The 57,671-nt window shown below is 46.3% G+C and carries 53 protein-coding genes, 1 pseudogene and 1 other annotated feature (2 of these 55 cut by a window edge); of the genes and pseudogenes, 15 read left to right on the top strand and 39 right to left on the bottom strand.

The window, feature by feature from the left end:
* The 8 genes from rpoC to B5F53_RS07650 all read right to left on the bottom strand — a co-directional run.
* A protein-coding gene (gene rpoC, locus B5F53_RS07685; protein ID WP_087222031.1) for a DNA-directed RNA polymerase subunit beta' crosses the window boundary here: on the bottom strand, positions 1-627 show its beginning. Its footprint begins 3,057 nt before the window's first position; the window shows 627 of its 3,684 coding nt (coding positions 1-627); its start codon is at positions 625-627; the stop codon falls past the left edge of the window.
* Between the two features lie 16 nt (positions 628-643).
* Complete coding sequence (gene rpoB / locus B5F53_RS07680) at positions 644-4,480, bottom strand: DNA-directed RNA polymerase subunit beta (protein WP_087222029.1); 3,837 nt, start codon at positions 4,478-4,480, stop codon at positions 644-646.
* A gap of 287 nt (positions 4,481-4,767) precedes the next feature.
* Positions 4,768-6,135: an NCS2 family permease gene (locus tag B5F53_RS07675; protein ID WP_087222027.1), complete on the bottom strand. Its 1,368-nt coding sequence runs from the start codon at positions 6,133-6,135 to the stop codon at positions 4,768-4,770.
* Positions 6,136-6,247: 112 nt separating this feature from the next.
* Positions 6,248-6,625 (bottom strand): 50S ribosomal protein L7/L12, encoded by a 378-nt coding sequence (rplL, locus tag B5F53_RS07670; protein WP_087222025.1) that lies wholly within the window; start codon positions 6,623-6,625, stop codon positions 6,248-6,250.
* Positions 6,626-6,663: 38 nt separating this feature from the next.
* Positions 6,664-7,200, bottom strand: a complete 537-nt coding sequence (gene rplJ / locus B5F53_RS07665; protein WP_087222023.1) for a 50S ribosomal protein L10 — start codon at positions 7,198-7,200, stop codon at positions 6,664-6,666.
* A 43-nt stretch (positions 7,201-7,243) separates the two neighbouring features.
* Positions 7,244-7,390 (bottom strand) — a sequence feature (ribosomal protein L10 leader region).
* 139 nt (positions 7,391-7,529) lie between these two features.
* Positions 7,530-8,735: a trigger factor gene (gene tig, locus B5F53_RS07660; protein WP_087222021.1), complete on the bottom strand. Its 1,206-nt coding sequence runs from the start codon at positions 8,733-8,735 to the stop codon at positions 7,530-7,532.
* Positions 8,736-8,827: 92 nt separating this feature from the next.
* Positions 8,828-10,222: a polysaccharide deacetylase family protein gene (locus B5F53_RS07655; RefSeq protein WP_087222019.1), complete on the bottom strand. Its 1,395-nt coding sequence runs from the start codon at positions 10,220-10,222 to the stop codon at positions 8,828-8,830.
* Positions 10,223-10,261: 39 nt separating this feature from the next.
* Positions 10,262-11,797, bottom strand: a complete 1,536-nt coding sequence (locus B5F53_RS07650) for a polysaccharide deacetylase (RefSeq protein ID WP_242970266.1) — start codon at positions 11,795-11,797, stop codon at positions 10,262-10,264.
* A gap of 256 nt (positions 11,798-12,053) precedes the next feature.
* On the opposite strand from B5F53_RS07650, the gene B5F53_RS07645 reads away from it, so the two are divergent.
* Positions 12,054-12,500: a hypothetical protein gene (locus B5F53_RS07645; RefSeq protein WP_087222017.1), complete on the top strand. Its 447-nt coding sequence runs from the start codon at positions 12,054-12,056 to the stop codon at positions 12,498-12,500.
* 79 nt (positions 12,501-12,579) lie between these two features.
* Here the strand turns inward: B5F53_RS07645 and B5F53_RS07640 are convergent, their stop codons facing one another.
* The 9 genes from B5F53_RS07640 to B5F53_RS07600 all read right to left on the bottom strand — a co-directional run bounded on the left by B5F53_RS07640 (position 12,580) and on the right by B5F53_RS07600 (position 20,243).
* Positions 12,580-13,029, bottom strand: a complete 450-nt coding sequence (locus B5F53_RS07640; RefSeq protein WP_087222015.1) for a DUF1934 domain-containing protein — start codon at positions 13,027-13,029, stop codon at positions 12,580-12,582.
* 36 nt (positions 13,030-13,065) lie between these two features.
* Entirely contained in the window at positions 13,066-13,290 is a 225-nt protein-coding gene (locus B5F53_RS07635) for a hypothetical protein (protein WP_140398223.1), read from the bottom strand.
* A gap of 63 nt (positions 13,291-13,353) precedes the next feature.
* A complete protein-coding gene (locus B5F53_RS07630; RefSeq protein ID WP_087222011.1) occupies positions 13,354-13,968 on the bottom strand; it encodes a Ger(x)C family spore germination protein in 615 nt (204 codons plus the stop codon).
* Entirely contained in the window at positions 13,965-15,059 is a 1,095-nt protein-coding gene (locus B5F53_RS07625) for a GerAB/ArcD/ProY family transporter (RefSeq protein ID WP_087222010.1), read from the bottom strand. The genes B5F53_RS07630 and B5F53_RS07625 overlap by 4 nt, the downstream gene beginning before the upstream one ends.
* Positions 15,056-16,546 carry a spore germination protein gene (locus B5F53_RS07620; protein ID WP_087222008.1) on the bottom strand — a complete coding sequence of 497 codons (1,491 nt, stop codon included), beginning with the start codon at positions 16,544-16,546 and terminating at the stop codon, positions 15,056-15,058. Before B5F53_RS07620 ends, B5F53_RS07625 begins: the two co-directional genes overlap by 4 nt.
* Positions 16,547-16,623: 77 nt before the next feature.
* The gene (locus B5F53_RS07615) at positions 16,624-17,298 is read right to left on the bottom strand and encodes a GntR family transcriptional regulator (protein WP_242970265.1); all 675 of its coding nucleotides are present in this window, start codon (positions 17,296-17,298) and stop codon (positions 16,624-16,626) included.
* A 21-nt stretch (positions 17,299-17,319) separates the two neighbouring features.
* A complete protein-coding gene (gene ispE / locus B5F53_RS07610) occupies positions 17,320-18,186 on the bottom strand; it encodes a 4-(cytidine 5'-diphospho)-2-C-methyl-D-erythritol kinase (protein WP_087222006.1) in 867 nt (288 codons plus the stop codon).
* A 67-nt stretch (positions 18,187-18,253) separates the two neighbouring features.
* Positions 18,254-19,810 carry a DUF3794 and LysM peptidoglycan-binding domain-containing protein gene (locus B5F53_RS07605; RefSeq protein ID WP_087222004.1) on the bottom strand — a complete coding sequence of 519 codons (1,557 nt, stop codon included), beginning with the start codon at positions 19,808-19,810 and terminating at the stop codon, positions 18,254-18,256.
* Positions 19,811-19,832: 22 nt separating this feature from the next.
* Positions 19,833-20,243 (bottom strand): protease complex subunit PrcB family protein, encoded by a 411-nt coding sequence (locus tag B5F53_RS07600; RefSeq protein WP_087222002.1) that lies wholly within the window; start codon positions 20,241-20,243, stop codon positions 19,833-19,835.
* 117 nt (positions 20,244-20,360) lie between these two features.
* Here B5F53_RS07600 and B5F53_RS07595 point away from each other — a divergent pair, with 117 nt between their 5' ends.
* The 7 genes from B5F53_RS07595 (at position 20,361) to B5F53_RS07565 (ending at position 26,712) form a co-directional block, all read left to right on the top strand.
* Positions 20,361-21,116 (top strand): lysophospholipid acyltransferase family protein, encoded by a 756-nt coding sequence (locus tag B5F53_RS07595; RefSeq protein ID WP_087222000.1) that lies wholly within the window; start codon positions 20,361-20,363, stop codon positions 21,114-21,116.
* Positions 21,113-22,156, top strand: coding sequence for an acyltransferase family protein (locus B5F53_RS07590; protein ID WP_087221998.1), 1,044 nt, complete (start codon positions 21,113-21,115; stop codon positions 22,154-22,156). Before B5F53_RS07595 ends, B5F53_RS07590 begins: the two co-directional genes overlap by 4 nt.
* 107 nt (positions 22,157-22,263) lie before the next feature.
* On the top strand, positions 22,264-23,079 hold the full coding sequence (locus B5F53_RS07585) for a methyltetrahydrofolate cobalamin methyltransferase (protein ID WP_087221996.1): 816 nt from the start codon (positions 22,264-22,266) through the stop codon (positions 23,077-23,079).
* A gap of 87 nt (positions 23,080-23,166) precedes the next feature.
* Complete coding sequence (locus B5F53_RS07580) at positions 23,167-23,799, top strand: corrinoid protein (RefSeq protein WP_087221994.1); 633 nt, start codon at positions 23,167-23,169, stop codon at positions 23,797-23,799.
* Between the two features lie 115 nt (positions 23,800-23,914).
* Positions 23,915-24,451: a DUF2284 domain-containing protein gene (locus tag B5F53_RS07575; RefSeq protein ID WP_087221992.1), complete on the top strand. Its 537-nt coding sequence runs from the start codon at positions 23,915-23,917 to the stop codon at positions 24,449-24,451.
* Positions 24,452-24,518: 67 nt separating this feature from the next.
* Positions 24,519-25,163: a cobalamin B12-binding domain-containing protein gene (locus B5F53_RS07570; protein WP_087221990.1), complete on the top strand. Its 645-nt coding sequence runs from the start codon at positions 24,519-24,521 to the stop codon at positions 25,161-25,163.
* Positions 25,164-25,176: 13 nt separating this feature from the next.
* Entirely contained in the window at positions 25,177-26,712 is a 1,536-nt protein-coding gene (locus B5F53_RS07565; protein ID WP_162610554.1) for a PucR family transcriptional regulator, read from the top strand.
* A 2-nt stretch (positions 26,713-26,714) separates the two neighbouring features.
* Here B5F53_RS07565 and B5F53_RS07560 read toward each other — a convergent pair whose 3' ends face one another.
* The 8 genes and pseudogenes from B5F53_RS07560 to ileS all read right to left on the bottom strand — a co-directional run bounded on the left by B5F53_RS07560 (position 26,715) and on the right by ileS (position 36,056).
* The gene (locus B5F53_RS07560; protein ID WP_087221986.1) at positions 26,715-27,800 is read right to left on the bottom strand and encodes a glycosyltransferase family 2 protein; all 1,086 of its coding nucleotides are present in this window, start codon (positions 27,798-27,800) and stop codon (positions 26,715-26,717) included.
* A 67-nt stretch (positions 27,801-27,867) separates the two neighbouring features.
* Positions 27,868-28,398 carry a spore maturation protein gene (locus tag B5F53_RS07555; protein WP_087221984.1) on the bottom strand — a complete coding sequence of 177 codons (531 nt, stop codon included), beginning with the start codon at positions 28,396-28,398 and terminating at the stop codon, positions 27,868-27,870.
* Entirely contained in the window at positions 28,395-29,000 is a 606-nt protein-coding gene (locus B5F53_RS07550) for a nucleoside recognition protein (protein WP_087221982.1), read from the bottom strand. Before B5F53_RS07550 ends, B5F53_RS07555 begins: the two co-directional genes overlap by 4 nt.
* A 63-nt stretch (positions 29,001-29,063) precedes the next feature.
* The gene (locus B5F53_RS07545; RefSeq protein ID WP_242970269.1) at positions 29,064-29,345 is read right to left on the bottom strand and encodes a hypothetical protein; all 282 of its coding nucleotides are present in this window, start codon (positions 29,343-29,345) and stop codon (positions 29,064-29,066) included.
* Positions 29,346-29,348: 3 nt separating this feature from the next.
* A pseudogene (locus tag B5F53_RS20965) lies at positions 29,349-29,492 on the bottom strand (helix-turn-helix domain-containing protein); the annotation flags it as partial.
* A 36-nt stretch (positions 29,493-29,528) separates the two neighbouring features.
* Positions 29,529-30,368 carry a GH25 family lysozyme gene (locus tag B5F53_RS07540; protein WP_087221978.1) on the bottom strand — a complete coding sequence of 280 codons (840 nt, stop codon included), beginning with the start codon at positions 30,366-30,368 and terminating at the stop codon, positions 29,529-29,531.
* Positions 30,369-30,468: 100 nt separating this feature from the next.
* Entirely contained in the window at positions 30,469-32,928 is a 2,460-nt protein-coding gene (locus B5F53_RS07535; protein ID WP_204246914.1) for a glycogen/starch/alpha-glucan phosphorylase, read from the bottom strand.
* A gap of 11 nt (positions 32,929-32,939) precedes the next feature.
* Complete coding sequence (ileS, locus tag B5F53_RS07530; protein WP_087221976.1) at positions 32,940-36,056, bottom strand: isoleucine--tRNA ligase; 3,117 nt, start codon at positions 36,054-36,056, stop codon at positions 32,940-32,942.
* A gap of 670 nt (positions 36,057-36,726) precedes the next feature.
* On the opposite strand from ileS, the gene B5F53_RS07520 reads away from it, so the two are divergent.
* Entirely contained in the window at positions 36,727-38,046 is a 1,320-nt protein-coding gene (locus B5F53_RS07520; protein WP_087221972.1) for a D-alanyl-D-alanine carboxypeptidase family protein, read from the top strand.
* Positions 38,047-38,109: 63 nt separating this feature from the next.
* On the opposite strand, the gene B5F53_RS07515 is transcribed toward B5F53_RS07520, so the two are convergent.
* The 4 genes from B5F53_RS07515 to B5F53_RS07500 form a co-directional block, all read right to left on the bottom strand.
* Complete coding sequence (locus B5F53_RS07515; RefSeq protein WP_087221969.1) at positions 38,110-38,391, bottom strand: type II toxin-antitoxin system YafQ family toxin; 282 nt, start codon at positions 38,389-38,391, stop codon at positions 38,110-38,112.
* Complete coding sequence (locus B5F53_RS07510; RefSeq protein WP_087221967.1) at positions 38,388-38,663, bottom strand: type II toxin-antitoxin system RelB/DinJ family antitoxin; 276 nt, start codon at positions 38,661-38,663, stop codon at positions 38,388-38,390. Before B5F53_RS07510 ends, B5F53_RS07515 begins: the two co-directional genes overlap by 4 nt.
* A gap of 118 nt (positions 38,664-38,781) precedes the next feature.
* On the bottom strand, positions 38,782-39,735 hold the full coding sequence (locus tag B5F53_RS07505) for a 3'-5' exonuclease (protein ID WP_087221965.1): 954 nt from the start codon (positions 39,733-39,735) through the stop codon (positions 38,782-38,784).
* Position 39,736: 1 nt separating this feature from the next.
* Positions 39,737-41,041: an amidohydrolase family protein gene (locus B5F53_RS07500; protein WP_087221963.1), complete on the bottom strand. Its 1,305-nt coding sequence runs from the start codon at positions 41,039-41,041 to the stop codon at positions 39,737-39,739.
* 218 nt (positions 41,042-41,259) lie between these two features.
* On the opposite strand from B5F53_RS07500, the gene B5F53_RS07495 reads away from it, so the two are divergent.
* Entirely contained in the window at positions 41,260-42,165 is a 906-nt protein-coding gene (locus B5F53_RS07495) for a carbohydrate kinase family protein (protein WP_087221961.1), read from the top strand.
* A 311-nt stretch (positions 42,166-42,476) separates the two neighbouring features.
* Here the strand turns inward: B5F53_RS07495 and B5F53_RS07490 are convergent, their stop codons facing one another.
* The 6 genes from B5F53_RS07490 to B5F53_RS07465 form a co-directional block, all read right to left on the bottom strand.
* Positions 42,477-43,439, bottom strand: a complete 963-nt coding sequence (locus tag B5F53_RS07490) for a nucleoside hydrolase (RefSeq protein WP_242970264.1) — start codon at positions 43,437-43,439, stop codon at positions 42,477-42,479.
* Positions 43,429-44,349: an ABC transporter permease gene (locus B5F53_RS07485; RefSeq protein ID WP_087221959.1), complete on the bottom strand. Its 921-nt coding sequence runs from the start codon at positions 44,347-44,349 to the stop codon at positions 43,429-43,431. The genes B5F53_RS07490 and B5F53_RS07485 overlap by 11 nt, the downstream gene beginning before the upstream one ends.
* Before the next feature lie 2 nt (positions 44,350-44,351).
* Entirely contained in the window at positions 44,352-45,416 is a 1,065-nt protein-coding gene (locus B5F53_RS07480; RefSeq protein WP_087221957.1) for an ABC transporter permease, read from the bottom strand.
* On the bottom strand, positions 45,409-46,962 hold the full coding sequence (locus tag B5F53_RS07475) for an ABC transporter ATP-binding protein (protein ID WP_087221955.1): 1,554 nt from the start codon (positions 46,960-46,962) through the stop codon (positions 45,409-45,411). The genes B5F53_RS07480 and B5F53_RS07475 overlap by 8 nt, the downstream gene beginning before the upstream one ends.
* 88 nt (positions 46,963-47,050) lie before the next feature.
* Positions 47,051-48,193, bottom strand: coding sequence for a BMP family lipoprotein (locus B5F53_RS07470; protein WP_087221953.1), 1,143 nt, complete (start codon positions 48,191-48,193; stop codon positions 47,051-47,053).
* The gene (locus B5F53_RS07465; protein WP_087221951.1) at positions 48,190-49,599 is read right to left on the bottom strand and encodes an ADP-ribosylglycohydrolase family protein; all 1,410 of its coding nucleotides are present in this window, start codon (positions 49,597-49,599) and stop codon (positions 48,190-48,192) included. Before B5F53_RS07465 ends, B5F53_RS07470 begins: the two co-directional genes overlap by 4 nt.
* A 206-nt stretch (positions 49,600-49,805) precedes the next feature.
* Between B5F53_RS07465 and B5F53_RS07460 the strand changes: the two genes are divergently transcribed.
* Together B5F53_RS07460 and B5F53_RS07455 are read left to right on the top strand one after the other, a co-directional pair.
* Entirely contained in the window at positions 49,806-50,228 is a 423-nt protein-coding gene (locus B5F53_RS07460; RefSeq protein WP_087221949.1) for a DMT family transporter, read from the top strand.
* Between the two features lie 16 nt (positions 50,229-50,244).
* Positions 50,245-50,682, top strand: coding sequence for a DMT family transporter (locus B5F53_RS07455; protein WP_087221947.1), 438 nt, complete (start codon positions 50,245-50,247; stop codon positions 50,680-50,682).
* On the opposite strand, the gene B5F53_RS07450 is transcribed toward B5F53_RS07455, so the two are convergent.
* The gene (locus tag B5F53_RS07450) at positions 50,671-51,270 is read right to left on the bottom strand and encodes an NAD(P)H-dependent oxidoreductase (RefSeq protein ID WP_087221945.1); all 600 of its coding nucleotides are present in this window, start codon (positions 51,268-51,270) and stop codon (positions 50,671-50,673) included. The genes B5F53_RS07455 and B5F53_RS07450 overlap by 12 nt on opposite strands.
* Positions 51,267-52,412: an AI-2E family transporter gene (locus B5F53_RS07445; RefSeq protein ID WP_087221942.1), complete on the bottom strand. Its 1,146-nt coding sequence runs from the start codon at positions 52,410-52,412 to the stop codon at positions 51,267-51,269. The genes B5F53_RS07450 and B5F53_RS07445 overlap by 4 nt, the downstream gene beginning before the upstream one ends.
* 215 nt (positions 52,413-52,627) lie before the next feature.
* On the opposite strand from B5F53_RS07445, the gene B5F53_RS07440 reads away from it, so the two are divergent.
* From B5F53_RS07440 to B5F53_RS07430, 3 genes are read left to right on the top strand one after another with little or no spacing between them, the layout of a single operon-like run.
* Positions 52,628-53,818: a M20 metallopeptidase family protein gene (locus B5F53_RS07440; protein ID WP_087221940.1), complete on the top strand. Its 1,191-nt coding sequence runs from the start codon at positions 52,628-52,630 to the stop codon at positions 53,816-53,818.
* A 53-nt stretch (positions 53,819-53,871) separates the two neighbouring features.
* Positions 53,872-54,678 (top strand): DUF3100 domain-containing protein, encoded by an 807-nt coding sequence (locus tag B5F53_RS07435; protein WP_087221938.1) that lies wholly within the window; start codon positions 53,872-53,874, stop codon positions 54,676-54,678.
* Positions 54,679-54,692: 14 nt separating this feature from the next.
* Positions 54,693-55,181 (top strand): hypothetical protein, encoded by a 489-nt coding sequence (locus B5F53_RS07430; RefSeq protein ID WP_087221936.1) that lies wholly within the window; start codon positions 54,693-54,695, stop codon positions 55,179-55,181.
* 106 nt (positions 55,182-55,287) lie between these two features.
* Here the strand turns inward: B5F53_RS07430 and B5F53_RS07425 are convergent, their stop codons facing one another.
* Together B5F53_RS07425 and B5F53_RS07420 are read right to left on the bottom strand one after the other, a co-directional pair.
* On the bottom strand, positions 55,288-56,793 hold the full coding sequence (locus B5F53_RS07425) for an aldehyde dehydrogenase family protein (RefSeq protein WP_087221934.1): 1,506 nt from the start codon (positions 56,791-56,793) through the stop codon (positions 55,288-55,290).
* Between the two features lie 15 nt (positions 56,794-56,808).
* On the bottom strand, positions 56,809-57,671 hold the 3' portion of the coding sequence (locus tag B5F53_RS07420; RefSeq protein WP_087221932.1) for a uroporphyrinogen decarboxylase family protein. Its footprint extends 103 nt past the window's final position; the window shows 863 of its 966 coding nt (coding positions 104-966); its start codon lies off the right edge, out of view; the stop codon is at positions 56,809-56,811.

The raw sequence follows: 57,671 nt of genomic DNA, 5'->3' as shown, positions 1-57,671 counted from the left end.
GGTGGAATCTTTGAGACCTTTTTTCAGTTCCTCGGCTTCTTTTTCCAGATCTATGGCTTCCAGAAGCTCTTTGACTGCCTCGGCTCCCATTCCTACGCGGAAATTGGCGTCCGGCTGGCTTTCCCAGGCTTCCTGGTACTCTTTCTCTGTCAGAACCTGTTTATACTGGAGATTGGAAGTACCGGGGTCCAGCACAATGTAATTGGCAAAATACAGTACTTTTTCCAGGGTTCTGGGTGATAAATCCAAAATCAGACCCATTCTGGAAGGAATTCCCTTAAAATACCAGATATGAGAAACCGGCGCAGCCAGTTCAATATGGCCCATACGTTCCCTGCGGACGCTGGATTTGGTTACCTCTACGCCGCATCGATCGCAGACAACGCCTTTATAGCGGATTTTCTTATACTTTCCGCAATGGCACTCCCAGTCTTTGCTGGGTCCGAAAATCTTTTCACAAAACAACCCGTCTTTTTCCGGTTTCAATGTCCGGTAGTTAATTGTCTCCGGCTTTAAAACTTCGCCTCTTGACCATTCTCTGATTTTCTCAGGGGACGCCAATCCGATCTTGATGGCATCGAAAGTCATTGGCTGATAGGTTTCATTTGTATTATTCGTTCCTGCCATGTATTCTTTCCCCTTTCTACTCTTCTTCGTCAAGAGCATCTTCCAACTCTATCAAATCTTCATCGTCTTCATCAATATCTACAAGCTCTTCCCCTTCAAATTCCTGACGGGTATAGCCCATTCTTCCGAAATCTTCATCATCCCGGTTTCTTCTGCTTTCGCCTTCGATAATGTGATTCAGATTGGTATCGCCGTAATCTACGGTTTCCATAATTTCCACTTCTGTCTGGTCTTCTTTTAAGACTCTTACATCCAGACCCAGAGACTGAAGCTCTTTCAGAAGTACTTTAAAGGATTCCGGAATACCAGGTTCCGGGATATTATCCCCTTTAATAATTGCTTCATAAGTTTTCACACGTCCTACCACGTCGTCGGATTTCACAGTAAGGATTTCCTGCAGGGTGTAGGATGCGCCATAGGCCTCCAGCGCCCATACTTCCATCTCTCCGAAACGCTGGCCGCCGAACTGTGCTTTACCGCCCAGTGGCTGCTGGGTTACCAGGGAGTATGGACCGGTAGAACGGGCATGGATCTTATCGTCTACCAGGTGATGCAGTTTCAGATAATGCATGTGTCCGATGGTTACCGGGCTGTCGAAGTACTCGCCGGTACGTCCGTCGCGCAGTCTGACTTTTCCGTCTCTGGAAATAGGAACCCCTTTCCACAGGGAACGGTGGTCTTTATTTTCATCCAGATACTGCATCACGTCTTCTGCAAGCACATCTTTATATTTCTCACGGAATTCTTCAAAGTCTTCCGTATTTACGTAATCATTGGCAAGTTCCAGGGTATCCTGAATATCTTTTTCGTTTGCGCCGTCAAATACCGGAGTGGCGATGTTAAATCCAAGGGCTTTTGCCGCAAGACTTAAATGGATCTCCAGCACCTGTCCGATGTTCATACGGGAAGGCACGCCCAGAGGATTCAGTACGATGTCCAGGGGACGTCCGTTTGGCAGAAACGGCATATCTTCTACCGGGAGCACGCGGGAAACAACACCCTTGTTACCGTGACGGCCGGCCATTTTGTCACCAACAGAGATTTTTCTCTTCTGTGCAATGTAAATACGCACAGACTGGTTGACGCCCGGAGACAGTTCATCCCCGTTTTCTCTTGTGAACACTTTGGCATCCACAACGATTCCGTATTCTCCATGAGGAACTTTCAGAGAGGTATCCCGCACTTCACGGGCTTTCTCGCCGAAAATCGCTCTTAACAGACGCTCTTCTGCAGTCAGCTCGGTTTCTCCCTTAGGAGTTACTTTACCGACCAGAATATCACCGGCGCGCACTTCTGCACCGATACGGATAATTCCTCTTTCATCCAGATCTTTCAGGGCGTCGTCACCTACGCCGGGAACGTCTCTTGTGATCTCTTCCGGTCCCAGCTTGGTATCTCTGGCTTCTGCTTCATATTCTTCAATATGAACGGAAGTATATACGTCATCCTGAACCAGACGCTCGCTTAACAGAACCGCATCCTCGTAGTTATAACCTTCCCAGGTCATGAATCCGATCAGCGGGTTCTTACCCAGAGCCAGTTCTCCGTTGGAGGTGGAAGGACCGTCGGCAATCACATCGCCGGCTTCCACATGTTCTCCCTGGAATACAATCGGTTTCTGGTTATAGCAGTTGCTCTGGTTACTTCTCATGAATTTGGACAGATGATAGTTATCTCTGGTTCCGTCATCATTTTTAATGGTTATATCTGTGGAGGTGGAACGCTCTACTGTTCCGGCCTTTTTTGCCACCACGCATACACCGGAGTCTACCGCTGTCTTGGTTTCCATACCGGTTCCCACTACAGGAGCTTCTGTAATCAGAAGGGGAACGGCCTGACGCTGCATGTTGGATCCCATCAGCGCACGGTTGGCGTCGTCATTCTGCAAAAATGGAATCAGAGCCGTTGCCACGGAGAATACCATCTTCGGAGATACGTCCATGTAATCAAACATATGACGTTCGTATTCCTGAGTCTCTTCTCTGTAACGACCGGAAACGTTCTTATGAATGAAGTATCCGTTCTCATCCAGGGGCTCGTTCGCCTGCGCCACGTGGTAATTGTCTTCCTCGTCTGCTGTCATGTAAACAACTTCATCGGTAACTCTCGGGTTTTTCGGATCGCTCTTGTCAATCTTACGGTAAGGAGCCTCCACGAAACCGTACTGGTTAATTCTCGCATAAGAAGCCAGGGAGTTGATCAGACCGATGTTGGGACCTTCCGGCGTCTCAATGGGGCACATTCTTCCATAATGAGAATAGTGAACGTCTCGTACCTCGAATCCGGCGCGGTCTCTGGAAAGACCTCCGGGTCCCAGAGCGGATAAACGTCTCTTATGGGTCAGCTCTCCCAGAGGGTTGTTCTGATCCATAAACTGTGACAACTGGGAAGAACCGAAGAATTCTTTCACCGCTGCTGTCACCGGTTTAATGTTAATCAGGGACTGAGGAGAAATCCCCTCAATATCCTGAGTGGTCATTCTTTCACGAACCACACGCTCCAGTCTGGAAAGACCGATACGGTACTGGTTCTGAAGCAGTTCGCCTACGGCGCGGATACGACGGTTGCCCAGATGGTCAATGTCGTCGTCGTTGCCCAGGCCATATTCCAGATGCATATTGTAGTTAATGGAAGCCAGAATATCTTCCTTTGTAATATGCTTCGGAATCAGATCATGAATGTCACGTCTGATGGCTGTCTTTATATCCTCTAAATTGTCGTTTTCTTCCAGAATTTTTTCCAGCACAGGGTAATATACTAATTCTGTAACGCCCAGTTCCTTCGGATCCACATCCACAAAGCTGGTCAGATCCACCATCATGCTGGATAATACTTTAATCTTCCGTTCTTCTCCCTGGATCCACACGTAAGGTACGGCGGCATTCTGGATTTTATCCGCCAGTTCTCTGGAAACTGTGGTTCCTGCAGCCGCCAGGATCTCTCCTGTGGAAGCGTCTACCACGTCTTCTGCCAGATTGTGGCCTGCGATCCGGTTTCTGAGAAGAAGTTTCTTATTAAATTTATAACGTCCGACTTTAGCCAAATCATATCTTCTGGGGTCAAAGAACATCGCCATAATCAGACTTTCCGCGCTTTCTACTGCCAGAGGCTCGCCCGGACGAATCTTTTTATATAACTCAAGAAGGCCCTCCTGATAATTGGTGGCCGTATCTTTTGAAAAACTTGCTAAAATTTTCGGTTCTTCGCCGAATAATTCAACGATTTCCGCATTGGTTCCATAACCAAGGGCGCGGATTAAAACAGTAATAGGTACTTTTCTAGTTCTGTCTACACGTACATAGAACACGTCATTGGAATCTGTCTCATATTCCAGCCACGCACCCCTGTTGGGGATTACTGTGCAGGAATACAGCTTTTTACCAACTTTGTCATGGGCAATGGCATAATAAATTCCAGGAGAACGAACCAGCTGGCTAACGATGACACGCTCCGCACCATTAATGACAAAGGTTCCTGTCTCTGTCATCAGAGGGAGATCTCCCATGAAGATTTCATGCTCATTGATTTCTTCGGTTTCTTTATTAATCAGTCTTACCCGAACTTTCAAAGGCGCTGCGTAGGTTACGTCTCTTTCTTTACACTGCTCAATGCTGTATTTTGCATCAGCTTCGTCAAATGTAAAGTCAATGAACTCCAGGCTTAATTTTCCGCCGTAATCCGCAATCGGAGAAATATCATCAAATACTTCTTTGAGTCCTTCATCCAGAAACCACTGATAGGAATCTTTCTGGACTTCGATCAGGTTGGGCATTTCCAGGACTTCTTTTTGCCTCTGGTAGCTCATACGCATGCTTTTTCCAGTTTTTACAGAACGAATTCTGTTTTTTTCCATTGACGTTTCACCCCTGTTTTTCTTTATATTTATTTACAAATTGCAACTTTGGCTGCTTTGGCTGTCTGCTTTTTCATACAAAAAAGCACACCTCGCCATAATAGAGCATTTTCCATTATGCCATATTGTCAAGTGTGTGTCAAGACTAAACTTCCTGATTTCTCCATTTTCCGGGATGCATGGCTGAATAGTTACCATTTTCCGGAGCGGAGTTCCGGAAAGCCCATATACAAAACGTCCCGGAACCTGGAACTCCCCCGGTTCTGAGACGCTTTCTCGGTTGGTTATTAAATAAAAATGTATTTTAAAAGGAATAAGATCGCCAGAATATACATCAGCGGCGTAATCTTTTTCGCATTTTTGCAGGCCAGATTCACTACTACGTAGGAAATAACTCCAAGGGCAATTCCTTCGGAAATGCTGTACATAAAGGGCATTGCAAAAATTGCGATAAAGGCCGGAATGGCTTCCGGAAGATCTGTAAAATCAATCTTGGTTACCTGCTGCATCATTAAGAATCCCACGATTACAAGAGCCGGAGCTGTTGCAAAGGACGGAATCGTAAGGAAAATCGGAGATAAAAACAGCGCTCCCACAAAGAAGAGACCGGATACAATAGAAGTCAGTCCCGTTCTTCCTCCCTCAGCGATTCCTGAAGAAGATTCTACGAAAGTGGTAATTGTGGATGTTCCCAGGCAGGCTCCCACGGTGGTTCCCAGCGCATCTGCGAACAGTGCGCCTTTAATTCCCGGAAGTTTTCCGTCTTTGTCCAGCATGTTCGCCTTGGAAGCACATCCAATTAAAGTTCCCAGTGTATCAAACATATCCACAAACAGGAACGCAAACATAATAACAACAAAGTTCAGGAAATTCTCCGTGATATAGCCGAAATCCAGTTTTAAAAAAGTAGGCGCCACACTTGCCGGCATGGAAAAAATCCCGGAAGGAAGAAGGCTGTAGAAACCAGCTTCCGGATTGGGAACGTAAATTCCCGCAATCTGGCAGATAATTCCCAGAATCCAGGTGATTAAAATACCGATCAGAATATGTCCCTTCACCTGTTTAATTACCAGAATGGCTGTAATCAGGATTCCGATAAACGCCAGAAATACCGTGATTCCCTCTGAACTGAAGGTATCTCCCTGGATACTTCCTGCAAAAGAGAACATGGCGACTTTCGTGGATTCATCCAGCACAATCAGGTTCGCATTCTGAAGACCAATAAAGGTAATAAATAAACCAATTCCCACAGAAACTGCAATTTTCAGTGTTCCGGGAATTGCATTAAAAATTGCTTCACGCACATTTGTAAGAGAAAGAATGATAAAAATGATTCCCTCTACAAATACTGCTGTCAGCGCAATTTCCCAGGAAAGCCCCATTCCCAGGCATACCGTATAGGCAAAATAGGCGTTCAGTCCCATTCCCGCTGATAATACGAAGGGCAGATTTGCTGCAAAGGCCATAATAAAAGAAGCAATTGCAGACGCCACTGCTGTTGCAGTAAATACGGCTCCGGAGTCCATTCCTGCCGCCGAAAGCATACTGGGGTTTACCGCCAGAATGTACGCCATGGTCATAAAGGTGGTAATTCCCGCAATAACCTCTGTTTTTACATCTGTATGATGTTCCTTTAATTTAAAAAACTTCTCCATCTTGTTACTCCTCCCTCAGATTTTGTCTGTTTTTCAGACTTCCTTAAAACAAGGAAAAGGGGCTACTGCATTTTCTGCAATACCCCTTTTATCTTCATTGAAAGAAACCAGATTATTTAAGAGTAACTTTTGCACCCTGCTCTTCCAGTTTTCCTTTAATGTCTTCTGCCTCAGCTTTAGAAGCAGCTTCTTTCACTACCTTCGGAGCACCGTCTACCATTTCTTTTGCTTCTTTTAAGCCTAAGCCGGTAACTTCACGAACAACTTTGATAACTTTAACTTTGTTAGGACCAACTTCTGTCAGTTCTACATCGAATTCATCTTTTTCTTCTGCTGCTTCACCAGCGCCTGCGCCTGCTGCTGCAACTACAACGCCTGCTGCTGCAGATACGCCAAATTCTTCTTCACATGCTTTTACTAAATCGTTTAACTCTAATACGGATAATTCTTTAATTGCCGCAATAAATTCTTCGGTTGTTAATTTTGCCATTTTCAATTACCTCCATTTTTATTATCTTTTCTTTTTTCTTATTCTGCTGCAGGAGCTGCTTCTTCTCCCTTTGCAGCAATTGCTGCTTCCGCTCCGCCTGCTTCAGCAATCTGATTAAGCACACGAGCCAAGTTGGTAATCGGAGACTGGATGCTTCCAAGCAGTTTGCCCAGCAGTTCGTCTCTGGACGGAATGCTTGCCAGCGCCTGAATTCCTGCCTGATCGTTGTAGTTTCCTTCCACAACACCAGCAATGATTTCCAGTGCCGGATACTGTTTTGCATATTTTGCAAGGATTCTTGCCGGAGCAGTTGCATCGTCTGCAGAAACTGCCAGAGCATTTGTTCCTTCCAGATGTTTGGACAGGCATTCACAGTCGGTTCCCTTAAACGCAAAGTTCATCATTGTGTTCTTGTAAACCTTGTACTGAACACCAGCTTCTCTTAATTCCTTACGAAGAAGTGTATCCTGGGCTACGGTCAGGCCGCTGTAGTTTACAAGAACCACACTCTGGGCGTCTTTGACAGTATTTGCGATTTCTTCTACGATTGGTTGTTTAAGTTCTACTTTTGCCATGAAATGGTGCACCTCCTTATTCATTTATGACGTACACACGCACATTCGGAAATAAAAAACTCCCCGGATCCAAAGACACAGGGAGTGAAAATCATTCTCATAAAATCTGTAAGAATCATCTCTCCTCGGCGGGTGATTTCTCTTTATGCCTTCCGGCACCCACTGTCTTCGGCGTGATACGTTGATACTATAGCATTTCGGTATTTATTTGTCAACTGCTTTTCCGCAAAATTTTACTGATTCCCGCTCTTCCCAATTTGTGACCCCTTTTATTGCAGAAAGCGTCCCGGAACCTCCAAAGCAGAGATTCCGGGACGCTTTTCTTATTTTTATTCTTCCGTTGTGCCTTCTGTGGTTTCTTCTTCCGTATCTTCCGGCGCATCTCCGTCCAGAACACCTCCGGCTCCATCATCAATCTTGTCCGTGATGTCCGCATTTTCAATAATATAGTCGCAGACTCTCACTACGCCGACAGATTCATTTACAGAAGTTTCTCCGAACTGTTCTACTAACGTATTTATATCATCCACACCGTACTGTTCCAGCATTTCCGTTTTGACTTTCTCAGCAGCCTCGTCTGTTAAACTCAGTCCCTCTTTATCAATAATCCCCTGTACAATCAGGTTCTGTTTTACTTTATATTGCGCATACTGTTCGCACTGCTCATCCAGCTGCTCCTGAGTGGTTCCCTGAGATTCCAGGAATTCCTCCATCTCCATATTGGACTGTTTTGCATAAGACTCGATCAGACTGTTATAGTCTTCTTTCGCTTTCTGAAGATCCTCTGCCGGATATTCTTTCACTTCAGAAGCTTCTTCCACTGCGCTCCATGCACTGTTTCTTAAGTTAGCCAGGGCAGAATCCGTGGCGGCTTTTTCCATTTCACTTCTGACAGCCGCCTGATATTCCTTAACGGATTTATAGTCTGTATGGGCTTTCACCCAGTCTTCTGTCAGTTCTCCCGGCCGTTTGATGGAGTTTACCGTTACTTCAAAAACCACATCCTGGCCTGCCAGATCTTCCGTGGGATATTCCTCCGGGAATGTGAGGTTTAAGGAGCGGGTTTCTCCTTTCTTCGCTCCGACCAGCCCGTCTTCAAAGCCTTCGATAAAGGTTTCGCTGCCAATGGTCAGATCATAGTTTTCCGCGCTTCCGCCGTCAAACTCCTTCCCGTCTTTTCTTCCCACGTAGTTGATATTAACAATATCCTGATCCTGTACCTGGGCATCGGCATCGGTGACTTCTTCTGCGTTGGCCACCAGGTCACTTTCAATCTGGGCATTCACCTGATCTTCCGTAATCTCTTCCATCATCCGATCCAGTTTTAAGCCCTTATAGTTTCCGATTTTAATATATTTATCCACATCTTCCACTGAAACAAGTCTGGATGTGCTCTCTTCTGTCTCCTGACTTTCTTCTCCGTCCGCCGTGTTCTGGGTTTCCCCGGCCGTATCATCATTCGCCTGATTACTGCAGGCCGCTGCCGAGAACATCAGACAGGCAGTCAGAACTGCGAGCATTACTTTTTTCTTCATTCAGATACTCCCTTCAAATACTTTATGAGTGTTATATCATATTTTCTGTGAAAAAGAAAGTCTCACCTTACGATTTTACTGATATTTAAGATTTACATGGGCGGTACGGGAGTCGGTCTGGAAGCGTCGAAGACTTCCTGTGCATTGAATAAATCTTCCAGCATTTCCGGGTTATAGTACATCCGGTAGCCGTCCAGATTTCTTCTGCCCTGTCTTAAATATTCCCCTGTAATCTGTACCCAGTACTGACTGGAATCCACATTGCAGTAATACCGGTAACCCCGGCTCTTAAAATAAGCGTATTTGGGATTATCTGCCGCATAGTTCTCCCATCCTCCGATGTCCGCCCCAAAGGCAAAGACGATTACATCTGTTTTTCCCAGAATAGGAGCTACGTAAGCCTCCCATTTTTCATTGTCTGCCTGCAGGGTTTCTGCGGAATCAGAAGAAGCGTTTTTGTGACCCCAGGTATGGCTTCCGAATTCCCAGCCTTTCTCCTTCATGGCATCCGCCACTTCTTTTGCCGCCGCTACTTCCGCCTCGTAATCGAAGTCCGGATTTTCATCCAGGAATTTCTGCTGGAGTTCATCCAGATTTTCTCCGGTCTTATAGGCAATATCCGTCCGGTAGCCCAGCACGCCGTTATAGCCGGTCATAGCCAGAAGTCCTTTTCGCCCCTGATAAGAGAAATCAGGATGCTCCTTTACGAAAGTTTCAATCAGAGGAACCATATCGTAATCCCCTACTGATATGCTTCCGTCCTCTTCGATGTACTCGTTTTTAATATCTCCGTTTTCATCTATGACCAGTTTGCTGGCAAAGCCGTCTCCGTCCATATAATGATAATAACTTACGTCATCCTGGGAGAGTACAAAGGGTTTCTTATCCGGAGGCAGCATAATCTTTCCTCTGGACATGGTTCCGTCTTCATTTACCACAGCCATGTCATGGACGCTGACCATAACAAACCCCTTCTCATACATGGATTCTATAATCTTATTAAATTCATCAATGGTAGTCATTACCTGATTATAACCCGCCTCATCAGAATCCCCGTCAAAAGCTTTATCCACATCTTTTACCAGGGTATGGAAAAATACATGGGTTACTTCCTCCAGCGGATACTCTACACAGCCTGCTCTTTCGTTTTCATACTCAGTGACTGCCTCCTGCATCCGGCTGTCCGTTTCATACTCCGGCTGGCTCCGTAGAAGTTCTATGGCGCCGGTGTAGTCATACTGCATGGCCATCCTTTCGGCCTCTTTGAGAACGCCGTCATCCTCCTCTTCGGAAATCTCTGCCTCTTCTGCCGATGCTTCTGTTTCCTGTTCTTCTTCCTGCCGGGGTTTGCTCTGAAACTCAGGCACTTTCTGATTTTCATCTTTTTCCAGAGGATTATCTTCGGAAAACGGTAACAGGCCGCAGCCGTTAAGTAGTGTCAGAATACATACCAGCAGTACGATCACTGCCGCTTTTCTCTTTCTCATCTGCTTTATACCCCTTTCTTTTTCTGAATGTCCCCTCGTTTAGCTCATTTCCGGAACGGGCGTGGGCCTGCTCTTATCGAACACCTCGCTTACATTAAATAAATCCGACAACATATCCGGGTTATAATACATTCGGTATCCGTCCACATTTCTTCTCCCCTGCCGAAAATAGTTATCCCGGATCTGAACGAAATACTGACTGGAATCCACATTGCAGTAATAATCAAATCCTGCGCTCTTTAAATATTCAAATTTCTCTCCTGAATAATCCTCACTGATTGTAAGATCGGTGCCGAAAGCGAAAATGATAATGTTGGTACCGCCAATCAGGGGAGAAACATTATCCAGGAATTTCTGGGTGTCTTCCTGAAGTTTTTCCAGACTTACGTCTCCCACATTCTGATGGCCCCAGGTATGGCTGGCAAACAGCCATCCGCCCTCTTTCATTGCTTCCGCTACTTTTCTGGCCTCTTCCCTTTCTTTCTCCAGGTCAAAGTCGGGATGATTGTCTAACCATTCCACCTTATTTTCATCCAAATCTGCAGGACGTTCCTGATAGCTGATGTCCGTCCGGTATCCTAAAATCCCGTTATAACCGGTAAGCGCCACAATACCCTTAGCTCCCCGGTAAGAAAAGTCCGGATGCTCCTCCACGAACCGGTCAATCAGAGGAACCATATCATAATCTCCCACGGAAACGCTTCCGTCGTCTTCGATATACTCGTTTTTAATATCTCCGTTTTCATCTACAATCAGTTTGGTGGCATAGCCGTCGCCGTCCATATAATGGTAATAGCATACGTCATCCTGAGATAATACAAAAGGAATCTTGCCCGGTGGAAGCAAAATCTTACCCGGAACAATTTTCCCCTCATTTGCCTGGGCCATATCGTAAACGCTCACCATCACATATCCTTTATCATACATGGACTGGGTAATTTTATTAAACTCGTCAATGGTGGTCATTACCTGGTTATAATCGCCCTCTTTATAATCTCCGTCAAACGCTTTGGCAGGATCTTTAATTAACGTATGGTAAAAGATATGAGTCACCTCTTCCAGGGGCCACTCCACACAACTGGCCTTGGTCTCCTCATATTCTTTCACCTTTTTCTGCATCTCTTCATCCTTTTCATAATCCGGATCTTCTTTTAAAAGAGAAATGGCCTTATCATAATCATACATCTGCGCATGATACTCTGCGGTTTTCTTAACGTCTGCCACAGTCTCAATGGCGCCTCCGGTCTGTACGGTCCCTTTCTGCTGTTCCGTTCCGGAAGGAGCCTGGCTGTCTTTCCCTGACCTGACACAGCTTCGGATACCTGCAATTCCTGCTATAAGCGCCAGAATCAGAACCAGCGCGCAGGCGCCTAAAATCATACGGGTTTTGCGAATCTGCTTCTCTCTTAGTTCTCTCCGCTTCTGAATCCGCTGTGCCCGCCATTGCTCCCGTTCTTCCTCTGACATTTCATCCAGCATTTTTCTCTTTTTTTCCAGTTTTTCTCTCTGTTCTGGCGTCAGTCTTCTCTGGCTTTTCCGGTCAGCCGTTCTCTCCTGTGTTTCCTTCCTTTTCATTTTTACTCCTCATTTTTCATTTCTATCACTTTTTCTGTGCCCGTCCTGCCGCTGTCACAAATTCCCCCGAATTTGTCGGATTTTGTCGGATAGAGTTATTATAACCTTTGTTATCTAGATTTTCCACTGTTTTTCATTTTATAATTGCCTTTTTCTGTAATTAATGCTAAAATAATTTCGCTATCTTCTCTTTCTTAAGAAGAGAAACTCAATAGTAATACATGTAGGATTTCTACACGGTTCGGGGAGGATGAATATGAAACTCTGGGTGGTACTTCTTATTATTTTAGTCATTCTGATCGCTGCCCTGATCGCCTTATATTTTCTGGGAAAAAGAGCAGAGAAAAGGCAGGCTGCACAGAAAGAACAGATCGAAGCGACAAAACAGACCATGTCTATGCTGGTAATTGATAAAAAAAGGCTTCCTTTGAAACAATCCGGTCTTCCGCAGATGGTCATTGACCAGACGCCGAAACTTATGCGCCGTTCCAAGCTGCCGATTGTAAAGGTGAAGGTAGGGCCGAAGATCGTTACCATGATTGCCGATGAGAAGATCTTTGAATTGATTCCTGTAAAGAAGGAAATCAAGGCAGAAGTCAGCGGACTTTACATCGTAGGCGTACGAGGACTAAGAGGTTCTTTAAACGCTCCGCAGAAGAAACAGAGCTTCTTCCAGCGGATGAAAAACCGCATCCAAAAATAAGAAAACAAAAGAAACGCCGTCTGTGCATACAGTTTTCGCTGCAGCACGGGCGGCGCTTTTTCCTATCATAAATATATTTTTATAACGTAAATACTCCCGGTTTCTTATCTTCAACTTCTATGGAAATCCAGCAGTCTGCCGCATGCTCATTATTAATCTCCAGAGCATATTCCACGTCTGCATGAATCCGGTCTTCCTCTTCCTGCATCTGAATATCTGTAGTGGAAATCCCCAGCTCCAACTGGCCGAAAGGCGTGGTATAGAATGTGATGTTCTTTTTCTTATGTTCAAATACCATATGTACATTGGTCAGGCCTTTTTTCCTGACCTCTACGCTGTCCGGCGACAGCTTAATATAATTCACGGACGGTTCCTGAAATCCTTCCATCAGCTCGTCATATCTCAGATAATGACTTCCATTCCGAAAATAATGTTTTCCTACAGTAACCACTTCCACAGGTTCCGGGGTGTCTTCCTCCCCCATGGCCTGAATCCCTTTTACACGGATAATAACGTCTCCTGTTGTCATAGTTTCCTCCAAATCCCCTGTTTTTTTTCGATTGTATCACCAATCCAGGGCTTCTGCAACCCACAATGACAACTCTGGTTTCTCTCCCTGATTCCCATTTGTCTCCGTTTCTGAGAAACAGTACCGGGGATAAAGTATCCCCCACCAGGCCAGAGCGTGAGGCATCTTCTCTGCCTCACAGGGATTCAGAAGAAATGCTGCCATAAAGGAAACCGCCAATGCAAGGACTCCTCTTCGTTTCCAGTCCTGTATCCACTTCACTTCTTCTGTCACTCCTTTGGCTTCTTTCCTTAAGTATTTCCATTATCTGGCTTATTTATACACTTAAACAGGCTCTAACTCCATGGTTCCCGAACCGGCTTTTACTTCCGGAAGGACCGGCAGCTTCCCCCAGCGATACCAGTTGTGATAGACCTCCCGTAAAGTGACCCCTTTACGCGCCCGGTCCCGGGGACGGTTTTCATAAATTCCTGTGAGATATTCTCCCACAGAAATCCCCTGACTTCCATTGTTTTCCATAAGCACATTTACATCATCACATTGAAATACATAGATGTCCTCTCCTATAAACCTCTCGTCTTTTAAGTAAGTCAGAAGTTCTCCCCACTTCTTCTCCTCAATCATCCGCTCTCCCAATACCAGCGCCTTCAGATGGCCCATATCCAGATATTTCTCCTGGGTGCGGTTATAGAGATTCCGGATTTCTGCAAAATCTTTTCCCTCCAGACTGAGAACTGTCCGGGATTCTCCTTCTCCCTGTTTCTCCTGGCCTGTGGCGCTTTGCATATCCGGCATCCCCAGAATCACCTGATAGCCTTCATCCGTGGCTTCTGCCGCCATAGCCATCGGATAGATCCTGTTTTCCGGTTCCACTCCCTGACAGCCTCCAAGAACTGTCATACCCAGAAGAAGCAGAACAGCAATTCCTGTTTTTTTCATATCGATTCACCTGTCTTTTCCCGTTTTTTTGTTCGTCTTCTTTTATATAAAAAGCCTGCAGCCACCTGGCTGAGAAGTCCCAGCGGCACAAATCCATACAGCAGAGCCGGAAAATACACCTCTCCCATGTTCCATCCCCAGATGCCCTCCAGAGAAAGAATCCATGCCAGAATCCACATCCAGAACCGGCCGCTGAATAAATGAGCCGACTCTAAAATCCGGTTCCCATAGTAAAACATACTGCCCACTGCAAACAGCAGGCTGTAAAGCAGAAAGGCCAGCCAGATCACATCAAACCGGGACAGCACGTCCCCGGGAAGATTCGCTCCTGCCAGCATAGGAAGGATGGGGTAAGTTTCTGCCATCATCCGATCCCAGCCGAAAACCGCGGGCAGAATCAAAAGGGCCGCCCCAAGAATGAAATCCAGCAAAGCAATACTAAAAAAGACAGCTCTTCCCGCACTTTGGGGGCGTTCCACATCCTTTAGCAGAAAGGGCAGAAGACTCAGGCCGAAAAATCCGGCAAAAACATAATACGTCTGCCGTCCCGTCTCCTTCCAGGAAAAGGCATCCGGGGCAGTTATCTCTTTCAGATAATCCGCCGATCCCTGGAACGCTCCTAAAACCAGCAGGAGAAGGACGCCGCCTAAAACAATTCCGCAGGTAACTTCAGCCATTCTGCCTCTTTTTTGCATTCCCATATGGCTTCCCAGACTTGTTACCAGTGCAGCCAGCAGACTGACCATCCAGGCCGGAACGCCCAGCAGAAGGCTCTCAGGCACCACTTTGCCAATGACCCACAGCAGATACGACGCTGTCAGAATCGTATATGCCACATAAAGAAGACCTGCCATTCTTCCCCGGAAACTGCCAAAGGTTTTCACCAGATCTGTATAACTGTCGGACAGACGGATTAAGAAAATGGTATAAATCCCCAGAATAAGCAGATTCACAACGGTTCCTGCCAGACCGGAAAGACCGAAAATCCCCTGGTTTCCCACCAGACAGAGAAGGAAGGGCCCTGCCAGGGCCAGTTGAATCTGTCTTCGAAGCTGTCTGTGGGAGATTCTGTTATTTTCTGCAAAATTCATTTCACCTGTCTCCTTTTTAAACGTACTCTTTCCTTATCCCGGGCAAACACAGGCCGGTTTACCATCTGCAAAAAAGGCATTCTGAAAATCCCGTCTCCCTGACCGCTCATAGGAGAACGCTTAACGAAGGGCATTAAATACGGAATATGGAAACTTAACAGCCCCGCCAGATGTGCAGCCACCAGATAGATCCCCAGAACAATCCCGTAAATTCCCAGAAAACCGCCTAAAAACAGGAACAGATATTTCAGCAGCCGAAAAGGCGCAGAAAATTCTTCGTTTGGGATAGCCAGAGAACCAAGAGCCGTAAGCGCCACTATCATGACTACAATGGGACTGACCAGATTGGCGCTGACCGCCGCGTCTCCGATGATCAGGCCGCCCACAATCCCGATGGCATTTCCCAGAGCTCCCGGAATACGTACTCCCGCCTCCCGAATCAGCTCAAAGGACAGTTCCAGAAATATCAGCTCCACAATACTGGAAAAAGGCACCCCTTCCCGGGCCTGGGCAAAGGATAAAATCAGGTTTGCCGGCAGTACCTGGGTGTGGAACCGGATAACTGCCAGATACAGCCCGGGAAATAAGGTGGCCGTCACCACCGCCAGATACCTGAGCGCCCTCAGAAAAGACACGATCTCAAAACGGTTATATTTATCTTCACTGGTCTGCAGGAAACTGTGAAAAGTCGTAGGCAAAAGCAGGGCTGCGGGAGAATTGTCGCATAAGAGCACCACTCTTCCGTTTAAAAGTTCCATTGCCGCCCGATCCGGACGCTCGGTGGTCTGAAACTGGGGAAAAGGTGAATACCATACCTCCTCAGTTAACTGTTCGATCATCCCGCTGTCTAATACGCCGTCAATTTCAAAAGAATTCAGACGGCTGCGGATGTCTGCGAGAAGTTCCGGGGAAGCCAGATCTTCAATGAATAAAAGCTGTACCATCGTATTGGATCGTACTCCCAGGGTGTGTTCCTCCACCTTCATCCGGGTGTCTTTGATTCGTTTCCGGATAAGGGCAGAATTAATCTTTACAGAATCGTTAAATCCTTCCTTGGAGCCCCGCAGCACTTTCTCCGTCTCCGCCTTGCTTACGGGCATGGCAGGATACCCTTTGCCTGCAATTTTTATGGCCCGGTCATAGCCATGCATAAAGAAAACAGCATTTCCCGCCAGCATGGCGTCCATGGCCTCTTCCATGGTGGCAAGCTCTTTTACATCAGAGATTCCCAGGCTGTTATTTTCCAGAAATTCTTTCATTTCCCCCGGGGAAACCTCCCAGAAATGGTTTATCAGTTTTCCGATAACGGAATCTTCCAGCATCATGTTGGAAACCGCCACTTCTATATAAACAGCAAGGCAGGAAACTTTCTCTTCTTCTCCCAGTTTCATGGGACGGATAATAATATCTGCACAATTTTCACATTTCTTCCGGATATAAGACTCATTCATCCAAATCTTCTCAGATACCGGTGTCTTCTGCTCCATAAGCTTTCTCCTTTTTTCCATAATCAAAAGAGACGGTGTCTTCACCGTCTCTTTTAGGATATGCCAAAATCTGTTTCTTATTCCTCTTCCCCATGTATGGTCCGGATAATGGCTCTTCTCTGATTTTCAATATGGATGCTGGTCATGCGGCAGGCTTCTTTCATATCTTTTCTGCAAATGGCCTGATACATCTCATCATGCTCGTTTGCCAGCTGGTTGCGGGTCTGTTCATCCTTTAAATACTCAATCCGGTAGCGGTAAATCTGCTCCCGCAGATTATTCAGCATCTGAATCAGCCTCTTGTTTCCCGACGCCTGATAAATGATCTCATGAAAATTCACATCTGCTTCCGCCAGCAGCGTCAGATCTCCGGTTTTCATGGTCTCTCTGAATTCCTCTCCCGCCTTTTTCAGCTTTTCCAACTGTTCCTGGTCCATACGTTTGCAGGCTTTCTCGATGGCCATAATCTCCAGTCCCAGGCGAACTTCCAGCACATCATTCAGGTCTTCCTCTGTAATATTGGCTACCATGGCTCCTCTGCGGGGAATCATGACTACCAGTCCTTCCTGGCCCAGTTTATGAATAGCCTCCCGGATAGGCGTACGGCTGACCCCCAGCCGCTCTGCCAAAGCGATCTCCATCAGACGCTCCCCGGGCTTTAATTCTCCTTTTAAAATCGCCCTGCGGAGGGTGTTAAAAACCACATCCCGAAGAGGCAGATATTCGTCCATATGTATTGTAAAATTGCTCATCGTCTCCGTACCTTCCTTTATTTATCGTCCCGTCCCCGGAAATATCTGTGTGGCAAATACCGTTTTGGCCAGCCGGCTTTTCCTTAATTCCTCACAGGCCTTCTGCAGCGTATCCTCCCGGTCGAAAATGCCGAATACCGTAGGGCCGCTTCCGCTCATCACCGCCTTAAGGGCTCCGTGAGTCATCATGCAGTCTTTAATCCTGGCAATTACCGGATACTCTTTTACAATGCCCGGTTCAAACACGTTTTCCATCCTGGGGATCAGACTGTATAGATCGCCCTTCTGTATATCTCTTACCATCCCGTCTATATCCGGATGATGAGAAATTTCTTTTAAATTCAGCTTTTCATAAGCCATTTTCGTGGATACATTAATCCCCGGTTTTCCAATTAGAATATAGCAAAAAGGCAGGGACGGCAGAGGCGTCAGCTTTTCCCCGATTCCCTCTGCAAGAGCCGTGCCTCTCATAATACAGTAGGGCACGTCTGCGCCGATTCGGACGGCCCGTTCCATTAAATCCTTCTCTGAAAGGCCCAGTTGAAACAGACGGTTCATCCCCACAAATGCCGCAGCAGCATCAGAACTTCCTCCAGCCATGCCTGCAGCCACCGGAATAAATTTCTCTAACTCCAGATTCACTCCCTCCTGAATCTGAAATTCCTCCCGCAGAAGCTCTACTGCCTGATATACCAGATTTCTTCTGTCTGTGGGAATATAGGGCAGATTTGTCTTCAGAGAAACTTCACCTTTTTTCGACTTTTCCATGGTTAATACATCATACATCTGTATGGTCTGCATAATCATGCGGACTTCATGATAACCATCCGGCCGTTTCCGAAGCACATCCAGTCCCAGATTAATCTTTGCCATTGCCCTTAACCGCATTGCCTACCTCCAATTATCTTTTGTACTTTGTTTTTTGTATACAGTTTTCATTATAGCACAGCCTCTTTTAACTTTCCACCTTTTTCACCAAAAGCAGGGGCTGATAAGGTTTGATTTCTTCTTCCTGCAGATCGTTGAGGCGGCAAATCTGCTCCACCGTTGTATAGAATGTTTTCGCTATATCCCAGAGAGTATCTTTGGGCTGTACAATGTATACGGTAATCCCGGGCATATTCTGAAGTTTCTCCTGATCCAGGGGCTGTTGGATGATTTCTTCAATAATTTTTTCTCTGTCCTGACACAGCACCAGCAGATTCAGGCTCAGGGCCGCTTTCACCTCGATTTCGTCGCTGTCTACCATAGTTGTGGACAACTGTTCCAGATCCGTCCGCAGATGGTAGACACACTGTTCGGTTATTCCCACAGCCTCCACTGTATGGCTGAATGGAATCATAGCCTCCATGGAATAGAAAGGCATATCGTCATTTCCTATAATATAGAGAACTTTTACCTGGACAACTCCCTCTACCTGGATCCCGTTTTCCACAATTTTCGTTTTATCCACTTTGATTTTCCCCTGGCTGTGGCAAATCTGCAGGATTTTGCCCTGGGTCTCTTTCATGGGAATCCGGTCGTTTAACCGGCATTTCGAGAAGTTTCGTACCAGAAGACTTTCCAGTACTTCTTCCCTTCCCTGAGGAATGCATTCTGCCAGAGGAGTATAAATATCCAGCAAAATCTCATGCTCTTCTTCCCTGTAGAGTCTGATGTCCATTTCCAGCACAGCCTCTGCCGTCAAAAGCCTCTCCTCTCCGTCCGCATCCGGTTTGACCTCCAGACTCTGCTGCATGACTGTAGTTTCTATGTTGGGAATCAGATCGGAAGTACATTCTTCACATTCTGCCTGCGCCTGGAAGGGCCGGGCATATTCCAGCCACTGCAGGGGGTTCCCCTCTTCATCCCCGGCGTAAAGGGCGAAGACAAACAGCTCTCCTTTTACCTCCAGGGCGTGTTCTCCCGGCCGGATTTCCAGCCCCCGCACTTCCATGGTGCTCCAGAGAATCTCAGATATGTTGGGCTTATTAGACGCAAGGGTAATCTCTTCTTTGATCCGTATGGTATCCTTTTTATGGACCACAAGGCCTAACAGACGCATCTTCTTTTTCTTTTCCGAAACATTTTCCTCGTCCGTTTCCACGGGAAGCATCAGAGTTTTCGGCTCCTCCACCAGCGCATAAAAGCTGACAATGGCTTTAATATTCATTTTCCTGGAGTTAATCACATGCAGGCTGAGATCTTCGATTTCCCATTTCAGGCACATTTTGTCTCCGCTCTCCATCCCGTCCAGGTTCAGGGTTTCTTCTATGGGCAGACGGGCCGACAGACTGTATACTCTTCCTTCCTCCTCTCCCACATAGAGCAGGTCCACGCCCAGCTCTCCTTTCACATAGGCGTGATTTTCCATCAGCCTGACTTCTTCTACCCGGACTTCTCCCTTGCTTTGTATCATCCGTCCGATGTCCGGTTTCACATCCGGCACATTATAATCTTCGTCAAAGGTAAGCTGGGTAGACGCTCTGCTTTTTTCCCGGAGCATTTGAATTCTTTCTTTTTTTAATTCCATATAACCTCTCCTTTACCATCTGTTATTGAAATTGCACCGGCTCTTCCCGGTAGGAAATCTTCACAACAATGTACGGATAGGACGGCTCGCTGCTTTTCTTCTCTTCCTGGGAGGGCCCCATGAGTCTGGTAGAAAAGAAAACGGCAGTTTCCGACACAGACAGCTCCTCTATCCGGATACTGTATCCCCCTGTCATTTGCCGGCCGTATCCCTTTATCAGATACAAAAACTCTTCATTTTGATACACCATCTGAAATTCGTTTTCTTTTTTCTGCTGAATAAGCTCTTTGATCTCCCGGGGCAGCGCTTCCTCCTGCACTACCTCATATTCCAGATCCTGCTTATTTCCTTCCTCTACCCTTATCACGCGGCAGCCGGCGAGACAAAAGACGAGAACTGCCGCCGTCAGAAGAATCCGGCTGATTTCTTTCATTCTGGCACCTGTGTTTTTTCTCTTATTTCTATTCTATGAGAGGGCAAAAGATTTATTGCAACTTTTTTCTGTTTTCCGTATAATGGTAATAGTCTAATTGAGAAAGGTATGAGCCCTATGTTTCGTTTTATTCTTGTTTGTATTACAGTCATCGGATTTCTGATTTTATCCATTCCCATTCTTGTGGGAGAGTGGATCGTGGGAAAATTTTCTCCCATGAAAAAGGATCTCAGTTCCCTCCATTTAATTCAGTTTATGTTCCGGTTTATCCTGCGCATTACCGGAATCACAGTTACAGTCATAGGAGAGGAAAATGTTCCCACAGAGGAGCCTGTATTATATATCGGCAACCACAGAAGTTTCTTCGACATCCTTCTGACCTATTCCCGGTGTCCCCGCAGAACGGGATACGTGGCCAAATACGAAATGCTGCACATTCCCCTGCTTTCCCGGTGGATGAAGTACCTTCACTGTCTGTTTTTAAACCGTAAGGACATCAAACAGGGGCTGCAGACCATCCTTACTGCTGTGGAGAAGATTAAAGAGGGCATTTCCATCTGCATTTTCCCGGAGGGAACCCGCAATAAACAGGAAAGCGAGCTGGAACTTCTTCCTTTCCATGAGGGAAGCTTCAAAATCGCCACGAAGACCAATTGTCCCATCGTCCCCATCGCCATGACCAATACGGCAGAAATTTTTGAAAGCCATTTTCCGAAAATCACCCCCTGTCATGTAATTGTGGAATACTGCAAACCCATTTACCCCCAAGATCTGGATAAGGATGCCCGCAGACGGCTGGGCGCTTATACCCGGTCTGTGATTTCCGATACCCTGAAAAAGAATCAGGCGCTGCTTAAGGAGGAGCCGATTTGAAAAAGGAACGCATTTTTTATCTGGACTTTATACGTGCCCTTTCTATTTTCCTTGTGGTGATCTTTCACTTTAATATCCGCTACCGGCTTTTAAACCCCGACGGAGCCTCATATTTTATCGGCCCGTCGGAAATTTTAGGTTTGGAGCCGGGGCACCTTGGGGTGTCCCTTTTTCTGATTGTTTCCGGGGCGTCTCTGATGTACACCTATCAGGAAAACTTTCACTTAAAGGATTTCTTCCGCCGCCGGTTTCTGGCCATCTATCCCATGTTCTGGCTGGCTTATGCCGTTGCGGCTGTTTTTACGGTGCTGACCCGGGGCTTTCGCCAGGAAGTTCCCCTTTACCGGTTTCTCTATACGATTATGGGAATGGACGGAATCGCCCACTCGGTAGTCCCCACCTTTTATCTGCTGGGAGAATGGTTTCTGGGACTTATTATCCTGTGTTACCTTCTTTTCCCTCTGCTTTTAAAGGGGATGAACCGGCATCCTGTTATTCTGGCCTGTCTGGCGGTTTCCGTATACCTTCTCTTTGCTTTCTGGTATCCCTTTTCCCTGCCGCAGAATTACTTTTTACCGGTAAGGATCCCGGAATTCCTCTTCGGAATGTACTTTATCCGTTACTGGAAAAAAATCTCCCTCCGGCAGGCCGGTCTGGCTCTGGCAGGAGCTGTAATTTTCAGCCTCCCCCAAACTGAAGCGCCTCTGGGAATGGAAATGCTTAAAATTCCACTGGCAGGGGTCTTCTGCTTTCTCATACTGGCCTGGATTGGGGAACAGATAACACAGCCTTCCCTCAGAAAGGTTTTCTCTGTGGGAGCCCGGTATTCTTATGCAGTCTGCCTTGTACATCATGTAGTGCTTACTCAGATTTTAACCTGGATTCCCCTGGAAGATGCCTCTTATATAAAATTCTGCGGCGTCTTCCTTCTCACTCTTCTTGTAATTGCAGCAGGTTCTTTCTGTCTCTGTCAGATAAACAAGTTTCTTCTCTCTTCTTTCACTTCCAAAGGCGCTAAAAACTCTTCCTACAATGTGTAGGAAGAACGCCTTCTGATTCCAAATAGTTTGTGGTATTTCCTCCTGCCCCCTCCTCTGATACAATAAAGTCAGAATTCAGATCGTGATAGTAATGTAGGAGGTTTAACATGATTATAATTGGAGAAAAAATCAATGGTTCCATTCCTTCCGTGGCAAAAGCCATTGCGGAAAGAGATTCCGAATTTATTAAAGAGCGTGCCAGAATACAGGCAGCAGCAAACGCCACATTCATCGACTGCTGTGCTTCTGTACCGGAGGCCGAAGAAGCAGAAACCCTGAAGTGGATGATTGACTGCATTCAGGAAGTTACCGATCTTCCCATCTCTGTGGACAGCCCAAGCGCAGACGTTCTGACTCAGGCTTATAAATTCTGTAAACGCCCCGGTCTTTTCAATTCTGTATCCGGCGAGGGAGATAAAATTGATAAAATCTTCCCGATTATGGCTCAGGAAGAGAACAAAGACTGGCAGGTCATCGCCCTGCTGAGCGACGACACCGGAATCCCCAAGACGGCAGCCGACCGTCTCCGCGTATTCGATAAGATTATGGCAAAGGCAGAAGAATATCACATCTCCCCCAGCCGTATCCATATTGATCCGCTGGTAGAGATGCTCTGTACATCCGAAGACGGAATCGCTTTAAATACAGAAGTGATTTCCACTGTCCGGAAACGCTATCCGTCCATACATATTACTGCGGCAGTCAGCAACATTTCCTTTAACCTGCCTGTCCGGAAACTGGTAAACCTGGGCTTTACAGTTCTGGCCATGAATGCCGGTCTGGACAGCGCCATCCTGGATCCCACCAACCGGGATATGCTGGGATTAATCTACGCTACAGAAGCTCTTTTAGGACTGGACGACTATTGTATGGAATACATCGGCGCTTACCGGGAAGGATTAATCGGACCGGTTAAGAAATAAAAAACGAACCCTGTGCGGCAGGCCCAGCCACCCTTCCGCCGGAAAATAAAAAATGAGTGCAAAGGAAACATTAAGGAGGAATTAGTTATGAGTAAAATTCAGACAGTAGCAGACACCATTATCGCAGGAAAAGCAAAATTAGTAGGAGGTCTTGTTCAGGAAGCTCTGGACGAAGGCTGTGACGCAGCAGAAGTCCTCAATGCTATGATTGACGCAATGGGCGTTGTTGGTGAAAAATTTAAAAATAACGAGATTTTCGTTCCGGAAATGCTGGTTGCCGCACGTGCAATGAAAAAAGGCGTTGAAGTGCTGAAACCTCATCTTGCTTCAGGAGCTGCCGGATCTGCCGGAAAGATGATCCTGGGAACCGTTGCCGGAGACTTACATGACATCGGCAAAAACCTGGTTGGCATGATGATTGAAAGCGCCGGTTTTGAAGTTATTGATTTAGGCGTAGACGTTCCTACAGAGAAATTCATCGAAGCAGTGAAAGCAAACCCGGACGTTAAGATCGTAGGTCTGTCCGCACTGCTTACCACAACCATGCCGGCTCTGAAAGATACGGTTGCTGCTTTAAATGAACAGGATTTCCGCAGCAATATTAAGATTATGGTAGGCGGCGCACCGATTACTCAGGAATTCGCAGATGAAATCGGAGCAGATGCTTATACACCAGACGCTGCTTCCGCTGCTCAGAAAGCGAAAGAACTGGCTGCTTAATCATGCAACCTCAGTTGTTGTAGAATTCTATAGAAATCCTTACAAGGAAAGGGCTGCCCTGAGACAATTTTCAGCGGCAGTCTCTTTCTTTCTAAGAAGTCAGGAGGAAACCCATATGAATTATCAGGAATTAGAAACCATTGCAAAGGAATGCGGATTTACCCATACGGCTCTGCTGGACTGCAGCACTATCCGCCTGCTCCCGGAAGTACGCGCCATGTGCGCCAGCGACAAATGTCATCAATACGATGCCAACTGGGCCTGTCCTCCCGGATGCGGCACTCTGGAAGAATGTGAAGAAAGAATCCGGAAATACCAGTGGGGAATTCTGGTACAGACTGTAGGAGAATTAGAAGATTCCCTGGATTTTGAGGGAATGAAAGAGACGGAAGCCGCCCACAAAGACAGCTTCCTGAAAATGGATAAGATTTTGCAAAAGCAGGCTCCGGGACGTCTCCCCTTAGGAACCGGATGCTGTTCTGTATGTAAGAACTGTACCTATCCGGATGCTCCCTGCCGTTTCCCCGAAAAGTCTGTTTCTTCCATGGAGGCTTACGGTATGCTGGTTACCCAGGTCTGTCAGGACAACCGCCTTTCTTATTACTACGGAAGCGGAACCATTGCCTATACCGCCTGTTTTTTAATCCAGTAGGACCTCCTTGTTTTTTACCCGGAAAACGATTAAAATACTGTTAGACTAACAACGCGGAGGACATCCTATGTTACTTCATCAGATACGCGATTCTATTGAAAACGGTTATCCAAAAGATACGGAAAATTACATACAGCAGGCTCTGAAAGAAGGGTACCCGATCAAGAGGATTCTTGAGGAAAGCATGGTTCCCGCCATGCAGAAAATAGGAGATCTGTATCGCAGTGCCGATACTTTCATTCCCCAGATTCTGGCCAGCGCCAGAAGCATGAGAAAAGGGCTGGATGCCCTGTCCCCTTATCTGGAAAAAGAGACAGATCCTTCTCTGGCCCCTATTGCCACTGTCATTGTGGGAACTGTGGCCGGAGATTTACATGACATTGGTAAAAATCTGGTAGCCATTATGTTTCGCTGTGCAGGATTTCAGATTATCGATCTGGGGGTAGATGTTTCTTCTAAGGTCTTCCTTAAAACCATTAAAGAACATCCCGAAGTTTCTCTCGTATGTATCTCTACGCTGCTTACAACTTCTATGCCCCAGATGAAACAGCTGGTTAAATCCATCCGTCATGCTTTCCCCGGACGCCCGCTTAAAATCATGGTGGGAGGGGCTCCGGTCACCCAGGAGTTTGCCGATGAAATCGGCGCGGACGGCTATACGGAAAATGCCGTGGACGCAGCCCGGCTTGCCAGGACTTTTTTTACTTCTTAAAGGGGGATTTCCATTGAAATTAAACGGCGCTCTTTTCTTACAACTGATAAAGAAACATTACCCTGATATGGTTTCCTTTGATTTTCCCACCCGGGCAGAACTGACCCGGCCCCTGTTCTGGGATAAAAATCTGTCCTTTTCTTCCAACCGGCTCTACGTAGCCTGTGATTCGGAGACGATTGATGCAGACCAGGAGGATTTCTCAGGCTGCCTTTTCGTTTTCCCCGGAGCCGTATCCGAAAAAGAACGGAACTACCCCTGCCTTTTCTTACAGAGCCAGGAACCCGTAACAGGTGTTTTTAACCGGATCCAGGGCTTTTTTGACATTTATGATAAGTGGGAGCAGGATTTAACGAAAATCAGTCTGGGCGGTGGTTCCGTGCAGGAGCTTCTGAATATTTCCCATCCTCTTTTCGGAAATCCTCTGTGCGTTCTGGGGGCTGATTTCTCCCTGATCGCCTCTGTGGGCATGCAGAGCCTTCCCCAGGAGTATCAGATTTTCAATGACAGCGCAAAGAAAATCGATTACATGAACTCCATGAAACAGGATCGCTATTTTAACAGTGTCCAGGACGCGAAAGATCCCTTTATCTTCCCCAGTCACATTACCGGCCTTCGCTCGTGGAATGTAAACATCCTCCGGTTCGGACATACTACCCACCGGCTGATGATGCTGGAATACCCCCGGCAGTTAAACGCTGCTGACGCTTACCTGCTTCAGTTTTTGGCTTCTTTTATGGAATATGTGCTTTTTCAGGAGTCCGTTCCCTCCACTTCGGGGGAGAAGGCTCTTCATTCTATTTTTATTCATCTGTTGTCAGACAAGGCAGCCGACTATATTAAGATCAGCCAACAGCTGTCTGCTCTGAACTGGGATCCGGAACATCAGTACCTTGCCCTCGTACTGCGCATCAGTCTTTTTGATCAGAAAAATCTGACTGCAAATACCATCTGCAGCTATATTGAGAATCTGTTTCCCTCAAGCTGCAGCTTCCAGTTTAAAGAAGAAATTGTTACCTTTTTTAATCTGACCCTTTTAAATCTCACAGAAGATGAGATCTCTCAGGAACTGACCTGTTTTATCCGGGACGGTTTCCTAAAGGCGGGCTACAGCCGCGCCATGAAAGGCCATATGAATCTGCGCCGCCAGTATATCCAGGCCGGTATCGCTCTGGATCTGGGAACCAGGCAGAAACCCTATTTATGGATTCACCGTTTCAATCAGGTGGCCCTTTCTTATATTTTAGATGAGTCTGCACGACGGCTGCCAGGCTATATGCTCTGCCATGAAAAACTGCTGGTTCTCAAAGAAATGGACGAAACTCAGAACACGGAGTATCTGCACACCCTGCAGACTTATCTGAATAACCATTTAAACGCCGTACAGTCCGCCAAAGATCTGTTCATCCACCGCAGCACCTTTCTGTACCGGATGGACAAAATCAAACATATCCTGGAATGCGATCTGGATAATCCCGATGACATTCTCTACCTGATGTTTTCTTTTAAACTCCTGGAGATGGAAAATAGCAGGCAGGAGATCCTGTAAGGTTACCGGAATTCAAAATAAGGTTTATTTTTCAGATATTCTTCCCCATAGGGCTTCCACTGTCCGGCTTTCCTGTGATAATAAGCCGCCTGCTCCCTCTCTCCCAGGGCGTCGTAGCAGACGCTTAACTGGATACAGGGAAGATACCCGTAACAGTCTCCCACAAGGAAACAGTCCTGGGTGTTCTCCCGGGGCAGCTCTTCTGCGGCGCGGTACCAGAAAGCCGCTTCCTTCCACTGTTTCCGATCCATAAAATGCTTCCCGATGTCGCAGCATAGCTCGGCCTTGGGAACTCCGTATTTCAGGCCGTCTAACAGGGCCTGCAGACCCCCTGCCTCATTCCCCATGTAATAACAGCAGTAAGCCAGAAAACGGCAGGCATCGGCTTTATTTCCCGCCCATCCGTCCGGCATCTTCAGAAACTGGCGGAATGCCTTGGCCGCATCCGTGTATCTCTGGTGATCGTATAATTCTCTGGCATAGTAAAACTGCTCCCTGGGAGTTAAGATTTTCCCTTCCTTTCTCATCCGCTCATAAATCCGCAGATTCCGGTTTCTGTCCCGGCTTTTTACCTTTCTGTGTTCCACAATCAGATCCTCATAAACAACATTTCCATAGGTCTGAACCGCCTCGTGAACCTTCCCCTCAAAAAGAAATCCTTTCCCATTCCTCCACAGCCTCTCCCGGTAAAAAGAAAAGGTGGGCCGTCCCTTTCTGTCAAAGGCCACCGCATACTTCATCATTACCACATCCACCGGCAGTCCGCTCTCCCTGTCATAGGGCAGAGCCGCCTTTAGCTGCAGGAATTTTTCCCTCTGATCCGGGGTGATCATATCATCTGCATCCAGCCACATAACGTAGTCCATTTTTGCTTCATGAAGACCAAAATTACGGGCTGCTGAAAAATCATCCTTCCAGGGATAATCATAAATTTTATCGGTATATCTGGCTCCGATCTCTTTCGTCTGATCCGAAGAACCGGTATCAACCAGAATAATCTCGTCTGCAATCTCTCTGACACAGTCCAGGCACCGCCCTAAAACGGCTTCTTCATTTTTCACAATCATGCATAAACTAATGGATACCATAACTTTCCCTCCTGTCATAAGAATCCATTATTATCTTATGCAGGAACTTTCCGGAATCATTCCTTTTTTAGGGCATCATATGCCGTGCCAGGAAAATACTGGCTGCAATCCCTCCCAGAGTAGCTAAAAGAGCTCCGGTAAGGGTATATCTGGTCTTTCTCACATTTACAGAACCATAATAAACGCTCATGCAATACAGAACGCTTTCTGTGGCGCTCAGACACAGGGCGCCGGTCAGCCCTGCCAGGGAATCCGTCCCCATTTCTTTAAAAATATCCAGAAGCAGCCCTGTGGCTGCGCTGGAAGAAAACAGCCTCACAAGGGCTACGGGAATTACTTCTGAAGGCACGCCCCACAGAGATGTCAGTTTCCCGATTCCCAGACTCAGTAAGTCCAGAAATCCGGAAGCCCGCAGGATCCCCACCCCCACTAACAGTCCGATTAACGTGGGAACTAACTTTACAGTCACATCCAGTCCGTCCCGGGCGCCATCCAGAAAATCCTGGTAAATATTTCCCCGCCTTAACAGGCCGTGACCGATAATGTAAAAGAATAAAAAGGGGATCACCAGATTGGAAAGATACAGAAGTACTCTCATCTGCCGCTCCTGTCCATAATTTTACAGAATAAAATCCCCACCAGGGTACTGACGGCAGTAGCGGCGATTCCCGGACCTACAATCGCCGCCGGATTCACACTTCCGTACTGACTCCGATAAGCAATCATATTGACCGGAATCAACTGTAAGGACGAAATATTTATAATCAGGAAGGTGCACATTTCATTGCTGGCGGTTCCCGGTGGCTGTCCCCCGGCGCCTATTTTTCTGCGCCTTTCTTCCAGTTTATCCAGCTCCTCCATTGCCTTCAGGCCGGAAGGCGTTGCCGCCCAGTTCAGCCCCAGTACGTTGGACACCATATTGACTGCCAGATAATGCTGGGCTTTGGAACCGTTTTCCACTTTTGGAAAAAAGAAGTGCAGTACCGGGCGTATTTTTTCTGTCAGCTTTTGTACCAGACCGCTGGTTTCCGCAATTCTCATCATTCCCATCCAGAGAGCCGTCACACCGGCCAGGGAAATGCATAAATTTACGGCCTCTTTGGAAGAAGAGACGGCTGCCTCTGTAATCTCCTGCAGATTCCCGGCAGCCGTCCCATAGATGACTCCAATCAATATCATTGCACCCCATAAATAGTTCATGGAAAGTTCCCTTTTTTTACTTTTGTTTATTTATATGCGCCTGAAGGAGGAAATAGAGATCCTTTACTCACCTCGTTTCATCCTTAAATATTTCTCCCGCAGATACCACGCCTGTTCCGAGGAAATCTCCAGTCCGGATTCTGCAGCGTTTATATCTGCATTCAGCTCGTTCCATGCAATATCCCAATGGTAATCTTTTTTCCCGCTGTCCTCAATTGCCCAGGAAGCACACATCTGTTTGATAGATGTCTGCAGATAAGGCGGCAGCCCTCGCTCCAGATACTCCCGGTTTATCGGAAGTCCGGTTTCCTCGTCGTACGCATGATCATTCCTGTCAAACGCCATAATCTCTTCCATAGTACATTGAAGTGCTTTTGCAAGCCGCCAGATAGTTCCTGCAGAGCATTTTTGTAAAGAGCTTTTCCCGGAACATATATCCATTACCGTCGTTTTTGGAACTCCGCTTAATTTTGAGAGACGATATTTGCTGATTCATTCCATATATCTGATGCCAGATACTCTCTTTGCTTAATTGCGGGACATGTACTTATAGTAAACATATCCCTTATATTTTTTCGCAATGAGTACCCGATACCAGGTATCTCCTTTTGTATCTTTTGCACTTCCGATCACATCCACCAGATTTCCTTTATTCAGCGTAGGATAGCCGGGAATGTTCTGATACTCCAGTCCCGGGCCGCTCCTTACATTTACGGCGTTTCCCGTACAGCGTCCCACCCAGATCTTATATTCCTGTACTTCTTCCTTCTCTCCGAAGTTATCTTTATAGAAAACGTCCATATCCACATCTCCGGTAATTCCTTTTAACCGTCCTTTAGAGCTGTACTGCCATCCTATCCCCACAGATGGGCGCAGCGACTCTACAATCACCCCCCGGTCATTATAAGGATAAGCTGCCAGCCAGTAATCGTAGGGCAGCGCTTTTGTATCCAGCACATTCCGGTACCAGTCCAGGTTACAGTAAATCCCGAAGGAATATCCTCCTTCCACAATTACTTCCCGAAAGGCTTTTACAATATCTGTAAGTTCTCCCTTTGACAAAATTCTCTGCTGACTCCACTCCATATCGTAAAAAACAGGAAAGTCCAGAGTTCTCCCTTTCAGAACCCCCAGAACTTTCCTGGCTTCTTCCTGTGCCTGACTTACATTTAACGCATAGCTGTATTTATAAACGCCTGTCTTTATCCCTGCCTCCCGGAATCCCTTATCATTCCTCTCAAAGGTGGGATCCACGGCGTTTCCTTTTTCCGTAATTCTTAAAATAGCCACCCGGATTCCTTCTTTCGCCACTTCCTGATAGTTGGTAACGGTATTATAAGCACTGACATCTATTCCTCTTAATTCCATAGAAACCTCTGTAAATCCTGATTTTATTATACTTTATGCACCAGAAAATAAAAATGCTTTCCGCTTCACATGGAAGGGAAAGCATTTTCATTTCTCTTAATTAATCAACCACTACTTTATCCAGATGCCAGATTTCATCTACATATTCCTGGATGGTTCTGTCGGAAGAGAATTTACCGCTGCAGGCTGTATTTAACATAGCCATCTTCGCCCATCTCTTCTCATCCCGGTATGCTTTTTCCACCTGTCTGTGTGCTTCCGCATAAGAATGGAAGTCTGCCAGGATGAAATAAGTGTCTGCCCGGTCGCTGCTCTTGGTATTTAAAAGGGAATCATAAATATCCCGGAACATTTCTGTATCTTCGGAATACGTTCCGTTGATAAGCTGCATTAATACGTTGCGGATTTCCGGATCTGTATTATAGATGAAGCTTGGGTCATATCCGCCGTTATTTTCATAGTTAATAACTTCATCTGCAGAAAGACCGAAGATAAACGCATTATCTTTACCTACTTCTTCTACGATTTCCACATTGGCTCCGTCCATGGTTCCCAGTGTTACGGCTCCGTTAAGCATAAACTTCATATTACCGGTACCGGAAGCTTCCTTACTTGCAGTGGAAATCTGCTCGGAAACGTCTGCGGCGGCAAAAATCATCTCTGCATTGGAAACACGGTAGTTCTCAATAAATACAACTTTTAATTTTCCGTTAATGGATGCATCGTTGTTAATCACATCAGCAACGGCATTAATCAGTTTGATGGTCAGTTTTGCACGGCGGTATCCTGCTGCAGCCTTCGCTCCGAAAATAAAGGTTCTGGGATAGAATTCCATTTCCGGATGTTCTTTAATCTGGTTATACAGATACATTACGTGCAGAATGTTCAATAACTGGCGCTTATATTCATGGAGACGTTTTACCTGTACATCAAAGATGGAACGGGGATTTACCTCAATTCCGTTGTGCTCCAGAATATATTTTGCCAGACGGACTTTGTTCTGGTATTTAATGTTCATAAATTCCTGCTGTGCTTTTTCATCGTCCGCATAGATGCCCAGTCTCTGAATCTGTGACAGATCGGTTATCCAGTCATCTCCGATATGCTCTGTCACCCAGCGGGCCAGCATCTGGTTGCCGTGAAGGAGGAATCTTCTCTGGGTGATACCGTTTGTTTTATTATTAAACTTGGCCGGCATCATCTCATAGAAATCTTTCAGCTCCTGATTCTTCAGAATTTCTGTATGCAGTCTGGCTACACCGTTGACGCTGTAAGAAGCTACGATGGCAAGATGTGCCATTTTTACCTGTCCGTCATAGATGATTGCCATTTTCTTAATCTTGTCATAATTATTGGGATATTTATTCTGTACTTCAATAATGAAGCGACGGTTAATTTCCTCAATAATCTGATAAATTCTCGGAAGCAGGCGGGAGAACAGCTCGATTGGCCATTTCTCCAGAGCCTCTGCCATGATGGTATGGTTGGTGTAAGCGCAGGTTCTGGTGGTAATTTCCCATGCTTTATCCCAGCCAAGACCTTCTTCATCCAGAAGAATTCTCATCAGTTCTGCCACTGCCATAGTCGGATGCGTGTCGTTCATCTGGAAGGTTACTTTCTCATACAGTTTGGTAATGTCGCTGTGCTGTTTCTTATATTTTGCAATGGCTGCCTGAATACTTGCAGAAATAAAGAAATACTGCTGTTTCAGACGAAGTTCCTTTCCTGCATAGTGGTTATCGTTGGGGTAGAGAACGTCTACAATGTTTTTCGCCAGGTTCTCCTGCTCTACTGCTTTTTTGTAATCGCCCTTATCGAAGGAATCCAGCTCGAAATCAATTACCGGTTCTGCATCCCAGATACGCAGGGTATTTACAATTTTATTATTGTATCCCACGATTGGCATATCGTACGGAATGGCTTTTACTGCCTGATAGCCTTCATGGATAAATTTGTTTTCCCCTTTTTCGTAATCATATTCCACTCTGACGTGTCCGCCGAAATGTACCTCTTTTGCATATTCCGGTCTGCGCAGTTCAAAGGGATAGCCGTCCTTTAACCAGTTATCCGGTACTTCTACCTGATAGCCGTCGCGGATTTCCTGTTTGAACATTCCATAACGGTAACGGATTCCGCATCCGTAAGCGCAGTAGCCTAAAGTTGCCAGAGAATCTAAGAAGCAGGCTGCCAGACGTCCCAGTCCGCCGTTTCCCAGAGCGGGATCCGGTTCCTGATCTTCAATTACATTCAGATCCAGTCCCAGTTCTTCCAGAGCTTCTTTTACTTCTCCGTAAGCGCCCAGGTTAATCAGGTTATTTCCCAGGGCACGGCCCATCAAAAATTCCATGGACATATAGTATACAATCTTCGGATCCTGCTTTTCATAAGCATTCTGAGTTTCCAGCCAGTTATCAATAATAACGTCTTTTACCACATAAGATACGGCCTGGAAAAGCTGTTCCTGTGTCGCCTCTTTGAGAGTCTTTCTGTACAGGAATTTAACTGCCTCTTCTACTCCTTTTTTAAATTCTTCCTTCTTAAAGTGCTCATCAATGATCATCGTTTAACCTCCTACAGTTTGGAAACGCCCATTTTTACTTTTTCTTTATTAATGTTCCATTCCTTTTCATACCCGGATGTTTCACCCAGAATCATCTGATCTGCCAGTACTTCAGCTTTAATCTCTGATTCATGAGCCTTCATGATGTCAAGAATTTTCTGATTATCTTTTGCATATACTTTAATTTTATCCATAACCTCAAACCCTGCTTCTTTTCGCATGGTCTGTACTTTGCTGATGATTTCACGGACAAAGCCTTCTTCAATCAGCTCCGGTGTCAGGTTGGTATCCAGAACTACGGAAACTTCACCTTCGCTTTCTGTCACAAATCCTTCCATCTGTGCAGTTTCAATCAGGAGATCTTCTTCTTTCAGCTCCACAGCATTACCGTCGATTTCGAAGCGTAACGCTCCTTCCTGCTGTAACTGTGCCATGGCCTTTCTTCCATCCACTTCAGACAGGTAGCTGCGGATGCCATTGAGAAGTTTTCCATATTTTGGTCCTACGGTTTTTAACTGCGGCTTAAAGCTGTAAGACAGGAAGGATTCCACATCTTCTGCAAACTTCACTTCCTTAACATTTAACTCGTCCGCAATAATCTCTGTATAGAAAACAGGCAGATCGTGAGGCGCTTTCACATACATGGTGCCAATTGGCTGTCTGTTCTTAATATTCGCCGTATTTCTCGCCGCTCTTCCCAGTACCACAATATCCAGAACTTCATCCATGGCTTCTTCCAGTTCTTTGTCTTCCCATTCCTGGTTTGCTTCCGGGAAGTCGCACAGATGAATACTCTCCGGAGCGTCTTTATCGATGCTGCGGATAAGGTTCTGATAAATATCTTCTGTCATAAACGGTACCATCGGCGCTGCCAGCTTGGCAACGGTCACTAATGCCGTATATAAGGTCATATAGGCATTAATCTTATCCTGAGGCATTCCTTTGGCCCAGAATCTCTCACGGCTTCTTCTTACATACCAGTTACTCATATCATCTACAAAATCCTGCAGTGCATGAGCGGTCTCCGGAATCTTATACTGTTCCAGATCCTTATCTACCGTTTTAATTAAAGTATTCAGCTTTGATAACAGCCATTTATCCATTACCGGCAGGCCGTTATAATCTAAAGTATATTTGCTGGGGTCGAAATTGTCAATATTTGCGTAAAGAACGAAGAACGCATAGGTATTCCATAACGTACCCATAAACTTCCTCTGTCCTTCCACTACTGCCTTTCCGTGGAAACGGTTCGGCAGCCAGGGCGCGCTGTTGGAGTAGAAATACCAGCGGATGGCGTCGGCTCCGTAAGTTTCCAGAGCGTCGAAGGGATCCACTGCATTTCCTTTGGATTTACTCATTTTCTGGCCGTTTTCATCCTGTACATGTCCCATAACAATTACGTTTTTGTAAGGAGCCTTGTTGAAGATCAGGGTAGAAATCGCCAGCAGAGAGTAAAACCATCCTCTGGTCTGATCCACGGCTTCTGAGATAAAGTCCGCCGGGAACTGCTGTTCAAACAGCTCTTTGTTCTCAAAAGGATAATGATGCTGTGCAAAAGGCATTGCTCCCGAATCGAACCAGCAGTCGATCACTTCTTCCACCCGGTGCATTTCCTTTCCGCATTTCGGACACTTAATGGTTACTGCATCAATGTACGGACGGTGCAGCTCAATCTGGTCCGGACAGTTGTCTGACATGGATTTCAGCTCCTCAATGCTTCCGATGGAATGCATATGGCCGCATTCGCACTGCCAGATATTCAGCGGTGTTCCCCAGTAACGGTTCCGGCTGATTCCCCAGTCCTGTACGTTCTCCAGCCAGTCTCCGAAACGGCCTTTGCCGATGCTTTCCGGAATCCAGTTGATGGTATTGTTGTTGCGGATTAAGTCTTCCTTCACTGCAGTCATTTTAATGAACCAGGACTCTCTTGCATAGTAAATCAGAGGGGTTCCGCATCTCCAGCAGTGAGGATAGCTGTGTTCAAACTTAGGCGCACTAAACAGAAGACCTTTATCTTCCAGAGCCTGCAGAATCGGCATATCCGCTTCTTTACAGAAAGTGCCTGCCCAGTCCGTTTCCCTGGTCATTTCTCCCTTTTCATCCACCAACTGTACAAAGGGCAGATCATAAACTCTTCCCACATTGGCGTCATCTTCACCAAATGCCGGGGCAATATGAACCACACCGGTACCGTCGGTCAGGGTAACATAATCTGCACAGGTTACATAAAATGCTTTCTTCTTCGGTTCTACGAACTTAAACAGTGGTTCGTACTCCATAAATTCCAGATCTTTGCCTTTATACCTCTGAAGAATTTCTGCGTCTTCTCCCACAACCTTTTCCACAAGGGCTTCTGCCATGTAATAAATTTTATCCTCAGACGGATTCTTGATTTTTACGTAATCTTCCTTCGGGTTTACGCAGAGAGCCACGTTGGAGGGCAGGGTCCACGGCGTGGTTGTCCATGCCAGGAAATATGCGTCTTCTCCCACAATTTTAAAACGTACGATGGCGGAGCGTTCTTTTACATCTTTATAGCCCTGGGCAACTTCATGGCTGGATAAAGGCGTTCCGCATCTGGGGCAGTAAGGCACAATCTTATAACCTTTGTAAAGAAGTCCTTTGTCCCAGATCTGCTTCAGCGCCCACCATTCTGATTCAATAAATTCATTGTGGTAGGTTACATAGGGATGATCCATATCTGCCCAGAAACCTACGGTGTTGGAAAAATCTTCCCACATGCCTTTGTATTTCCAGACGCTTTCTTTACATTTTTTAATAAACGGCTCTAAACCATACTGTTCAATCTGTTCCTTTCCGTCCAGATTCAGCAGTTTCTCAACTTCCAGCTCCACCGGAAGTCCATGGGTATCCCATCCGGCTTTCCTGGGAACCATATAGCCTTTCATGGTCCGGTATCTGGGAATCATGTCTTTGATAACTCTGGTAAGCACATGCCCGATATGGGGTTTTCCGTTTGCAGTCGGCGGTCCGTCATAAAACGTATAGGTTTCTCCGTCTTTCCGGTGTTCCATACTTTTTTCAAAAATATGATTTTGCTTCCAGAACTCTTCAACTTTTTTCTCTCTGTCCACAAAGTTTAAATTGGTGTCTACTTTCTGGTACACAGCTTTTACCTCCTATTTAAAATTTTCTTTTTTTCATAAAATGTAGCTATTAATATTTATGAAAGCCAGATGACTGCGTCCTGACGATCGCCGCCGTACAGAGCTTTCATAGAACAAAGAGGACAAGTACTCTTCAACTCCCCATACCCCTCACTCATGAGGGACTTGTACTCTTCGCGCGCCAGATGCAGACTGCCGCAGGCAGTCAAATTCCATATGCATCTGGTCGCATCCATAGCGGAGCGTTTTTTTATGTAACAGGAAATCCTACGGATTTACCTGTTACATAAAAAACGACCTTCGTCCGTAAAAGGACGAAAGTCTCTGCGATCGCTACCACCTGTTACCATGTACTGGCCTGCTGCCAATACCCGTTCTCTGTAACGGGAGAATCCCGCCATTTCCTACTGACCTGTCGGCGTTCAGATCTGAAACTCCGGAGTGATTTTCTTTCTGTCTCTTTCGCACCGGGCTTCCACCCTCCCCGGCTCGCTGAGGCGTCCAAAACAGAGTACTGTCTCCATCTCTGTCTTTTTCTATAAAACTGCTACTATTATAAGGGCTGACAAGGCTCTGTGTCAAGATCGGAAACGGATTCTTCCATTGCAGAGCGCCTTTTCCTATGATATGATAAATCATAAAGAAACCGAAAGGAAATAAGGTACAGATTATGCGCAAGAAGCTATTGCAGTTTACAGGACTTCTCCTGGCCGGATGTATAGTTTCCAATGTCTGGCTGGGTTCTGTGGTATCTGCCTCTTACGATGACGGATCCGACTATTATTACGACGATTCCGGCTCCTATGAGGACTGGTCCTCCTACGAAGACTATTCGCAGCCTCAGGAAACTCCCGAACCTTCCCCGGAAGCTTATTTCGATCCGGTACAGACAGATGAAATCGAGGACTGGCCCGAAGGGCCAAAAGTCCAGGCGGAATCCGCCATTGTGATGGACACCTACACAGGCGCTGTTTTATATGGAAAGAACATAGACGAGAAGCAATATCCTGCCAGTATCACCAAGATCATGACTACTCTGGTAGCCGTGGAGAATAATGATTTAGAGGATACGGTGACCATCTCCAAAAATGCCATTGAGGGGACCGCTGTAGAAGGAAGTTCCAATGCGGGATTAAGCGAAGGGGAAAAGCTGACCGTGGAGCAGTGCCTGATGGCTGTTATGCTGGCTTCTGCCAACGAAGCGGCCTACGCCATTGCAGAAAAAACTTCAGGAAATTTAAAGAAATTTGTAGAACTGATGAATCAGCGTGCCAGAGAACTGGGCTGTACCAATACGCACTTTAACAATGCCAACGGCCTGCCCGATGAGAAACATTATACTTCCGCCCATGATATGGCTCTGATTGCTTCCGCCGCATGGAGCAATCCCAACTTCCGGAAGTTTGTAAAGTGCCAGGAATACACCATACCCGCTACGAATAAGAATCCGGAACCCAATTATTTATTTAATCATCATAAAATGATGAGCCAGGGCGAATATGCTTATAGCGGATGCACCGGAGGAAAGACCGGATACACTTCTCAGGCCTTAAATACTCTGGTAACATATGCATACCGTAAGGGAATGACACTGGTCTGTGTGGATCTCCGTACCAACGGAACTCCCATTTACACCGATACAGCAGCCATGCTGGATTATGGATTCGATAATTTCCACCGGGTAACAGCTACCAAAGCCACCGGGGCTACTACCATCCAGGTTCTTCCCTGTGATCGCTTCCTTCTCAATGAGGATGGAAACATTACTCTGCAGGTTCGTAAGAAACCTGCCTGTGTCACAGTTCCCAAAACAGCAGATATTAAGAAAGATCTGAAACTGGAACTGGAAGTCCTGCCCAATTACGCAGGAGAATGGATTCTGCAGACGAATTATACCTACCGGGATCATCCGGTGGGAAACGGTATTGTATATGAACAGAAAGTTCTGCCTGACCTGCTTTCTGCCCGGGCAGAACCAGACGAAAAATAGCCGCTGAAAAGCCGGAAATACGGATTGCCGCCGTACAGGTTTCCCCATACGGCGGCAATCTTGTTATTTATTGAACAAATCACTGTGCGTCCCGGTACGGATCAACGTAAGCACCAACACATCTTCTTCAATACGATAGATAAGCAGCCAGTCCGGTTGAATGTGACATTCCCTGTGCCCTATCCAATCGCCGGTTAATTCATGGTCTTTATTTTTCTCTGGTAACTTTTCTCCTCGCGACAAAGCCCGGATAATATCGTCCAACAGTTCAACATTCATGTGACGCTTCATTGCCAGTTTGTAATCTTTTTTAAATTTTGTCGTCCAGACAATATCACGCTTCATTGTTTCAGCTCCCTGAGCGCTTCTTCCACATCAGAATAATGTTTCACACTGGAATCACGCGCAATCCGCTCTGCTTCTAACATAGCAGCAATGGTTTCCTTGTTCGGCTGTTCCAGCCTGACTTCAAAAGGAAAACCACCTGCCCGCAGCGACTGACGCAGGAAAACATTAATGGCAGTAGTAAGGTTCACACCTAATTCGCCGTAGAGAGCTTCACATTTCTTTTTGATGTCACTGTCCATGCGGACACTGAAATTTGTAGTACCTGCCATTGTCTCATCCCCTTTCAAGTTTATTATACTTATAATATACGTCATTTGCAATGCAAAATCAACTCAATAGAATCAAAATTGAAAAGTAAATCAGGGGATTACACTGAAATTCTTAACTTTATTTTTTCGCTTCTTTTCTCTTTTTCCGTTTCAGGCGAAGAACCTCCTGTTTCTCCTGAATCCGTTTCGCCTCTTTTTTATCTGTAAGCTCAATGGTCTTAATTACATAATACTTCTTTTCATCCGTACTCTTAAAACGGATTTTCCCTTTCATCAGACCATGCCGGGGACAACTGGAAACACAGACATACCTCCGGGCATTTACTGCAAACCAGCGAATCTTTTTCTTCACCGGTTTCTGACATATGGGACAAATCACATTTAACATTCCCTTTTCCCTCAAGGCTCTCTCTTTGGAGGCAAATTCCCGGGAAATAAACTTCACCTTATTTCCGTAAGAGACCGTAATCTCCTCTGGTTTCCTTTTGGGATTCTGATAGACGTCAATGGACGAATTCTCCGGTACCATCTGATTCTTTAACCGTTTCATGACTTCCCCGGTATACCAGGCATCCACCAGCGCCCGATGAAGGGTCATCTTGCACTCAATTCCCATGGTTTCCATGGCATACTGCAAAGATCTGCGGGGTTCTTTTTCCCCGCAGTAAATTCCAAACAGCTTTTGTACATCGTAATAGATCACCGGACCCGGAAGCAGTCCCAGGATATTATAGTACTTCATATTTCTCTGCAGCTCCAGAAGATCAAGATCTCCCCAGGTGCAGAAACGCCTGTCTTCCCCGCACCACTTCAGAAACCCGGTCACAGCCCGGGGAAATAAAAGCCCGTTCAGCAGGTTCTTATAATCCAGATGAATCACTTCTCTTGTTTTCTCATGAATCCACCGGTATACCTGCGGCTTTACCATAGTGTGAAAGGTATCCACAAGCCGGAAATTTTCATCCAGTTTCACCGCCCCGATTTCAACAATCTCAAAGGGCAGGCCCTTTTCTTCTTTCTCTTTTCCTTCCGGACACTGGTTCCATTCCAGGTCAAAAACGATGTAATGCATTTTAATACGTTACCTTTGCCTTTCCTTTCCCTCTGGCAATCAGGGCTTTCTGTAGATCGGCAGCCTCATTTTTCAGCGCTTCTTCATCCATGATAAGCCTTCCGTCATATTTCAGAAATACTCCGTCCACCATGGTATACTTCACATTCTGGCTGTTGCTGCTGTATAAAATAGAAATAACCGGATGATAGATCGGGAAGGTATCCAGCCCGTTTAAATCCCAGATAACCAAATCTGCAGGAGCGCCTTCCTTTACTTCTCCCGTTCCGAAGGGGAATGCTTTGTGGCCTTCCATCAGATGCCTCCAGATTTCCTGCATGGTATGAGTGGAAGAATCCCGGTCGAAGAATTTACCCAGAAGAGCAAACAGTCTTGCCTGCTCCACAGGATTTAAGGTGTTGGAACTGGCCGCTCCGTCCGTTCCGAATCCATAATTGAGCTGCCTGTAATAATCGAAGAATCCCCCTTTCCCGGAGGCCAGTTTTAAATAAGTTTTGGGGCAGAAAGCGAACCAGGTATCCTCCTTTAAGAATTTCAGATCTTCTTCCTCTACCCAGAGGCCGTGGCCGATTAAGACCTTACAGTCAAAACCTCCTGCTTCATTGAGGATTCCAAAGGGCGTCATCCCCGTCTCCTCTCTGGCCTTCTCCACCTGCACATCTTCCTCGGAAACATGAAGATGAACAGGCAGCTCCAGAGCTTTCGCCCGATCCACAATTTCTCCCAGCGTAGGCGCCGGACAGGTATAGTTGGCATGAGGTCCCATGTGAAATGCCACCCGGTTAGAATCTTCCCGGTGTTCTTTGATAAACCGGGTAACTTCTTCCAGACGTTCCTTAAAATCCGGCGTACCCCCAAATAGAGTAGGCGCCAGATCGCCCCGGATTCCCGTCTCTTTCACCGCCCGCAGCACCTGTTCTTCTCCAAAATAGTGATCGGCAAATACCGTTACTCCATTATTAATCATCTCTGCAATTCCCAGCCTGGTTCCCACGTAAATGTCCTGATCTGTCATCTTGCTTTCATAAGGCCAGATCATTTCATTAAACCAGTCGTCTGCTGTTACATCTTCCGCAATTCCCTTAAAAATATTCATCGCCGTATGGGTATGAAGGTTTGGAATTCCCGGACTGATATAGTATTTCCCACAGTCAATTTCTTCGTCCGCCCTGATGTTCCCGTCATCGGAGGTACTGTCCATAATTTTTAAAATCTTCCCATCGCTGATATAGACGTTCTTTCCGGAAATACATTCGGCGTCTTTTGTCAGTATTCTCGCATTTTTTAATAAATAACTTTTCTTCATACTCATCCCTTCCTTTGCCGTTCCCTTTTTTGAGTGCTATTATACCATATCCCTCCTTCTATTGCCAGTCATGCCAATCTGTGATAGCATAACAGCGTAACAGTTCAGCCATAGGCTGTCCGTGAGAGAAAATCATGCTCGCATGATTTTTCAATCGGGCAGACCTATGAGCTGAACTGTTACATCAAAGCAATTCTGAAAATAAAGGAGTTTTTCCCATGAAAAAGGTTTTAGTCATCGGTTCTGCCGTTGCCGATGTGGTTATTAATCTGGAAAACCGTCTTCCCCGTACCGGAGAAGACGTCCATGTAATAAAGCAGCAGCTTTCCCTGGGCGGATGCGCCTATAATGTCTCCGATTCTATCCGCCATTTTCAGGCGCCCTACCTTTTATTCTCCCCGGTTGGAACCGGCGTCTACGGAAACTTTGTCCGGGAAGAGTTAAGGAAGCGGCAAATCGTCTCTCCCATACCCACTCCGCAGCAGGAAAACGGCTGCTGTTACTGTTTTGTGGAGACCACCGGAGAACGTACCTTCGTCTGTTACCACGGAGCAGAATACCTGTTTCAAAAGGAGTGGTTTTCCCTTCTGGATCTGTCACAGATTGATTCGGTTTATCTGTGCGGCCTGGAAATCGAGGAGGTAACCGGCGACGTAATTATTGACTTTCTCTGTGAGAATCCACAGCTTACCGTTTATTTTGCCCCGGGTCCCCGGTTTACAAAAATCGAACCCCGTAAAATTCAACGTCTTCTTTCCCTCTCACCCATTCTCCATCTGAACCGCCGGGAGGCAGAAGAAGCAAGCGGCATGGAACATGTAGAGGAAGCGGCCCGTTGGCTGTACGAAAAAACTTCCAATCTGGTGGTAATTACCCTGGGAGAAAAAGGCTGTTACTATTTTGACGGACAAAAAGAAGCTTACATTCCCTCCGTCAGAGCCAGACAGGCAGATACCATCGGCGCCGGAGACGCCCATATCGGAAGTCTGATCGCCTGCCTGAAACAGGGCGACGATCTGGAGACCGCTCTTGGGAAAGCAAACCGGGTTTCCTCCGCAGTAGTGGAAACCGAAGGCGCCCTCCTTTCCGACGAGGCTTTCGGAAAACTGTTTCCGCAGAATTAAATTCCATATGCATCTGGCCGCATCCATAGCGGAACGTTTATATTATAGGAAAGTTTGTATATTACAGTTTAAAAGAATTTGACTTTGCGCACAATGGAGATGAGACTCAGGGAATCGTGGAAGCCTTTGCTGAACGCGATTTCCGGTTTCGGAGGCTCATCGGAGTGTTTTTGTGCGCTTCGCGCGGAAGGATATTTTGTGCCTTTTGCCAAGTATAGAAAAAAAGAGAGGCTTTTGACACCTTAATCCTTTTACATAAAAACTTCCGTATGGAACAGGACAAAGCCTGTTGTCTCATACGGAAGTTTCTTTTAACTTTTTAATCTTTCATCCATCTCATAAATGGCTTCTATCATATATTCCTGGAATTTCAGTTCATCTGCGTCCAGCAGAACACAGACCGGACAGTCTTCCTTATCGTAAAGCCACCATCTCCGGTCGCAGATGGTCATTCCCCGGTTGACGCCGCCGCTGCACTCCACGGTAACCGGCATTCTCTCTCCTTTAAAGAGTTCCGGATGAAGCAGATACATAAAGGTTACTGCATCGTGAATGGCACACATGGGCGCATGTTTATAAGATTTTCCCTCCAGATAGAAGCCCAGCATATCTCCGATCCGTCTGGAAACCTCTCCCTTGCTCTGGGCAAGCTTGGCAATCTGGTTTCTGGTCAATCCGCATTTCCTGGTTACATCCAGTCCGCACATGACTGTGGGAACTCCCTCGTTATAAACAATCTGCGCCGCCTCCGGATCTTCATAAATATTAAACTCTGCCGTAGGCGTTACATTTCCGTAAGAAGCGCTGCCTCCCATGAGCACCACTTCCTCAATCCGTTCCTTCACCTCGGGAAATACACGGAACAATAAAGCGATATTGGTCAGAGGGCCTGTGGGTACCAAAGTTACCTTTTCTCCCTCCGGAAGATTCATAATCAGATCCCGCATAAATGCCACGGCATTTTCAGAAACCAGTTCCTTTTTGGCCTGTGGCAGCTCCACTTCTCCCAGCCCGTTCTTTCCATGAACGTCTGCTGCGGGAAGAGGACTGCGCAGAAGAGGCACGGGAGAACCTTTTGCCACCGGGACATCCAGTCTGTAAAATTCCGCCAGATTTCTGGCGTTTGCCGTTATTTTCTCTATGGACTGATTTCCGGTTACTGTGGTAATTGCCAGCAGTTCAAAGGCTTCCGGATGAGCGGCCGCCAGACACAGGGCAATCGCATCGTCAATTCCCGGATCACAATCCATAATAATTTTTCTTCTATTTTCCACTTAAACGCTCCTTTTTCTTTTTCTGGCCGTAATAGAATATTGCAAGTCCCACAAGGGTTGCCAGATAAGGCACCATCAGGACAATTTCGTAAGGTATCATAGAGGTCAGCTGCATAATATTGGCAAATGCCTGGGCAATACCAAACAGCAGAGACACCAGCAGACTTCCCACCGGCGTATTGCCTCCCATGCTGGCAGCAGCCAGCGCAATGAAACCACGGCCTCCGGACATATCTTTTGTAAACATATTCATATATCCGCCGGAAAGGAAGAAGCCTCCCATGGAAGCCAGCACGCCGCTGAGAACCAGGGCAATATACTGGATCTTTCTGGAACTGATCCCAACTGATTCTGCCGCATCCTTATTTTCTCCTACGGCCCGGATTGCCAGTCCCAGAGGCGTCTTATACAGGAACAGATGAAGCAGGATGACCGCTATAATCGCAATCCAGGTCAGAATATTCTGTCCGGAAAGCACTTCTCCCAGAAACGGAATGTCTTTTACTAAGGGTATCACCACTTCCGGCGCAGAGATACTTTTAATGGAGGAGGAAACTCCGCGGTCGCCGGAAAAAGCAACCATAATCAAAACCGTTCCGCCTGTAGCCGTCAGGTTAATGGCAATTGCCGCCAGAATTTCATCGGTCTTTAAATTTAAAACGAAGAATGCCAGAATCAGGCCAATCAGACCGCCGATTACCATGGTGATAATCAGACCCATCCATGCGCTTGACGTTAAAGAGGAAAAGATAACTCCAAACAAAGCGGAAAAAAGCATGATTCCTTCCAGCGCCATATTGGTAATTCCCGATTTGGATGCAATCGACGATGCAAGAGTGGCAAACAGAATCGGAGTTGTTGATCTTAAAATCGTGCTGAAAAAATCAGGGGATAAAATTGCACTCCACATACTTATGCCACCTCCTCGTCTTTAAGAGCTGCTTTCGCCTCTTTTGCAATAATCTTATGTTTATACTTACTCAGGAACTGCTCTGCCACTACCAGCAGAATAATAATACCCTGCGTAATCTGCACAATTTCCAGAGTAACATCTGTCCGGCGGGCCATAATGGAGGCGCCGGTTCTTAAATACGCCAGGAATAAAGCTGCAAACGGCGTATACAGCGGATTCTTTTTGGACAGAGTACAGATAATAATCGCATCCCATCCGTATCCCATAAGAGAAGTCCAGGTAAATCTGGAGTAAATGGGACTCAGCATTTCCACACCGCCGCCAAGGCCGGCCACAAAACCGCCCAGAAGCTGGGAAACGATAATAACTTTCACAATGTTGATTCCTGAATAACGGGCAAACTCTTCATTCTCACCTGTCAGACGCAGTTCATATCCTGCTTTGGTACGGTACAGGAACCAATATCCAAGCACTGCCACTCCAATGGCGATAATCAAACCGAAGTGAATTCTGGTTCCCGGTACTATTTTCACCAATTTAGAAACTTCCAGTAATTTGTAAGAAGCTGCGCTTGCATCCGGATCGCCGATTACATTATTCAGCATATAGTTTCCGAAATACAGAGCAATATAGTTAATCATCAGCGAAGATACCAGCTCGCTTGCCGTTGTGGTAATCTTCATAATCGCCGGAATCGCTGTAAATACAGCGCCCGCCAGTCCCGCACATAACAGAGCTGTCACCGGAGAAATAAACGGGGCTGCCAGCTTAATGGCAATACAGGTGGCAAACAGACCTCCCACATGGAACGCACCTTCTCCTGCCAGGTTAATCTGATTGGCAGAAAACATAATACATACGCCCGTTCCTGTGAAAATCAGAGGAATCATGGATTCTACCACGTTTCCCAGACTTCTCTTACTTTTCAGAGGCCCTATCAGCAGATTGGTAATTGCGTTTACCGGTTCCTCACTTACCAGAAAAATAATTCCAAAGGAGATGGCAAGCGCAATTAATACGGATAATATAGTTCTTAATATATCAAATCTTTTTGAACTAATCATAGGTTACGCCCTCCAATACATCATCGCGCTTGATTCCCAACATATGCTGTCCAAGCTCATCTTCAGTAACTTTCTCCACATCGGTGAAGAATCCTGCAAATTTTCCTTTATACATAACTGCAAGCCGATCGCTTAAAGCAAAGATTTCCGTTAAATCCGCAGAAATCAGAATGACGGCACAGCCCGCGTCACGAAATTCCAGAAGCCGTTTACGGATAAAGGCAGCGGCGCCCACGTCGATTCCACGGGTTGGCTGGTTGGCAATGATAATATCCGGCTGGGTGGAAAATTCTCTGGCAACGATAACCTTCTGGATATTCCCTCCTGAGAGCATTCCTACGTTCTGCTTTCTGGATTTACATTTGATAATATACTCTTTAATTAATTCATCGCTGCGTTTTTCAATGGCTTTTTTCTTCATCATAAATCTGCCGGAGAATTTCCCGTCTTTGTATTGATTGGAAAACAGATTTTCCTGAATACTCAGATCTTTGGCGCAGCCGGAGGTCATACGATCCTCGGGAATATGTGCCAGTTTCATCTCCCGGATGTCTTTAACGGAAGAATTCTGAATGTCCTTACCCTTTACCAGGATCTCGCCCTTATATTTTTTATTCAGGCCGGTGAGGGTATCAATCAGCTCCGTCTGGCCGTTTCCTTCCACCCCTGCGATCCCCAGAATTTCTCCGCCCTTCAGGTCGAAGGAGAGATTATCCACCTTCATAACCCCCTGGGAATTATTAATGGTAAGGTTTCTGACCTTTAAGAAGACCTCGTCGGTCAGCTTCTGTTCCTCTTTCTCAAACTGCAGGGAAACTTCATGGCCCACCATCAGTCTGGACATTTCCTGAGTGGTAATGTTTTCCACCTCGTAAGTACCCATGCTCTTACCATTTCTCATAATGGTGGCCCGGTTACAGATCTTCTTAATTTCATCCAGCTTATGGGAAATAAAAATAATGGTGTGGCCTTTTTCTCTTAATTTCAGAAGCTGAACAAACAGCTCGTCCGTTTCCTGGGGCGTCAGCACGGCTGTGGGCTCATCCAGAATTAAGATTTCCGCTCCCCGGTACAGAGCCTTGAGAATTTCCACTTTCTGTTTAATACCTACGGGAATATCTTCCACTTTCTGTTTTACATCAATGTCGAAATTATATTCCTTAGCTATAGAAGAAGCTGCCTCAACAGCCTTATCCATATCAATAAAAAGGCCTTTCTTCGGCGCAACTCCCAGGATAATATTTTCCGCCACAGTCAGCGACGGCACCAGCATGAAATGCTGATGTACCATACCGATTCCTTTGCTGATCGCATCCTGAGGAGATTTTATACTTACAGGATTTCCCTTTAAAATAATTTCGCCCTGATCCGGAGCCTCAATTCCGAAAAGTACCTTCATCAGCGTACTTTTTCCGGCGCCGTTTTCTCCCAGGAGTGCGTGGATTTCACTTTTTCTCAGCTCTAATGACACGTCTTCGTTGGCTACCACACCATTGCCGTATATTTTCATGATGTGATTCATCTGTAATACAGTCTGATCATTCAATCCCTCTCACCCCGCTTTTTCTTCCATATGATAAAAATCCTGCACCGTCGAAAATCTTGGTGCAGGATTTTCCGTTACTTACTAAAGTTTATTTTACTTTCACAGAGTCAATTAACTCCTGAATCTCATCGTTGCTCATAGCATTGTCGCCTAAAGCTGTAGGAACTTCAATCTCTCCGTCTGTAATCTGCTGTTTCAGTTCCTCAATCTTTGTACGGATATTTTCCGGTACAACTTCGCTGTAATGGTCGTCTTCCAGCAATTCTACGCCGCCTTCTGCGAATCCCAGATATTCTGTCTGATCGAATTCCAGTTCTTCTTCCATATCCGCTTTAATGGCACGAATCAGAGAGTTACCAACATTTTTCAGTGCGGAAGTCGGAATATAATCTGCATATTCCGGAAGAAGCGCCGCCTGGTCAGAGTCAACGCCGAAGGCATATTTCTGAGACTGGGCCGCTGCCTCAATCTGTCCGAGTCCTGCACTTCCGGCTACGTTAAATCCTACGTCTGCGCCATTCTGATACTGAGTCAGAGCCATATCCTTACCGGCTGCAGAATCATAGAAGTTTCCAACATAAGCCAGAGCTACCTGAATTTCCGGATCGATATCCTTAGCTCCCTGAATGTAACCAACCAGGAAGTCATTGATAACCGAGTTTTCCATTCCGCCCAGGAATCCGATAACTTTATTGGACGGATCCACATAAGGCAGAGTCTCATCTGTGGTCATCATCGCTGCTGCTGCTCCTACCAGATAAGAAACCTCATTCTGTTTGTAGAGAACATTATAGACATTATCATTCTCTGATACGGAGAAATCGTACTGTTCGTCAAAGTAAATGAACTTCTGATCCGGATAATCGGCTGCCGCTTTTGACAGAGCGTCCAGCATCTGGAAGGTTCCCACGATAATTACATCGTAGCTTCCGTCGTCACAGTAGTCATACAGGGTAGGCTCCCATTTTGCTTCGTCTGCAGAAGTGGCTCCCATCTGCTCTACTTTAAAAGTAAACTTATCTTCACCCAGCTCATCCTGAAGTGCGGTAAGACCCTCATTTGCAGAATCATAGAATGATTTGTCTCCTAACGTACCGTTTAACAGCAGGGCTGCTTTGTAAACGTCATCGCCGCCGCCTGAGCTGTCCCCGTCCTCGCCGGAACCGCCGCAGGCTGCAAGGGAAACTACCATTCCCGCACACAGTAACATTGCTAATAATTTCTTCTTCATCTCTTTTCCTCCTTTTGTTTGGCTCTTCTGATTGCATCGCAGGTGTCATCCACCAATTGTTCTAATGTGATACTTCTGTATTTCCCCCTCATGTATGTATCCAGACGGGAAAATGCAGGGCTTATCAGTCTCTCAGGAATCACTCGTTTTCCTTCCTGCACTGCCAGTATGGGCATAATGGAGCCGGCGTTGCAGTCCACATCAATTCCGCACATGGTAATAATGTGAAGGGTTTCTTCAAAGCTGCCGTGCCCGTAAAGCAGCGCAATGATTTCACAGCAGGCATTGGGATAGGCATGAATCCAGTTATATTTTCTGTATTTCTCTTCACAGGCTTTCAGCGCCAGATGCCAGTCCTCATATTCCCGGCAGCATTCAAAGGCAAAGCGGATCACAGAATAGTATTCGCTGTCTTTTGGAATCCATTCCATAGCTTTTTGAACAACTCTGGAAACATCATTTTCCACAAAAGCATAAGAAACCATTACCGCATTAAATACTTCTCCCAGAATCCCGTTGTTTGCATGGGAAACTTCTCCGTCCGCCCATGCCAGTCTGGCCGCCGTATAAGGATCTCCCGGCGATACCATTCCACAGACGGCCGCCCGCATCTGGGCGCCTATCCATTCATTAAAAGGATTCCTGTACTGTCCGCTTTCCGGCGGAAAAATTCCATTTTTTATATTTCGTATTGCCAGTTCTTCTGCCGACCATCCGCAGGGAATCAGACCCACCCAGGAAAGGGCGATGTCTTCGGAAGTCACCTCGTACCCTTTCTGAGAAAAAGCATCCAGAAAAGCAAGCTCAAATGTAATATCATCGTTGTAGGTATTGGGTTCTCTTAAATACTCATGAACGCTTCCGAAGGCTTTATACAGATTTTCAGATGTATAGCCCTCCACCATGGTTCCCATAGCTCCGCCGATGATCTGAGCCAGCCAGGCCGCCTCTGTCTTCTCTCGGAATTCCTCCTGTGTAACATCCACTTCCCGGGCGTCCGGAAATGTTACTTTTCTTTCATACTCTTCAAAAGAATGATAGTATGTGTAATTCCAGTAGGGAGATGTGTCGTCCCTTTCTGCCTCTGCCAGTTCCCTTCTCAGAGACGCAGAAATCTTATGAAGACTGACAAAATCCTGTTCTTCATGCGCTTTTAACCCTTGTTCTAAAAGACTGTAGCCTTTTTCACTGATTTGGTATCCCCGGTTTTCCATGGCCTGAACCGCCGCGATCATAATTTTCTCCGGCGCTCCGGAGCCAGGCACATGGCTGCCCCAGTCAAGATTCAGATTGCTGTCATAAAATTCCGAGACATTGGTATTTTCCGTCCAGGTCTGCTCTTCTTCCTTCAATATGACTGGTTTCGCATTTGTGTAAACTTTTTGAGCCATTTCCCATGCTTTCATACATTAGCCTTCCTTTCTGTCAAAGCCGGATACCTGTCTTTTGTCATATCACCATTTTACAATACAGTTCCGAAAATTTCCATATAAATTTTGAAAATTCTTGTCAACGTCCAGGAAAAAGAGATAAAATGTTTTATATGTATAACACTGCCCTTCACACCAAGGGGCAGGGCTGTTATTCCACACATCTATATTAGGAGGATATTATGTACGCTTTTTTTACCCTGATTGCCGGCGCCTGCCAGTCCGCCATGGCCAGTTTAAACGGCATGATAACCAGTTATCTGGGAATGTTCGGAATGAGTCTTGCCGTTCATGTTATCGGCGGACTGCTGCTGATTCTCTATATGAAACTTACCACCCGTGAGAAATTAAAGATTACCGGGCTTCCCTGGTATCTGTATTCTGCCGGATTTTTCGGAATTTTTCTGGTGGCGACTTCCAGCTATTGTATCGGAAACCTGGGGGTATCGGTAACCACCTGCCTGTCTGTTACCGGACAGCTCGCCATCTCCGCAGTCATTGATCACTTCGGTTGGTTCGGCGTTCCCAAAGCAGCCTTCAACTTAAAACGACTTCCCTGCTTCGCCCTGATTCTGGCAGGACTTCTGATTATTAATTTATCTTAGAAAGGTGGATTTGATTATGGCATTTGTATTAACCCTGGCCTTTTTCAATGGATGCGCAACAGTAATCTCTAAAATGATTAATTACCGCTGTACAAAAATACTGGGAACCAATAATGGTTCCCTGGTAAATTATGTGGTAGCTTCTGTTGTTTCTTTTCTCCTGCTGCTGGTTTCTTCCCGTTTCCATATTGATTTCTACTCCTTCGTCCAGGCTCCCTGGTGGATGTATCTGGGAGGAGCTTTCGGAATTCTGGCCTTTATTATCTCTATGATTACCCTGAACCGCCTGAAAGTGATGGAATCTACCATCCTCCTTTTGGTGGGACAGCTTACCGCCGGAATTCTCTTTGATATGCTGGTCCTTCACAATATAAACGGCCCGAAACTCTTCGGGATTCTCCTGGTAGCAGCGGGTATCATTGCCGATAATAAGGTAACCGCCTCACAGCACTAACCCTTCGGCAACATGCTCTGCCTCCGCCAGAGCCGCCTCCATTAACCGGGAAATCTCTGCCCCCTCCATATCCAGGCCTTCGGCGTGAACTTCATAAAAGGCGTCAATCCCGAACATTTTGCACAGGCCCTCCAGATAGCGGGCGCCGTTTTCCATATCTGTATTCTCAAAGGCACAGCCCCGGGTGGTAAGAAAATACATCCACTGTGCCTTACATTTTCCATATAATCCTTCCGCATTACATCCGAAGGTGATTCCGTCCACAGAAATGTTTTCAATATACACCTTCAGGGCGGCAGGGATACTCAAATCCCAGAAAGGCGCTCCGATTACAATAGCGTCTGCTTCTGCAAACTGATGCGCCAGATCAAAACGGGGATGATTCCGTCTTCCTTCTGCCAGCAGCCGATCCCTCTCCATTAAGGACTCCTGATCAAAAAAGCGAATCGAAAGCCTGTCCACTTCCAGTATTTCAAAGCTCCAGTCCTCATGTAACTCTTTCATCACACCCACAGCCCGATCCAGTAATTTCTTTGTTCTGGACTCTTCTCTTCGGATGCAGGCATCCAGTACTAACACTTTCTTCATTTTTCTGCTTTCTCCTTTCCTGCTGCTTTTTCTCTTCTCTTTACATCTTTTCCCAACAGTTTATACACCGTAGCCGTAAGGGGAACTCCCACTAACATTCCCATGATTCCGCCGATTCCGCCTCCCACGGTAACTGCCGCCAGCACCCACATGCCGGGAAGTCCGATAGAAGAACCCACCACTTTGGGATAAATCAGATTTCCTTCAATCTGCTGCAAAATCACCAGAAAAACTAAAAATCCCAGAGCCTGTAAGGGATTCTCTGTAAAAATCAGAAAGGCCCCCACAGCCGCTCCGATATAAGCGCCCACGATAGGCAGAAGGGCTGTGGCTCCCACCAGGGTTCCCACCATAGCCGCATAAGGGAAGCGAAGGATCAGCATTCCCACTGCACACAGGGTTCCCAGAATGACCGCCTCCGTACACTGCCCGATAATAAAGTGGCGGAACGTATCGTGGGCCACTTTTGCAACCCGGTAGAATTTCTCTGTCTTGTGGGGCTTTACATAAACATTCAGCATTCGTTTAAACTGTCCTAAAAGGGTTTCTTTATTCATAAGAAAATAAATGGAAAAGATCAGAGAGATCACCAGATTGATGATCCATTTTCCCAACACGCCCACAATGGTAAAGGTGGAATTTAAGATCCCTCCCACACCGCTTGTCACATAGGTAAACACATTCTTAATAATATTTTCCCAGTCAAGCTGGGCGTTGTTAATCCAGTCCCGGATCTGGGGCCATTCCCTACTGTAGCTTAACAGCCAGGTCTGGAATCTCTCCAGATAAGGCGGAATTCCCTTCCCCAGCACCACAATCGCATTCAGCAGTTCCGGCAGTACCAGTTTGACAATGAAAATAACAATTCCCAGCGTCAGAATAATAGACAACAGTACGCAGACCGGCCTTCTGGATTTTCTGACAAATCCGGAAGACCCATTGGGAAAATACAGTTTCTCCAGTCCGCTCATAATAATATTCAGGATATAAGCCAGAACGCATCCCAGCGTCAGCGGAAATAAAATCCCCCATAAATTTCCGGCCATCCTTAAAATCGGCTCAAAATATAAAACCACCAGAACCAGAGCCGCTGCAAAAATCATATATTTTACAATCCGAAAATCCAGTTTCTTTTTTTCCATTTTTCAGAATTCTCCTTTCCTGTTGTTCTGATTATATGCTTTCTTTTCTTCCTTCTCAACAGAAATTTTTCCTTTTATGCATTATGCTTTTATTTTTACCATTTTTGTTTACTCATTTATTGATACTTCACAATTCTTTCAAAAAGTGATAGAATAGAGGACGTAATTTAGCTAGTTTTTTAAGGTTTTATCATCAAAGAAATGGAGGAATCGTTATGGATGTGCTCAGTCAGAAAGTACAGGAGCTAATGAAAGAACTGGAACCTAAATTCATTGAAGATCTGCACTGGTTTCATGAAAATCCTGAGATGAGTTTTAAAGAATTTGATACTACCGCATATATCCGTAAAGAGCTGGAAGCTTTAGGTATCGAAATTCTGGATTCAGGATTGGAAACCGGCTTGGTAGGTTATCTCCGCGGAGGGGAGGAAGGTCCTTGTATTGCTCTTCGGGCAGACATTGACGCTCTCCCTGTCACAGAAGAATCTACCTGCACCTATCCGTCCAAACGCCCCGGCATGATGCATGCCTGCGGCCATGACACCCATGCATCGTCTCTTCTTTCCGCAGCCAGAATCCTGGCTCAGTTAAAGGATCAGATTCACGGCAGTGTGAAATTCTTTTTCCAGCCGGCGGAAGAGATCAATCTGGGAGCCAAGAAAATGGTTAAACTTGGATGTCTGGAAGGTGTGGATGCAATCTTTGGTCTTCACAATTCTCCTGAAATCCCGCTGGGAACTGTGGCTGTTAAGCATGGAGCTTTAATGGCTGCTGTAGACAGAATTGAAATTACGATTAAAGGAAAAGGCGGACACGGAGGTATTCCCCAGCGGAATGTAGATCCCGTTGTCTGTGCAGCAGCAATTATCCAGGGAGCGCAAACCATTGTCAGCCGCAATGTCAGTCCAATTGATTCCTGTGTTATATCTATCTGCAGTGTCAAAGCCGGAGAAGGCGCCAATAACGTCACACCGGATTCCGTAACCATGCTGGGAACGGTACGTACCTATTCCAAAGAAGTGGAAGCCTGTGTGGTAAAACGCCTGACCGCCCTTGTGGATTCTATCTGCGCCGCTTATGAATGTGAAGGAAATCTGAACTATATCTATGAGCTGCCGCCTACAACCAATGATGAGGCTCTCTATCCGGCCGCCCATGAGGCTGTTACCTCTATCGGTGCAGAACCGGTAGATCCCATTCCTTCCACCGGCGGAGAAGATTTCTCCATTTTCATGGAAGAATGTCCCGGTTTCTTCTATTGGCTGGGAACCCGGAACGAAGAAAATGACTGTGTTTATTCCTGGCACAGCCCTCACTTTAAAGCAGATGAACGCTGTATTGCCATCGGGGCAGGCACCTATGCCATGTCCGTCTTTAAGGCAATTGAACACCTGAGTAAAAAATAATTATTATTTTATAACTATCTGATAAAGATTTTATATGAGGAAAAGGAGATCTTATGGAAAATACGAAAAATATATTAAAGAACTGGCCTTTCCATCTGGTCATTTGTGTGGTTGTTCTTCTATGTGAAGCAGTAAATACGATTTCTATTCCTGTATCTACAGGAAGTATCATGTTCCTTCCCATGCTTTTTGCCATGGTAGTGAGTCTGATTCTCTATCTGACAAAACCGGTAAAAATTGTAAAAAAGGAACAGTCCGTTCTGTCCAGCAAATTTGTTATTATTGCAATCGGTATCTTTCTGGCAAAAGTTGCCGTTACCAGCGGTACGCAGCTTCCCCAGGTACTGGCAGCCGGCCCTGCGCTGATTCTTCAGGAATTCGGAAACCTGGGAACCATTATTCTGGCTCTTCCTTTCGCTCTTCTTCTTGGATTTAAGAGAGAAGCAGTTGGTATGACTCATTCCATCTGCCGGGAACCAAACGTAGGATACATCGCATCCAAATACGGTCTGGATTCTCCGGAAGGCCGTGGTGTCATGACCGTTTATGTCGTAGGAACTTTAGTTGGTACCATTTTCATGGGTATCATGGCCAGCGCTCTGGGCGCTACCGGCCTGCTTCATCCTTATGCTCTGGCAATGGCCTGCGGTGTAGGAAGCGGAAGTATGATGGCAGCTTCTTCTGCCTCTTTAGTTTCTGCATTTCCGGAAATGGCAGAACAGATTACCGCTTACGCCGGAACCAGTAACGTACTTTCCAACGCAGACGGTATTGTGATGACTGTATTTATCGGTCTTCCCATGTGTAACTTCCTTTACCGGAAACTGGAACCACTCTTTAGCCGCAAGAAAAAAGCCTGACAGGAGGAATCAGTATGGAGAAAAAACTTACAATGGACAAAGTAGCAGAGTTCGTCCTAATTCTGGCAATCTCTGCTGTAATCAGCTTAATCGGAAATACCATTAATACTATAACCGACGGAAATCCGGATACCTTCGTTTCCATCCTGGACGGACTTCCCGGAATGTTAATTCTTTTCGCAATTGCGATTGTAAGCACCCTGTTAAATGCCGTTTTCCCGAAAATTCCGACGATTATTTATATCACCTTTATCGGTATTATACTGGGTATGCCTTACAGCCCCACCGGAGCTTATGTGGCGGAACAGGTAAATAAAATCGGCCTGCTTCCTTCCGTTACTCCTGTACTGGCTTACGCCGGTGTATCCATGGGTAAAGACTGGCTGGAATTCAAGAAAATCGGATGGAGAGGTATCGTTGTCGCTATCTTCGTTATGATTGGTACTTATGTGGGATCTGCCCTGATCGCTCAGATTATCTTAAGCGCACAGGGAATCATCTAACCACCTCACTGTTATCTTACGCACAATAAGAAACATTCATAAAAATAAGGTTTTTGCAGGAATTGCAAAAACCTTATTTTTTATATATGAGGGGCTTTCAGAACTCTTATTCCAGAAATCCTTTCAGTACAATATTTTTTGATTCCATTACTTCTCCCAAAGTAAAGAATCCCTCTTTTCCCTGTCCGCTTAACTTCCATCCGCCGAAGGGCTGCATCATATTCCGATAAGTTCCCGTCCCGTTTACCACCACAGTTCCCGATTCTATCTTTCCGGCAATCTCCATTCCCTTCTTCCAGTCTCGTGTGAAAACACATCCGGACAGCCCAAAGCTGCTCTGGTTGGCAATGGCAACGGCCTCTTCTATAGTATCAAATACACAGACGGGCATTACCGGGCCGAAGATCTCCATATCCTTCATTACATCCATGTCTTTCGTTACCTCTGTCAGAACAGTAGGCTCATAGAAACTTCCCCGCCGTTTTCCTCCAACAGCCAGTTTTGCTCCCTGTTCCAGAGTCTTTTTCACCTGCTCTTCCACCCGGATAGCTGCTTCTTCGGAGATTAGGCTGTTCATCACCATGTGATCTCCGGCAAATCTGGAAAAATCAGTGGCAAGATATTTTTCCAGCTCTGCATCCACATCCAAATCAAATCCCATTTCGATGGTTTTTACAAAGGAGAGAACGCCCTGGATAAAATCATCTTTTACCGAACGATGCACGAGGAACCGTTTAGGTGCAATACATACCTGCCCGGCGGAATTCATCCGCCAGAATGCCGCATCCCGTACCGCAGCCTTTATATCCGCATCCTCCAATACCAGAAATGGATCGTTGCCGCCCAGTTCCAGTGCACAGGGCGCCAGACGCTTTGCCATGGTCTGTGCCACATGAAGTCCCACTTCTGTACTTCCGGTCAGGGATACCGCCTGAATCCGCTTATCAGATACCATCCGATCTCCAATAACGGATCCGCTTCCTGTCACCACCTGGAGCACATCTCCGGGAATTCCGGCTTCCCACAAAAGCTCCACCACCTTCATTAGGGCCAGAGGATTGCTGGTGGGCGGCTTTACAATGACAGCACAGCCTGCAGCCAGAGCCGGAGCCACTTTATAGGCAAACAGCATAAGAGGCGCATTAAAGGGTACAATGGAAAATACGGTTCCCACCGGCTCATAAATGACCATCTGTAAATCTTTCTCCGTCTTTCCGTCATGGCCGGCTTCTGTCCCCGGAACCAGTACAGAACCAAGATACCTTTTGGCCGATTCCAGATACCCCTTAAAAATCTCCGGCATCCCCTGGTACTGAAAGAGCCCGTTGCGGATGCTGCTCCCGCTCTCTTTTATTAAAACAGAAAGAATCTCTCTCTTTTTCTCCGGTTCTTCCAGAAGCTGATAAAACTTCTGAAAGATTTTCTCTTTTTCCTTTAAAGGAACGGCCCTCCACCGCCGGAAGCCATGGACAGATGCCTCCAGAGCTTCTTCCATCTCCTCTTCCCCTGCCTGGAAAACGGTATCCAGCACCTCTCCTGTTACCGGGTTGGTTACGGGGATGAGTTTTCCACTTCTGCTTTCGGTTTTCCTTCCGTTTATCAACATTTTCATACACTTTCCCTCTCTTTAAGTGTGTATATCCTGTTTCTCCTTGTCTATGTATTTTTGAATCTCCCGGCGGTAAAGCTCTGGCTTCTGGCAGAAGAAGGAACTCCAGGCAATGAATCCGCCGCCGGGGGCAATATCCTCCATGATATGGCGAACCTCCTCTTTGATTTCTTCTTCTGTAACTCCCTCCCGATCCAGGATACGGATATTGTTGTAGCATCCGCAGAAACAAATCTGATCTCCATACTTTGCTTTCAGCTCCTGGGGATTATTTTCTCCCTGTACCGGATGAACGGCGTCCGCTCCAATCTCAATAAAATCCTCCAGAAGAGGCCTGAGATACCCGCAGCAATGAAGAATATAGTACATTCCGCAGTCATGGGCCGCATCAATCAGACGTTTCAGCTGCTTCTTAAAAATCTTCCGCCAGGTCTCCGCAGACATCATCAGCGCATCCTTAGCCGCGTAATCATCGAAGATCATAATGGCATCCGGCTTATAATACTGCGCAATCTTCCGTATCATTGAGATCCGGTAGTCCACAAATTCCGTATAAAATTCTTCCATAATCTCCGGATCTGTCAGCAGCGCGCACAGGGTATCTTCATATCCCATCAGAAGATGGGAACGCTCAAACATTCCGTTAAACATCTGGACAATGGTGAATTTGTTCTCCCGATCCCAGCCTGCCGTATCTCTGGCTGCGGCAGCTTCCCAGTCCCTGTTTTCCACATCGGGAAAGGTCACATACTCTCTCCAGTTCTCAATATCCTTTACCACCCGGTCCCCCGGAACCTGCACGGGACCTCTGGCTTCTTCGTTGTACTGATAAGTTACTCCGAATTCATCTTTACCTGTCTCACGGCCTTCATACCGTTCCA

This window comes from Blautia sp. An249 (assembly GCF_002159835.1).
GTDB lineage: Bacteria > Bacillota > Clostridia > Lachnospirales > Lachnospiraceae > Blautia_A > Blautia_A avistercoris.
This window is presented reverse-complemented; position numbering and strand designations above follow the sequence as displayed.

Excerpts from the sequence above, each read along its gene's own strand:
- rpoB (WP_087222029.1), bottom strand. The coding sequence starts at position 4,480 with ATGGAAAAAAACAGAATTCGTTCTGTAAAAACTGGAAAAAGCATGCGT.
- B5F53_RS07675 (WP_087222027.1), bottom strand. The coding sequence starts at position 6,135 with ATGGAGAAGTTTTTTAAATTAAAGGAACATCATACAGATGTAAAAACA.
- rplL (WP_087222025.1), bottom strand. The coding sequence starts at position 6,625 with ATGGCAAAATTAACAACCGAAGAATTTATTGCGGCAATTAAAGAATTA.
- rplJ (WP_087222023.1), bottom strand. The coding sequence starts at position 7,200 with ATGGCAAAAGTAGAACTTAAACAACCAATCGTAGAAGAAATCGCAAAT.
- tig (WP_087222021.1), bottom strand. The coding sequence starts at position 8,735 with ATGAAGAAAAAAGTAATGCTCGCAGTTCTGACTGCCTGTCTGATGTTC.
- B5F53_RS07655 (WP_087222019.1), bottom strand. The coding sequence starts at position 10,222 with ATGAGAAAGAGAAAAGCGGCAGTGATCGTACTGCTGGTATGTATTCTG.
- B5F53_RS07650 (WP_242970266.1), bottom strand. The coding sequence starts at position 11,797 with ATGAAAAGGAAGGAAACACAGGAGAGAACGGCTGACCGGAAAAGCCAG.
- B5F53_RS07645 (WP_087222017.1), top strand. The coding sequence starts at position 12,054 with ATGAAACTCTGGGTGGTACTTCTTATTATTTTAGTCATTCTGATCGCT.
- B5F53_RS07640 (WP_087222015.1), bottom strand. The coding sequence starts at position 13,029 with ATGACAACAGGAGACGTTATTATCCGTGTAAAAGGGATTCAGGCCATG.
- B5F53_RS07630 (WP_087222011.1), bottom strand. The coding sequence starts at position 13,968 with ATGAAAAAAACAGGAATTGCTGTTCTGCTTCTTCTGGGTATGACAGTT.
- B5F53_RS07625 (WP_087222010.1), bottom strand. The coding sequence starts at position 15,059 with ATGAATTTTGCAGAAAATAACAGAATCTCCCACAGACAGCTTCGAAGA.
- B5F53_RS07620 (WP_087222008.1), bottom strand. The coding sequence starts at position 16,546 with ATGGAGCAGAAGACACCGGTATCTGAGAAGATTTGGATGAATGAGTCT.
- B5F53_RS07615 (WP_242970265.1), bottom strand. The coding sequence starts at position 17,298 with ATGAGCAATTTTACAATACATATGGACGAATATCTGCCTCTTCGGGAT.
- ispE (WP_087222006.1), bottom strand. The coding sequence starts at position 18,186 with ATGCGGTTAAGGGCAATGGCAAAGATTAATCTGGGACTGGATGTGCTT.
- B5F53_RS07605 (WP_087222004.1), bottom strand. The coding sequence starts at position 19,810 with ATGGAATTAAAAAAAGAAAGAATTCAAATGCTCCGGGAAAAAAGCAGA.
- B5F53_RS07600 (WP_087222002.1), bottom strand. The coding sequence starts at position 20,243 with ATGAAAGAAATCAGCCGGATTCTTCTGACGGCGGCAGTTCTCGTCTTT.
- B5F53_RS07595 (WP_087222000.1), top strand. The coding sequence starts at position 20,361 with ATGTTTCGTTTTATTCTTGTTTGTATTACAGTCATCGGATTTCTGATT.
- B5F53_RS07585 (WP_087221996.1), top strand. The coding sequence starts at position 22,264 with ATGATTATAATTGGAGAAAAAATCAATGGTTCCATTCCTTCCGTGGCA.
- B5F53_RS07580 (WP_087221994.1), top strand. The coding sequence starts at position 23,167 with ATGAGTAAAATTCAGACAGTAGCAGACACCATTATCGCAGGAAAAGCA.
- B5F53_RS07575 (WP_087221992.1), top strand. The coding sequence starts at position 23,915 with ATGAATTATCAGGAATTAGAAACCATTGCAAAGGAATGCGGATTTACC.
- B5F53_RS07570 (WP_087221990.1), top strand. The coding sequence starts at position 24,519 with ATGTTACTTCATCAGATACGCGATTCTATTGAAAACGGTTATCCAAAA.
- B5F53_RS07560 (WP_087221986.1), bottom strand. The coding sequence starts at position 27,800 with ATGGTATCCATTAGTTTATGCATGATTGTGAAAAATGAAGAAGCCGTT.
- B5F53_RS07555 (WP_087221984.1), bottom strand. The coding sequence starts at position 28,398 with ATGAGAGTACTTCTGTATCTTTCCAATCTGGTGATCCCCTTTTTATTC.
- B5F53_RS07550 (WP_087221982.1), bottom strand. The coding sequence starts at position 29,000 with ATGAACTATTTATGGGGTGCAATGATATTGATTGGAGTCATCTATGGG.
- B5F53_RS07545 (WP_242970269.1), bottom strand. The coding sequence starts at position 29,345 with ATGGCGTTTGACAGGAATGATCATGCGTACGACGAGGAAACCGGACTT.
- B5F53_RS07540 (WP_087221978.1), bottom strand. The coding sequence starts at position 30,368 with ATGGAATTAAGAGGAATAGATGTCAGTGCTTATAATACCGTTACCAAC.
- B5F53_RS07535 (WP_204246914.1), bottom strand. The coding sequence starts at position 32,928 with ATGATCATTGATGAGCACTTTAAGAAGGAAGAATTTAAAAAAGGAGTA.
- B5F53_RS07520 (WP_087221972.1), top strand. The coding sequence starts at position 36,727 with ATGCGCAAGAAGCTATTGCAGTTTACAGGACTTCTCCTGGCCGGATGT.
- B5F53_RS07515 (WP_087221969.1), bottom strand. The coding sequence starts at position 38,391 with ATGAAGCGTGATATTGTCTGGACGACAAAATTTAAAAAAGATTACAAA.
- B5F53_RS07510 (WP_087221967.1), bottom strand. The coding sequence starts at position 38,663 with ATGGCAGGTACTACAAATTTCAGTGTCCGCATGGACAGTGACATCAAA.
- B5F53_RS07505 (WP_087221965.1), bottom strand. The coding sequence starts at position 39,735 with ATGCATTACATCGTTTTTGACCTGGAATGGAACCAGTGTCCGGAAGGA.
- B5F53_RS07500 (WP_087221963.1), bottom strand. The coding sequence starts at position 41,041 with ATGAAGAAAAGTTATTTATTAAAAAATGCGAGAATACTGACAAAAGAC.
- B5F53_RS07495 (WP_087221961.1), top strand. The coding sequence starts at position 41,260 with ATGAAAAAGGTTTTAGTCATCGGTTCTGCCGTTGCCGATGTGGTTATT.
- B5F53_RS07485 (WP_087221959.1), bottom strand. The coding sequence starts at position 44,349 with ATGTGGAGTGCAATTTTATCCCCTGATTTTTTCAGCACGATTTTAAGA.
- B5F53_RS07480 (WP_087221957.1), bottom strand. The coding sequence starts at position 45,416 with ATGATTAGTTCAAAAAGATTTGATATATTAAGAACTATATTATCCGTA.
- B5F53_RS07470 (WP_087221953.1), bottom strand. The coding sequence starts at position 48,193 with ATGAAGAAGAAATTATTAGCAATGTTACTGTGTGCGGGAATGGTAGTT.
- B5F53_RS07465 (WP_087221951.1), bottom strand. The coding sequence starts at position 49,599 with ATGAAAGCATGGGAAATGGCTCAAAAAGTTTACACAAATGCGAAACCA.
- B5F53_RS07460 (WP_087221949.1), top strand. The coding sequence starts at position 49,806 with ATGTACGCTTTTTTTACCCTGATTGCCGGCGCCTGCCAGTCCGCCATG.
- B5F53_RS07455 (WP_087221947.1), top strand. The coding sequence starts at position 50,245 with ATGGCATTTGTATTAACCCTGGCCTTTTTCAATGGATGCGCAACAGTA.
- B5F53_RS07450 (WP_087221945.1), bottom strand. The coding sequence starts at position 51,270 with ATGAAGAAAGTGTTAGTACTGGATGCCTGCATCCGAAGAGAAGAGTCC.
- B5F53_RS07445 (WP_087221942.1), bottom strand. The coding sequence starts at position 52,412 with ATGGAAAAAAAGAAACTGGATTTTCGGATTGTAAAATATATGATTTTT.
- B5F53_RS07440 (WP_087221940.1), top strand. The coding sequence starts at position 52,628 with ATGGATGTGCTCAGTCAGAAAGTACAGGAGCTAATGAAAGAACTGGAA.
- B5F53_RS07435 (WP_087221938.1), top strand. The coding sequence starts at position 53,872 with ATGGAAAATACGAAAAATATATTAAAGAACTGGCCTTTCCATCTGGTC.
- B5F53_RS07430 (WP_087221936.1), top strand. The coding sequence starts at position 54,693 with ATGGAGAAAAAACTTACAATGGACAAAGTAGCAGAGTTCGTCCTAATT.
- B5F53_RS07425 (WP_087221934.1), bottom strand. The coding sequence starts at position 56,793 with ATGAAAATGTTGATAAACGGAAGGAAAACCGAAAGCAGAAGTGGAAAA.